We start from the raw sequence: 57671 nt of genomic DNA, 5'->3' as shown, positions 1-57671 counted from the left end.
TGATCATCAACACATCCTCCGTGGCCGCGCAGGACGGCCAGATGGGCCAGGCCGCGTATTCCGCCTCCAAGGCCGGCGTGGTCGGCATGACGCTGCCCATCGCGCGCGACCTGTCCGGCGAAGGCATCCGCGTCAACACCATCATGCCCGGCATCTTCAACACGCCGCTGCTGCAGGGCGCGCAGGAACACGTCAAGGCGGCGCTGGCAGCCTCGGTGCCGTTTCCCAAGCGGCTGGGCCAGCCGGAGGAGTTCGCCTCGCTCGCACTGGAGATGTGCCGCAACAGCTATTTCAACGGCGAATCGGTGCGGCTCGACGGTGCCATCCGCATGGCGCCGCGCTGAGCGGGCGCATCCCGCAGAAGCATAGAAGCGCGGAAGCCCGACGCGCGCATGCGGCAAGACCGAGAGAAGGAGATGCCGATGGATTTCAGTTACCTGACCACCCTGCCGCACGCCGTGCGTCATTTCGCGCAGCGGCGGCCAGACGCGGTAGCCTATTCCTTCGAGGGCAGGCTCACCACCTATGCAGAGTTCGACCGGCACACCGACAGCGTGGCCCAGGCGCTGGCGGCCGCCGGCATCGGGCCGGGCGACCGCATCGGCTATGTTGGCAAGAACTGCGACCATTACTTCGAACTGCTGCTGGGCGCGGCCAAGATCGGCGCGGTGATGGCGCCGGCGAGCTGGCGCCTGGCGCCGCCCGAAGTGGGCTTTATCGTCGGCCACGCCGATGCCGTGCTGCTGTTCGTCGGGCCGGAATCGGCGCAGACCATGCGCACGCTGCTGCCTGCGCTGCCGCTGGTGCGCGGCGTGATCGCCATGGAGGGCGGCGAGCCGGACTGGCCGGCCTACCTCGCCTGGCGCGACGCGCATGCGCCGGTGCCACCGGCGCACCGGCCCGCGGCGCATGACGTGGTGCTGCAGCTCTATACCTCCGGCACCACCGGCCGCCCCAAGGGCGCCATGCTGACCCACCGCAACCTCACCGCCGGCACCGAGGCCAGCGAGCGCGAAGACATCACGTGGTCGCGCTGGACCGACGACGATGTCTCGCTGGTGGCGATGCCGGTGGCGCATATCGGTGGCTCGGGCTGGGGTTTGCGCAACCTGCTGGCGGGCGCCAAGGGCGTGGTCGCGCGCGAGTTCGATCCCGCCGCGGTGCTGGACTATTTCGAGCGCGAGCGCATCAGCAAGCTGTTCCTGGTACCCGCCGCGATGCAGTTCGTGCTGCGCGACCCGCGTGCGCGCAGCGTCGACTACTCGCGCCTGAAGACGCTGCTCTACGGGGCCGCGCCGATTCCCGCGGCGTTGCTGCGCGAGGGCATCGAAGTCTTCAAGTGCGGTTTCGCCCAGCAGTACGGCATGACGGAGACCACCGGCACCGTGGTGGCCTTGCCGCCCGAAGACCACACCACCGACGATGTGCCGCGCATGCGTGCCGCCGGCAAGCCGCTGCCCGGCGTGGAAGTGGTGGTGGTGGACTGGGAAGGCCGGCGCCTGCCGCCCGGTGAAGTGGGCGAGCTGATGATCCGCTCGCCGCAGAACATGGCAGGCTACTGGAAGCAGCCCGACGAGACCGCGCGCACCATCGATGCCGATGGCTGGCTGCGCACCGGCGACGCCGGCTACCTCGACACCGAGGGCTATGTCTACATCCACGACCGGGTCAAGGACATGATCATCAGCGGTGGCGAGAACGTCTACCCGGCCGAGGTCGAAAGCGCCATCTACGGCCATCCGCAGGTGGCGGACGTAGCGGTGATCGGCGTGCCCGACGAGAAGTGGGGCGAGGCGGTCAAGGCCATCGTCGTGCCGCGTCCCGGCCAGTCGCCCGACCGCGACAGCATCGTGGCCTGGGCGCGCGAGCGGCTGGCCGGCTTCAAGGTGCCCAAGAGCATCGAGTTCGTCGATGCCTTGCCGCGCAATCCCTCGGGCAAGCTGCTGCGCCGGAAACTGCGCGAGCCCTACTGGGAGGGGTACAGCAGGCGAGTCAACTGAGGCGTCAACCGAAGAGTCAGCTGAAGAGTCAGCTGAGCGACGGGGGTGTGACGCTGCGCCCCCGCTTCACGTCATCCTTATGTCACCCGCTTGAAACGTCCGCGGAACACGTTACGTAACGCGAAACGCGAAACGGCCGCGGCAGCCAGGCCGGCAGGCCTGCGGTGCCGGTCCCGGCACCTGCGCCGCAGGCCCCACCGCCTTCCCCCGCCGCCTTCCCCCAATGCCTTGCGCCAGGGCCCGACCCGCACGATGCGCTAGAGCCCCAACACCTGCTTGGCGATGATATTGCGCTGGATCTCGTTGGAGCCGGCGTAGATCGATGCCTTGCGGTAATTGAAGTAGCGCGGCGCCAGCGGCGCGGCATACTCCGGCCCCGCCGCGGGTCCGGCGTCGCGGCCCTGCTGCGCGGCCCAGCCGTCCTGCACGAAGGGCAGCGCGTACGGCCCGGCGGCTTCCACCGCCAGTTCGCTGATGGCCTGGATGGTTTCGGTGCCGACCAGCTTGAGCATGCTGGACGCCGCGCCGATCGAGGTGCCGGACGCCACGCCGGAGAACAGCCGCAGCTCGCTGGCTTCGAGCGCGGCCGCGCGCACGTGGAGTTCGGCCAGCTTGCGGCGGAAGGCGGGATCGTCGAGCAGGCGGCCGCCATCGTCAGCGGCCTCGCTGGCGGCGATGCCGGCCACCTTGGCCAGCTGCTGGCGCAGCATGGGTCCGTAGCTGCCGCCGCGCTCGAACTCGAGCAGGTACTTGGCATAGGTCCAGCCAAGCCCTTCCTCGCCGATGCGGTTCTCCACCGGCACCCGCACGTTCTCGAAGAACACCTGGTTTACTTCCTGCTGGCCGGCCACCGGGCCGTCCAGCGTAGGCAGCGGCGCCACCGTGATGCCCGGCGTGCGCATGTCCACCAGCACGAAGGAGATGCCGTCCTGGCGGCGCGCGTCGCGGCTGGTGCGCACCAGGCAGAACATCCAGTCGGCCCACTGCGCATGGGTGGTCCAGATCTTCGAGCCGTTGAGCAGGTAGTGATCGCCATCGCCGTCGGTGGCGCGGTCGGCGCGCATCTGCAGCGAGGCCAGGTCGGAGCCGGAATTGGGCTCCGAATAGCCCTGGCACCACCAGATGTCCGAGCTGAGGATCGGCGGCAGGAATTTCGCCTTCTGCTCCGGCGTGCCGTATTTCATGATCACCGGCGCCACCATCTTCAGGCCCATCGGCGACACGGTCGGGCAGCCCGCGGCGGCGGTCTCGGCCTGGAACAGGTAGCGCTGGGCGGGAGTCCAGCCGGGCCCGCCGTATTGCTCGGGCCAGTTTGGCGCGGCCCAGCCGCGCGCGTGCAGCTTCTTCTGCCAGCGCACCTGGCCTGCCTTGTCGAGATAGCCGTTCTTGCTGCGCGCCATCAGTGCCTTGAGGCCGTCGTCGTAGGCCTCCGCGATCCAGGCGCGGACCTCGTCGCGGAACTGCAGCTCTTGCGGGGAGAAATCGAGATTCATGGGGTCAGCCTCGGATGGCGTTGGTCAGGCGGCGGCGGGGTGCGCGGGGTACAGCAGGTCGGCGTAGCGGCGCAGGTGGTGATCTGCCGAGCCGAACTGCAGGTCGATGGCCGTGACGCGCTTGAAGTAATGGCCCACCGCGAGTTCCTCGGTCACACCCATGCCGCCGTGGATCTGCACCGCGGCCTGGCCGACCAGCTTGCCGGCCTGCCCGGCATGCGCCTTGGCCGCGCTGGCGGCCAGTGCGCGCCGCTGCGGGTCCGCGCCGGCCTGCATGGCGGCCACCTGGGTCAGCGCGACGGCCTGCTCGAGCTGCACGTACATGTCCGCCATGCGGTGCTGCAGCACCTGGAAGGTGGCGATCGGCACGCCGAACTGCTTGCGCTGGCGCGCGTAGTCCACGGTGTCGCCGAGCATGCGGCTCATGGCGCCGCCGGCTTCGGCGCACAGCGCCACCGCGGCCTCGTCGGACAGGCGCTCGATCAGCGCCAGCGCCTGGCCTTCTGCGCCGAGCAGGGCATCGTCCGGCACGAAGACATTGTCCAGGCGGACCTCGGCGGCGCGCGCTCCGTCCACGGTGGGATAGGCCTGCAGCGCGACCCCCGGCGTGTCGCGGGGGAGCCAGAACAGGCTGATGCCGGCGCGCTCGCGCCGAGTGCCGCCGGTGCGCGCGCTGACCACCAGGTGCGTGGCCCACGGCGCGGCCACCACCACCGCCTTGTGGCCGCTCAGGCGCCAGCCGCCCTGCGCGCGCACGGCGGTGCTCTGCACGTCGTGCAGGCAGTAGCGGCTGCGTGGCTCGGCATGCGCCCATGCCACGGTGGCTTCGCCGCCGATGATGGCGGGCAGCCACTGCGCGGCGAGCGCTTCGTTGCCGTGCAGCAAGGCGCCGCCGCCGAGCACCACCGTGGACAGGTAGGGTTCCATCACCAGGTGGCGGCCGAATTGCTCCATCACGATCATGTGCTCGACCGCGCCGCCGCCAAGACCGCCGAAGCGCTCGGGAAAACCCGCGCCCAGCAGGCCAAGCTCCTGCGCCAGCGCCTTCCAGCACGCGGGCCGCCAGCCGGCCGGCGAGCGTACCGCGGCCTGCCTTGCCTCGAAGCCGTAGTGATCGGCCAGGTAGCGCGCGAGCGTGTCGCGCAGCATTGATTGTTCTTCGCTGAATTGGAAATCCACCTTGGGTCCTCGGCGCGGTTGCGGGGTGGCAACCATTATGCGAAGGGCCGCCGCGGTCGCATCGTCGGATGCGACGAATCACCCGCCGCGCGCCGCGCGTTTTTTTGCGGCGCTGCACCAGCGCGCGTTCGTCGCTTCCGACGATGTTCGCGCAAGGCGCCTGTCCCGACAATGGCGCAAGCCATGCCGGCGCCACGCGGTCCCGCTGCGCCAAGCCGGCCATCACGACACTCCAGGAGGGGCAGTCATGCATCCGCATGTTCACGCGCAGCGCTCGCCGGACAAGCCGGCCATCATCATGGCCGGCGGCACCGTGGTCACCTACCGCGAACTCGACGAACGCTCCAACCAGGTGGCGCGGCTGTTCCGCGACCACGGGCTGCGGCCCGGCGACCGGGTCGCCTTCCTGCTGGAGAACCACCCGCGCCTGTTCGAGCTGTGCTGGGGCGCGCAGCGCTCGGGCCTGATCTACGTGTGCATCAGCACCCGCCTCAATGTGGACGACGCGGCGCACATCGTGAACGACAGCGGCGCCAGGATGCTGGTCACCTCGCGCTCGCAGGCCGAGGTCGCGCAGGGACTGGCGGCCAAGGCGCCGGCGCTCGGCACGTGCCTGATGATGGGGGGCACCGCGCCGGGCTTCGCCGCCTACGAGACCACGCTGGCGCAGTATCCCGGCTGGCGCATCGACGACGAATGCGCCGGCACCGACATGCTCTATTCCTCCGGCACCACCGGTCGCCCCAAGGGCGTGTTCACGCCGCCAGCCAGCCAGCAGATCGACGTGGCGGGCTCGCTGGTGCTGATGTGCCAGTCGCTCTACGGCTTCGGCCCCGACATGCGCTACCTCTCGCCCGCGCCGCTGTACCATGCCGCGCCGCTGCGCTACAACATGGCCGTGCAGCAGCTCGGCGGCACCTCGGTGGTGATGGAGCACTTCGATGCCGAGACCTTCCTCGCGCTGCTGGCCCGGCACCGCATCACCCACACCCAGGTCGTGCCGACCATGTTCTCGCGCATGCTCAAGCTGCCCGAGGCCGTGCGCCGCCGCTACGACGTCTCCACGCTGCGCTTCGCCGTGCATGCCGCCGCGCCGTGCCCGGTCGCGGTCAAGGAGCAGATGATCGACTGGTGGGGCCCCATCATCTGGGAGTACTACGCCGGCACCGAAGGCAACGGCTCCACCGCGGTCGGCTCGGCCGACTGGCTCACCCACAAGGGTACGGTCGGCCGCGCCTCGATCGGCGAACTGCGCATCTGCGAGGACGGCGGCGCGGTGCTGCCGCCGGGCGAGCCCGGCACCATCTATTTCGCCGGCGGGCGCCACTTCGTCTATCACAACGATCCCGGCAAGACCGCGCAGTCGCGCCACCCGGCGCACAGCGACTGGACCACGCTGGGCGACGTGGGCTACGTGGACGAGGAGGGCTTTCTCTACCTGACCGACCGCAAGGCCAACATGATCATCTCCGGCGGCGTCAACATCTACCCGCAGGAGGCGGAGAACCTGCTGATGACCCATCCCAAGGTGATGGACGTGGCGGTGATCGGCGTGCCCAATGAAGACTTCGGCGAGGAGGTCAAGGCGGTGGTGCAGCCGCTGGACATGACGCTGGCCGGGCCGGCGCTGGCCGAGGAGCTGATCGCGTTCTGCCGCGACAACCTGTCGGGCATCAAATGCCCGCGCTCGGTGGATTTCGCCGCGGAGCTGCCGCGCCTGCCCACCGGCAAGCTGGTCAAGCGGCTGCTGCGCGACCGCTACTGGGCCGGGCGGGAGAACAAGCTGGTGTAGATCGCGCCGGAGCCGCCGGCGTTGCCTGACGTTTTCCCCTCCCTCGCCCCCGGGCTCGCTCCCGCAAGCGGGAGAGCGGAGAAATGCACCGGCATGCGCGGCGTCACCGTTGAAGGCGCGCCGGCAGCCTTGCCGGCGTTTACGCCATAATCGGCCGTTCGATCCCTGGCGCATGCGGCGCCGGCAGCCGGCAACCATAAGCCGGAGCGGATCGCGCGGCATCCGCAGCCAGGGTGCCGCCGCCAACAGGAAGACACGGCGAATGGCCACAATCGAGGAGACCAGCGCGGGACAGCAAGGCGCGGCCCGCGCCGCCACACTGGTGGCGAAGCTGCGCCCGCCCATGCTGACCCCGTTCCAGGTGGAGCGCCGCGCCATCTGCGAGGCGGTGTGCGCGGCCGGCTTCGTCAAGCTGGTGCTGGTGCGCGCGCCGGCCGGTTTCGGCAAGACCACCGCCATGCTGCAATGCCGCGCGCGCCTGGATGCCGGCGGCATGGCGACCGCCTGGCTGACGCTGGACCGCGCGGACAACGACGCCTCGCGCTTTCTCGGCTCGCTCGAAGCGGCTTTCGAGCAAGTGCTGCGCAAGGCCGGCGCGCCGCAGGCCGCGGCGCTGGCGGCGCCGCTGTCGCCGGGCGAGCATGCGCTCGCGCTGATCGATCGCATGGCCGCGCACGACCGGCCCTTCACGCTGTTCCTGGATGATTTCGAGGCCGTGCAGAACCCTGCCGTGGCGGGGCTGGTGTGGCAGGTGGTGGAACAGCTGCCGCCGGGCGGCCGCCTGGTGATCGGCACGCGCTGGGTGCCGGAGTCCGGCCTGGCCCGGCTGCGCGCGCGCGGCGAGCTGCTGGAGATCGAGCCGGCGCAGCTGCGCTTCACCGCCGAGGAGACCGACGCCTTCCTGCGCGGCGCGCGCGGCCTCTCGCTGCAGCCGGCGGCGGTGTCTACGCTGCACCGGCGCACCGAAGGGTGGGCCACCGCGCTGTGGCTGGCCTCGGTCGCGCTGGAGCGGCGCGGGCCGCCCGATGCCTTCATCGCCGGCTTCTCGGGCTCCAACGCGGCCATCGCCGATTACCTGGTCGAAGACGTCTACCTGCACCTGCCTGAGGCCGTGCGCGCCTTCCTGCTGCGCACCTCCATCCTCGACCAGCTCAGCGGGCCGCTGTGCGACGCCGTGTGCGGCACCACCGACAGCGATGACATCCTGGCCTGGCTGGAGCGCGCCAACCTGTTCGTGATGCCGCTCGACGGCGAGCGCCATGGCGGCGGCGCGGACAGCCCGGCGCAGGCCGGCACGCGCTGGTATCGCTATCACAGCCTGTTCTCCAGCTTCCTGCGCGCGCAGCTCCACCAGGTCATGCCAGCCGAGGTGCCGGCGCTGCAGATGGCGGCTTCGCGCTGGTACGAGGCGCAGGGCCGGCCGGTGCCCGCCATCGAGCATGCGCTGGCCGCCGGCGCCGTGGCCCATGCGCTGCCGCTGCTGGCGGACAGCGTGGACGACCTGCTGGCCCAGGGCCGCATGCGCCTGCTGACGCGCTGGCTGGACGCGGTGCCGCCCGGGGAGATGGCAGCCTGGCCGAAGCTGCAGATCGCGCATGTGTGGGCGCTGTCGTTTACGCGCGGCCCGGCCGATGCCATCGCGCTGCTGCAGACCATCCCGCTGGACGGCGCCGAAGGCGACCTGCGCGCCCATGTGCGCGCGCTGCGCCATATGCTGCTCAACATGATGGACCGCTTCGACGAGGCGCGCGCCTGCAGCCGCGACGACCCGCTGCCGCTGCCCATGGGCTACCCCTTCCCGGACTCCATCCTCGCCACCTCGATGGCGCGCATGGCCGCGGTCATGGGCGACTACCGCGAGGCGCGCCGCCTGCTGGGCCTGGCCCGCCAGGTGGTGCGCGGCTCCGACAGCAATTTCAACAAGATCTTCTCGGAGTCGGTCGAAGGGCTGATCGACCTGCGCCAGGGGCGCCTGCAGCAGGCGCTGGCGCGCTTTCGCATTGCCGCCAGCACCATGCTGCCCAACCGCTACGGGCCCACCAACGGCAACGCCATGGCCTGCATCCTGCTGGCCGAGGCGCTCTACGAGATCAACGACCGCGAGCGCGCCGAGCGCCTGCTCAACGTCTACGTGCCGCTGGCGCGCGACCTTGGCCTGCCGGACCAGATCATCAGCGGCCATACGGTGCTGGCACGCATCGCCTGCGAGCGCGGCGACATCGACGGCGCGCACGAATGGCTGGCCGCGCTCGAACATCTGGGCCACCATCGCGGCCTGCCGCGCCTGGTGCAGGGCGCCATGCTCGAGCGCGCGCGCCTGGCCTTGCTGCAAGGCAATGGCCATGCCGCCGGCGAGGCGATCCAGCACGCCGCGGACCCGGCGCTGTGGCGCAGCCGCCCCGGCGCCAGCGCGGTCAGTTCCTTCGCCAACGATGTGGAAGACGTGGCCATGGGCCGCCTGCGCCTGGCGGCGTTCGCCGAGCCTGCCGCCGCCACCTGCGAAGCCATCGCGGCGGAGCTGGCCGCGGCCGGGCACGCCCAGCTGATGCGGCGCGCGCTCAAGCTGCGCGTACTGCTGGCGCTGGCCTGCCAGCGCTGCGGCGATAGCGCCCGGGCCCAGCAGGTCATGGGCGAGGCCCTGCGCTTCGGTGCGGCGGAAGGATTTATCCGGATCTTCGCCGACGAGGGCGCGCCGGCCCGCCGCCTGGCGGCCGACGCCTGCACGCGTGCCGGCATCGCGTTGCCCGCCGCCTATGTGGAGCGGCTGCTGCAAGCTTGCGGCGGTGCGCCCGACGCGGCCGGCACGGCTGATTCCGCCGCCCAGCAGGCCCGCCGCGACCTGCTCGAGCCGCTCACGCCCAAGGAGCAGAAGGTGCTGCAGTTGCTGGCCGAAGGCTTCTCCAACGTCGCCATGGCCGAGCGCCTGTTTGTATCGGAGACCACGGTGCGCACGCACTTGCGCAATATCAGCGCCAAGCTGCGCGCCAGCAACCGCACGCAGGCGGTGGCCATCGCCCGGCAACTGGGACTGCTGTAGGGCGCGCCACGCGCGCGTCGCGCGGCCGGCCCCGGCCGCGCCATAGCACACCGCTGCCACACCGGAGCCACACCCCACTTCGCGGCACGCCACGCCCGTTGCCGCTGCCGTACACTACGTGCCGTCCCCGGCGCGCCGGGGACGTGTCCGGCGCCGAGCCAAGCACCGGATGCAAAGCGCACACGCGCGCCGGGGATGGTCTGCGCACCAGCGGAACGAACGGAATGCAGGCGGGCGGCATCCCTGGTCAATACAAAAAACAACAGACAAGGAGTGAAGGATGTCCCCAGACCTCAGCGCCGGCGCGCTCGAAGGGCGGGCCCGCACGCCGTTCCTGTCCAAGGAGCGGATCGTCGCGGCCCCCGGTTTCAATCGCTGGCTGGTGCCGCCCGCGGCATTGGCGATCCACCTGTGCATCGGCATGGCCTACGGCTTCTCGGTGTTCTGGCTGCCGCTGTCGCGCGCCATCGGCATCGCCGAGCCGCTGCGCTGCGGCGCCGATGTCGGTTTCCTGCAAGAGCTGTTCGTCACCGGCTGCGACTGGAAGGTGTCCACGCTGGGCTGGATGTACACGCTGTTCTTCGTGCTGCTGGGCAGCTCSGCCGCGATCTGGGGCGGSTGGCTSGARCGCGYCGGCCCGCGCAAGGCCGGCGTGGTCAGCGCGCTGTGCTGGTGCGGCGGCATGCTGATCTCGGCGCTGGGCATCCACCTGCACCAGTTCTGGCTGATGCTGCTGGGGTCGGGCGTGATCGGCGGCATCGGGCTCGGGCTGGGCTATATCTCGCCGGTCAGCACGCTGATCAAATGGTTCCCGGACAAGCGCGGCATGGCCACCGGCATGGCCATCATGGGCTTCGGCGGCGGCGCGATGATCGGCTCCCCGCTGGCGGCCGAGCTGATGGCGAAGTTCGCGTCGCCTGCCAGCGTAGGGGTGGCGCAGACCTTCACCGTGATGGCGGTGGTCTACTTCGTGTTCATGATGGGCGGCGCACTGTCCTACCGCGTGCCGCCTACCGGCTGGACCCCGGCGGGCTGGACCGCGCCCGCCAGCCGTGCGGCCAATGCCATGATCACGGCGCACCATGTGCATGTGAAGCGCGTGTGGGGCATACCGCAGTTCTGGCTGGTCTGGATGGTGCTGTGCATGAACGTGTCGGCCGGCATCGGCGTGATCGGCATGGCCAGTCCCATGCTGCAGGAAGTCTTCGGCGGCAGCCTGATCGGCGTGGCCGGGCGCTTCGGTGAACTCGGCAAGAGCCAGCTGGCCGCCATCGCCGTGGTGGCGGCGGGCTTCACCGCGCTGCTGAGCCTGTTCAATATCGGCGGACGCTTCGTCTGGGCCAGCCTGTCCGACAAGCTCGGCCGCAAGATGACCTATATGGTGTTCTTCGTGCTGGGCGGCCTGCTGTACGCGAGCATCCCCACGCTGGCGGCCAGCGGCCAGAAGCTGCTGTTCGTGGGCGCGGTCTGCGTGATCGTCAGCATGTACGGCGGCGGCTTCGCCACCGTGCCGGCCTACCTGGCCGACCTGTTCGGCACGCAGATGGTCGGCGCCATCCACGGCCGCCTGCTCACCGCGTGGGCCACGGCCGGCATCCTGGGCCCGGTGGTGGTCAACTACATGCGCGACTACCAGCTCGGCCTCGGCCTGCCGCGCGAGCAGGTCTACAACCAGACCATGTACATCCTCGTCGGCATGTTGTTCATCGGCCTGGTGTGCAACCTGCTGGTGCGCCCGGTCAATCCCAAGTACTTCATGACCGAGGCCGAGCTGGCCGAGGAAAAGCGCCTGGCCCATGACCGCGCGCAGGCCGTCACGGGCGGACCGGTCGCGCGTCCCGGCGGGCAGGCCGGCGGCGGCGTGGCCTGGCTGGCGTGGGCCGCCGTGTGCGTGCCGCTGGCCTGGGGTATCTACCGTACGGCGCTGAGCGTCGCGACGTTCTTCCATTGAGCGGAGCCGGCGGCCGCCCGTTCAGGGTGTGCCGCCCGGCAGCAGGGCCGCGGCGGTGTCGCGCGGCGCGGGGCTCCGGGGTTTGCCGCCGCCTTCCGCCCCGTGGTCGTTCTCCTCCTCCTCTTCTTCCTCTTCCTCACCGTCGTCCGCGTCGATACCGGTCAGCGCCGGCGGCACGCCCGTGCGCGCGCCCCACGCGTAGATGCACAGGGCGATTGCGGCGACCAGTGCGGTGTCCCAGGGATGGGCGACCACGCCGGTCCCGCCGAAGTCTCCCAGGTACGACGCCAGCATGATCAGCACATAGAAGGCGATCAGCCAGAGCGAGCTGCGCACCTGCTGGCGCAGCCCGACCCGCTGGGTCGGCACGGCACGCCAGCACAGCAGGTAGGCCGCGAACATCGCGATCTGCAGGCCGAGCAGCCACGACACCGTCCCCCAGCCAGACCAGTACACGATCAGCGCCGCGACGATGAAGGAGACCGGCCCCAGCAGCGCCAGGCCCTTGACGCGAAACGGCCGGTGCAGCCCGGGCGCATTGCGCCGCAGCGCGGCCACGGTGACCGGGGCAATGGCGTAGCTGAGCACCAGCGCGGCGGACACCACATTGATCATGGCTTCCCATGAGGGGAACGGCAGCGTCCAGAACACCGACAGCGCGAAGGTCAGCCACAGCGCGGGGCGCGGGATGCCGGAGGCGGCGTCGATGCGTGTGAACAGCTTGAAGAACGTGCCGCCGCGCGCCCAGCCGTACACCACGCGCGGCGTGGCGTTCATATAGATGTTGCCGGTGCCGCTGGGGGAGATGACCGCATCGGACACCACCAGGACGGCCAGCCAGCCGATGCCGAGCGCCAGCGCGATGTCGTGGTAAGGCAGCGCGAAGGCCTTGCCCATGCCGGCCCAGCCCTGCGCCACCGTGGCGGCCGGCACGCCGCCCAGGAAGGCCAGCTGCAGCAGCACGTAGATCAGCGTGGAAAGCAGGACCGAGAGAATCAGCGCGATGGGGATGGTGCGCTGGGGCGAGCGCACTTCGCTGGCCACCGAGATGATCGGCGTGAGGCCGAGATACGCGAAGATGATGCCGCCCGCCGAAACCGCGGCCTGGACGCCGGACAGGCCAAACGGCGCGAAGCCGTGCGCCTGCAGGTTGGCCGGCTCGAAATGCGTGAACAGCACCACGATGACCAGCAGCGGCACCAGGAACTTGAATATGCTGATCACGTTGTTGGCGCGCGCGAAGGTCTTGACGCTGTAGTAGTTGAGCGCGAAGAACAGGCACAGCATCAGCAGTTGTACCGTCCAGCCGGCCAGCGTGGGACTGCTCGACCCCGGCTGGCTCAGCCACGGGAACCACGCGGCGGCATACTGGCGCGCGGCCACCACCTCGATCGCGATCAGGCTGGAGAAGGCGATCAGCGTGATCAGTCCCATCAGGTAGCCCAGCAGCGGGCCGTGCGAGAACACCGGGTAGCGGATGATGCCGCCAGCGCGCGGCAGCGCCGCGCCGAGCTCGCAATAGACGATGCCGAGCAGCAGCACGGCGAAGCCGCCCAGCAGCCAGGAAAGGATGCCGGCGGGGCCGGCGATGGCGGATACATGGCTGGCCGCGAACAGCCAGCCGGAACCGAAGATGGCGCCCAGGCCGATAAACGTGAGATCGGTCAGGGAGAGTTGCCGTTTGAACTTGCCTTGCACTGGGGGCATATGGGCTCCTGTGGCATCGGGAAGAAGGGCCGCCCGCGCGGCACGGGTCCGGGCGCGGCGGACGCCGCGCACGCCGGCCGCGGCGGCGCATGCGGGAAGCCGCCGGCGCTGCCGGCGGTGGCGGCGGTGGCGGGGATCGCGGGTTGCCGCTGCCGCGGCGGCGCTCAGAGCCCCACGTCGGGCAGCGCGGGCCGGGTGGCCAGGGCCAGCCCGACCACGGCTTCGACATGCGCGCGCGCCTCCCCCTGCAGGGCCAGGCGCGGCGGGCGCGTGACGGCGCTGCCGCGGCCGGCCAGCGCCTCGCACAGCTTGATGCATTGCACGAGGTCGGGACGCGCGTCCAGGTGCAGCAGCGGCATGAACCAGCGGTACAGCGCCAGCGCCTCGTCATGGCGCCGCTGCATGGCCAGCCGGAACAGCGTCTCGCCTTCCTTCGGGAACGCATTGGACATGCCGGAGACCCAGCCCTCGGCGCCCACGGCGATGCTCTCGAGCACCACGTCGTCGAGCCCGGCGAACAGCACGAAACGGTCGCCCACGGCGTTGCGCAGATCGGTGAAGCGGCGCGTGTCGCCGGACGAGTCCTTGAAGCAGACGATGTTCTCGCAGTCGGCCAGGGAAACCAGGATGTCGGGCGTGATGTCGCTGCGGTAGGCCAGCGGGTTGTTGTAGATCATCACCGGYAGGTCGGTGGCGGTGGCGATGCTGCGCAGGTGCGCCGCCGCTTCGTGCGGCTGGGCGGAGTAGACCAGCGCCGGCATCACCATGACGCCGTCCACGCCGGCCCGTGCCGCCTCGGCCACCATGTCGCGCGCGAAGGCCGTGGTCAGCTCGGCGATGCCCGCGATCACGGGCACGCGCCCCCCCGCGGCGTCCCTGGCGGCCTCCATCACCTCGATCTTCTCGCGCGCGCTCAGCGAGGTGTTCTCGCCCACGGTGCCGCACACCACGAGCCCCGATACACCGTCCTCCACCAGCTTGCACATCACCTTGTGGGTCGCCTCGATATCCAGCGTGCAGTCCGCCTCGAACTGCGTGCTGACGGCGGGGAACACACCGCTCCAGTGCGGCTTGCCGCGGGTTGTCTTGCTGCTCATCGTGTCGTCTCCTGTGGTTGGCATGGGAGCGGCGCCATCAGGGCGCCGCCCGGGAATCAGCACACAGGTTCGCAGTTACGCGCGCTTCCCGCTTGAGGCTTTTTGCCTGGAAGGCCGACGAAATCGGCACACCGGCACCGCGTCGCGTCGTCAGCCCGATGCCGCCTGCGGGCGGAACTGCCGCGGCGTCAGGCCGGTATGCGCCTTGAACTGCCGGCTGAACGCGCTGTGATCGGTGTAGCCGCATTCGAGCGCGATCTCGGTGATGGGCATGCCGGTGGACAGCAGTTCGGAGGCACGTTCCAGGCGCACCTTGTGGATCATCTGGCGCGGCGTCAGGTGGAAGATGCGCTTGCAGTAGCGTTCGAGCTGCGCCGCGGACAGGCCGGCCAGGCTGGTCAGCTCGGACAGCAGGATGGGCCGTGCATAGTGTTCGCGGATATAGGTGTCGACCGCCGCCAGGCGCTGGTAGGCCGGGTGCGCTTCGCGCGCGAGCTGCAGGTCGTGGGAGATGCCGGCCATGCCGATGATGCGCCCGCGCTCGTCGTGCACGGGGTGTTTGTAGGTCATGCACCAGCCCGCCTCGCGCGCGGGATAGAGGTGCAGTTCGAGCTGTCCGGAGATGACGTCACCGGTATCGAGCACGTGCCGGTCCTGCTCCATGTAGCGCTGGCCGAGGTAGGCCGGAAAGACCTCGGCCGAGGTCTTTCCGAGCAGCGGATCGACGCGTTTGAACCCGCAGCGCGTGGCCAGCGTCAGGTTGGCGACCAGGTAGCGCGCGGCCCTGTCCTTGATGAAGAACACCACGTTGGGGATCGCGTTGAGCAGCGGCGTGACCAGCGCGATGGCATCGAGCAGCGCATCCATGTCGCGCGGGCGCTGCCTGGCGTTGCCGGCGCAGATGGCAGCCAGGTGCGCGACGTGGGCGGGCGGCAGGCCGCGCAATCCGTCGTCGCTGCCGTCATGGCCATCCTCGCCGGCCTCGTCCTCGCGCGGGGACGGCGCGGGCCGCCAGGATGCGGCGGCAGCGGAACACATCGAAGGGGAGGGCGGGTGGGGCATGTCGTCTCCTGATGGCGCTTGTGGGTCCAACCATAAACCATGCCGTGCGCGCTCAAGGCGCGCTCGGGCCGTCTTCCAGCATCAAGGTGCCGATGCGCGCGGGCGACAGCGGCGGACGCGGCGCGGGCAACGGCCAGCCGAGCAGCACGCGCGCGGCGCTGGCGCAGATGCGGCCCTGGCAGGCGCCCATGCCGCAGCGGCTCTGCATCCTGGCGTGCCATGCATCGGGCTGCGCCCGGATGGCGCCGAGCGGGACGTCCTCGCAGCGGCACACCAGCGTGTCGGCGTGCGCCGCCTGCCTGTGCGCGGGGTCCAGCACGAAGGTCGCCTGCACCAGCGCGGCGAACCCGCGCCAGTACGCGCGCCGCCGGAACAGCTTGCCCGCACGCGTTGCGTCTGCCGCGGCGGCGTGGCCCGCGATGGTGCCTTCGACCAGGGCCAGCTCGCTGCCGCCGATGCCGGTGCATTCGCCGGCGGCGTAGATCCGGTCCATGCTGGTCCGCTGGAGCGCGTCGACCACGATGGCGTCGGAGCCGGCATCGATCTGGCAGCCCAGCAGCGCGGCAAGGCCGGTGTCGGGCACCAGGCCGAAGCCGCATGCCAGGCGATCGCACGGCAACTCCACGCGCCGGTCGCCCCGGCGCAGGCGCACCGCGCGCAGGCGGTCGTCGCCGAGCGCGGCTTCCACCAGGACGCCCGTGCGGTAGCGGTGGTCCAGCAGCATGCCGGCTTGCAGCGCCTTGCCCGGCCAGCGCCAAAGCGCGCTGCCGAAGCGCAGCACGCGCGCCAGCGGCGCCTGCTCGGCGATGCGCACGACCCGCGCGCCATGGCGGCGGGCGGTCGCCGCGGCGGCAAGCAGCAGCGGGCCGCTGCCGGCGATGACGGTGCGCTCGCGCTGCACGGGCATGCCCGCCTTGATCAGCGCCTGCAGGCCGCCGGCGCCAGTGACGCCGGGCAAGGTCCAGCCGGGAAAGGGCAGCAGCAGCTCGCGCGCGCCGCTGCACAGCACGAGGCTGCGGTAATGCAGCCTCGCGGCCGTGTCGGCCTGCTCCACCAGCAGCGTCCCGGGCGCCGGCGCCGCCACGATACGGCTGCCGGCGAACAGCGTGATGCGTGCGTCGGCCGCCAGCGCGCGGCGCCATGCGCGCGCGCTGGCGGGCAGTGCCGCGCCGGGGCCATCGCGCCAGATCTGGCCGCCGGGCGCGGCGTTGTCGTCGACCAGCGCCACGCTGGCGCCGCTACGGGCGGCGGCGCGGGCGGCGGCCATGCCGGACGGGCCGGCGCCGGCCACCAGCACGTCGAATTCGCGGCCATGCGCGGCGTGCAGCCTGGACCCGCTCATGGCGTGCGTTCCAGCACCATGCCTTCGCGGCAAGGCGTCTGGCATGCCAGGCGCCGCCGGCCGTCGATCGTCATGCGGCATTCCTGGCAACTGCCCATGCCGCAGAACGGTGCGCGCTGCTGGCCGCCGCACGCGCGCCGCGCCCACGGCTGCCCGGCATGCGCCAGCGCCGCGGCAGCCGAGATGCCGGCGGGCACGCGCATGGGCTGGCCGTCCAGCCGTATGGTGATCATGGCGCCGGTGCCGGCAACCGTGCTGCGTCTCATGTCTTGTCTCCGGAGGCGGGCCGGCCGGCGCCGGCGGATGCCGGCAGGAACCGGCCCGGCGCGTACGGCAGGGGATCGAACGGCGGCGCGTGCCCGAGCAGCAGGGCCGCGAGCAGCCGCGCGCTGCCCGGCGCCGTGGTCACGCCAAGCCCTTCGTGGCCCGCCGCCAGCCACAGCCCCGGCTGGCCCGGCTGCGCGCCGATAAGCGGCAGGCCGTCAGGGGTGGCCGCGCGCACGCCGGTCCAGCAGCGGATGGCATTCATGTCCGCCAGCCCGGGCAGGTAGCCGGCCGCGCGCCGCAGCATGCGCGCGACGAGTCCGGCGTCCACGGCGGCATCGGCATGGTCGAACTGGCGCGACGAGCCGATCAGCAACTGGCCGGTGGGGCGCGGCTGCACATTGAACGCGACCGAGGTCCCCTCGGACTGGTGGGCGCTGGCGGCATAGCCGAGTTCGACCAACTGGTGGCGCACGCGCGCCGGGTAGCGGTCGGTGATCACGAGATGGCCCTTCTTGGCGCGCAGCGGCAGTCCGGGCACCAGTTGCGCGGCGTGGATGCCGTTGGCCACGATGACCGCATCGGCCGTCAGCCGGGTGCCGTCGTCGAGCGTGACCTCGTTCGCCGCCACCGCGCGCACGGTGGCACGCCGGCGGTCGATGCGCGCGCCGCCCTGGGCAAGCAGCCAGGCGGCCGCGGCCGGCGCGTAGACGATGGCGTCCTCCTCCACCTTGAGCGCACCGGCCAGGCCCGGGCGCAGCATCGGCTCCGCGCGCGCCAGTTCGCGCGCGGTCAGCAGCGCGCCCGGGACGCCCCGCGCCCGCAGCGCTGCGCGCCGCCGGGCGGCCTGCGCCAGTTCCTCCTCGTCGGCGGCCAGCCACAGCGTGCCGCAGCGGCGGTAGGCACAGGCCTCGGGCATGCGCGCGGCCAGCACGCGCCAGAGGCCGAGCGACGCCGCGCACAGCGCCTGCTCGGCCGCGTTGTCGTCCATCAGCACGAGGTGGCCCATGCCGGCGTGCGTGGCGCCGCCGCGCTGGTCGTCGAGCACCCGCACGTTCAGGCCATGCGCGGCCAGTTCGGCGGCGCAGGCCGCGCCTACGATGCCGGCGCCGATCACGATGGCGTCTGCGCAATGCAGGGCCCGGCTCACGCCACCAGCCCCCAGCCGAACGGATCGTCGCCGCCGACCAGCAGCGTGCTTTCGGCGCAGACGTGGGCGGTGCCATGGATGGTGGGCACGATGCGGCCCGCTTCTCCGGCCGGCGCATAGTGCGCCACGAAACGGCTGCCGGTGATGCCGGCCTGGCGCCACGGCGCGCCTGGCGCCAGCTTGCCGTCGGCAGCCAGGCAGGCCAGCTTGGCGCTGGTGCCGGTGCCGCACGGGGAGCGGTCGTAGGCGTTGCCCGGGCACAGCACGAAGTTGCGGCTGTCGGCGTCGTCGGCCGGGCCGGGCGGGCCGAACAATTCGATGTGATCGATCGCGGCGTCGCCCTCGGCGCGGATGCCCGCATGCTCCAGGGACCGGCGCAGCGCGCCGGCGAAGGCGGTCAGGGCGTCCACGTTGTCGTGCGCGATGCGCTGGCCATGGTCCTCGCACAGGAAGAACCAGTTGCCGCCCCAGGCGATATCGCCTGCGACGGTGCCGTGGCCGGGCACCGTCACCGCCACGGCGCGCCGGTAGCGCCATGCCGGCACATTGCGCACGCTGACCGAGCCGTCTTCATGCAGCACGGCATCGACCATGCCCACCGGGGTCTCGATCCGGTGGCGGCCGGGCGCGATCCGGCCCAGGTGCGCCAGCGACGCCACCAGCCCGATGGTGCCGTGGCCGCACATGCCCAGGTAGCCGCTGTTGTTGAAGAAGATCACGCCGGCGCAGGCATCGGCCGAGGCCGGAGCGCACAACAGCGCGCCGACCACCACGTCGCTGCCGCGCGGCTCCAGCACGGTGGCCGTGCGCCAGCGGTCATGCTCGCCAGCCAGCCGCACGAGGCGATCGGCCATGCTGCCGCCGCCCAGATCGGGGAAGCCGCCAATGACCAGGCGCGTCGGTTCGCCGCCGGTATGGGAGTCGATGACGGTGACCCGGTGCGCGGCGCGCGTGGCCGGGGAACGAACGGTGGATGGGGGGGCGAACGGGCCGGGAGCGGACTCGGCCGGAGCGGAAGGCTGGCGCATGGCGGGGCTGGCGGGGGCAAGATGGATGACACTTATAGTGTGGCATCTCAAACCTGACCCGGCTTGTCGTCTTTCCGCGTCGGGACCGACGAAATCGGCATAGTTGCCGAATCCGGCGGCCGCGCTGTCAGATCCCCACGAACTCCGCGAACTCCTCCAGCGGCGCGCGCACGGCACGCAGCTGGTTGGCCGGCGCCCCGGGGTCTTCGTAGCCGATGGCCATGCCGGTAAACAGCATGCGTTCGGCGGGGATCGAGAGAAAGGCCGAGATGGTCCGCGGATAGATCGCCCAGCATTCCTGCGCGCAGCTGTGCAGGCCATGCTCGCGCAGCAGCAGCATCACGGTCTGCAGGTACATGCCGAGATCCGACCACTGCGGCGGGCCCATGCGGCGGTCCACGGTGCAGAACAGCGCCAGCGGTGCGCCGAAGAAGGTGAAGTTGTTGGCGAACTGCGCGATGCGCGCGCGCTTGTTTTCGCGCGGAATGCCCAGGCAGCGGTAGAGTTCCTCGCCCACCTGGAAGCGGCGCTCCCGGTAGGGCGAGACCAGCTCTGGCGGATAGATGTCGTACTCCTTGCCTTCGCCGCCGGGCCGGCTGGCGATCAGCTCGCGCATGGTGCCCTTGAGCTGCTCGAGCGGTTCCCCGCCCACCACGTGGATATGCCACGGCTGCAGGTTGCCGCCCGAGGGTGCCCGCGCGGCCTGTTCGAGCACGTCGCGGATGATCTCCGGCGCCACCGGCGCGGGCAGGAAGCCGCGCACGGATTTGCGGGTCTGGACTGCGGTACTGACGTTCACGCTGTGCTCCTGGCGATGCGTTGGGCGTTGTCTCTGGCTCAGATGAAGGGCGGCTCGTTGCCCCAGTCGTAGAAGTCCGGCATGTCCTGCGAGACCCGCTCCGGGAAGTTGGCGGGGCGCTTTTCCAGGAAGGCATCGACGCCTTCCTTGACGTCGGCGGACTGGCCGCGTGACTGGATCGCGCGGCTGTCCAGCCGGTGCGCCTCCATCGGGTGGCTGGCGCCGGCCATGCGCCAGATCAGCTGGCGCGAGATCGCCACCGAGACCGGCGCGGCGTTGTCCGCGATCTCGCGCGCCAGCGCCTGCGCCGCCGGCAGCAGGTCTTCGGGCGCGTGCAGCGAGCGCACCAGGCCGCGATCGAGCGCTTCCTGCGCGCTGAACACGCGTCCGGTGTAGCACCACTCCAGCGCGGTGGAGATCCCCACCACGCGCGACAGGAACCATGACGAAGCCGCCTCCGGCGTGATGCCGCGGCGCGCGAACACGAAGCCGAACTTGGCGTCGGTCGAGGCCAGGCGGATATCCATCGGCAACTGCATGGTCACGCCCACGCCCACCGCCGCGCCATTGACGGCGGCGATGACCGGCTTGAGGCTGCGGAAGATGCGCAGCGAGACGCGCCCGCCGCCGTCGCGGTGCGCGCTGCCCTGGCTGCTGGCGCCGTAGCGCTTCTCGAAATCGAAGGTGGAGCCGCCCGAGGCCAGGTCGGCACCGGCGCAGAAGGCGCGCCCCGAGCCGGTGACGATCACCGCGCGCACATTGTCGTCGGCGTCGGTGGCGTCGAAGGCGGCGATCAGCTCCTCCATCATCTTCGGGGTGAAGGCGTTGAGCCTGTCCGGGCGGTACAGGGTGATGGTGGCGACACCGGCCTCAACCGCATATTGCAGGGTCTCGAAGCTGGGGGGCAGGGATGCTTGGGATGCGTTGCTCATGGCTGGCCTTGGCTGCTCGAAAGGGTTGGCTGGTAAGGTAGTGCAGAATCATGCGCCTGCAATCGTCGCATCCGACGAGGCCGGCAGTGGACCGGCGCCTTAGACTGGCGCCAGCTTGCCTGGCGGCGGCCGGCATTTGCCGCGCCGGGGCAGGACAGAGAATCGGCAAAGACAAGAAGGAAGACAGGAACATCATGAAGACGCGCATCACCGAATTGCTGGGCACCCGCTATCCCATCATCCAGGGCGGCATGCAATGGGTCGGCTACGCCGAGATGGCCGCCGCGGTATCGAACGCCGGCGGCCTCGGCGTGCTGACCGCGCTGACCCAGCCCACGCCGGAGGCGCTGGACGCAGAGATCCGTCGCTGCCGCGAGCTGACCGACAAGCCGTTTGGCGTCAACCTGACGCTGCTGCCGTCGATCAACCCGCCGCCGTACGCGCGCTACCTCGACGTGATCATCGAGAATGGCATCAAGGTGCTGGAGACCGCCGGCAACAACCCGAAGGAGCACATCGCGCGCGCCAAGGCGGCGGGCATCAAGGTGATCCACAAATGCGTGGCGATCCGCCATGCGCTGTCGGCCGAGCGGCTGGGCGTGGATGCGGTGTCGATCGACGGCTTCGAATGCGCGGGCCATCCCGGCGAAGACGACGTGCCGGGCATGGTCCTGATCCCGCTGGCGGCGCGCCGGCTCGGCATCCCCGTGATCGCCTCGGGTGGTATCGCCGACGGGCGCGGCATGGCGGCGGCGCTGGTGCTGGGTGCAGAGGGCGTGAACATGGGCACGCGCTTCTGCGCCACGCGCGAGGCGCCGATCCACCACAACATCAAGCAGGCCCTGGTGGAAGCCAGCGAGCGCGATACCAACCTGATCTTCCGCACGCTGCACAACACGGCGCGCGTGCTCAAGAACGCCGTCTCGGACGAAGTGGTGACCATCGAGCGCCAGCCGGGCGGCGCGCAGTTCGAGGACGTCAAGCACCTGGTGGCGGGCGTGCGCGGCAAGGCCGCGCTGAACGCCGGCGAGACCGACGGCGGCATCATCAGCGCGGGCCAGTGCGTGGGCCTGATCGACGACATCCCGAGCTGCGAGGAGCTGATCGAGCGCATGGTGGCCGAATGCCGCGAGCAGCTCGGCGTGGCGTCGCGCTTCTTCGCGGCCTGAGGCGGGGTGGTGTCCATGGCAGAAGCCAATGAACCGGGCGCCGGCAGCGCTGGCGCGGACGCGGCGGCGGTGCCGCCGGGATTTGTCGCGCTGCGCGGCGCCAGCGGCTTTCTCGAGCATTTCGGCCAGCTCTACGTGGACCGTGCGCGGCGCGTGGTCGCCATCCGCATCGGGCCGCAGCATCTGAACCCGCTCGGCATCCCGCACGGCGGCATGCTGGCCACGCTGGCCGATACCGCCATCGGGATGATGATGGCGTTGGAGGCAGGGCGCCAGCATCCGGCGGTGACCGCCAACCTCAGCCTCGACTACTTCGATGCAGCGCGCGTGGGCGACTGGGTGGAAGCGCACGTGGCGTTCGACAAGCTCGGCTCGCGGCTGCGCTTCGGCAGTTGCCGCCTGCTGGCGGGCGAGCGCTGCCTGTTGCGCGCCACGGCGATCTTCTCGGTACTGCAGCCGCGCGTCTGACAGCGCGCGCCGGCCGCGCAATCGTCGCTTCCGACGACGCCATGTGCCGGGCAACTGCTCCAGAATCCGCATCAGGATAAACAGGGTTTGCCTGGAACGATAAGAGGAGAGCACATGGCAGAGGCATACATCGTAGCGGCCGCGCGCACCGCGGGCGGGCGCAAGGGCGGCAAGCTCGCGGGCTGGCATCCGGCGGACCTCGCCGCGCAGGTGCTGGACGCGCTGGTCGCGCGCAGCGGCGCCGATCCCGCACTGATCGACGACGTGATCATGGGCTGCGTGGGCCAGGCCGGTGAGCAGGCCGGCAATGTGGCGCGCAACGCCGTGCTGGCTTCGCGCCTGCCCGAAAGCGTGCCCGGCACTTCCGTGGACCGCCAGTGCGGCTCGTCGCAGCAGGCGCTGCATTTCGCCGCACAGGCCGTGATGTCCGGCACCATGGATATCGTCATCGCCGCTGGCGTGGAAAGCATGACGCGCGTGCCGATGGGCCTGCCGTCCTCGCTGCCGTTCAAGAACGGTTTCGGCAGCTCGATGAGCCCGGCCATGCAGGAGCGCTATCCGGGCGTGAAGTTCAGCCAGTTCACCGGCGCCGAGATGATGTCGCGCAAGTATGGCCTCACGCGCGACGACCTCGACCGCTACGCGCTGGAAAGCCACCGCCGCGCCATCGCCGCCACCCAGGCCGGCCGCTTCAACCAGGAAATCGTGCCGGTCGCCGTGCGCGCCGCGGATGGCAGCGGCAATGGCGAACTGCACACCGTGGACGAAGGCATCCGCTTCGAAGCGAGCCTGGAGTCCATCGGCAGCGTCAAGCTGATCGAGGAGGGTGGCACCGTCACCGCCGCCAGCGCCAGCCAGATCTGCGATGGCGCCGCCGGCCTGATGATCGTCAACGAAGCCGGCCTGAAGAAGCTGGGCGTCAAGCCGCTCGCGCGCATCCATCATATGTCGGTGCTCGGCCACGATCCGGTCATCATGCTCGAGGCGCCGTTGCCCGCCACGCTGCGCGCGCTGGAGAAGGCCGGCATGAAGATCGGCGACATCGACCTGTTCGAGATCAACGAAGCGTTCGCGCCGGTGCCGCTGGCGTGGCTGCAGGCCACGGGTGCCGATCCGGCGCGCATGAACGTGCACGGCGGCGCGATCGCGCTGGGCCACCCGCTGGGCGGTTCTGGCGCGAAGCTGATGACCACGCTGGTGCATGCCCTGCATACGCATGGCAAGCGCTACGGCCTGCAGACCATGTGCGAAGGCGGCGGCATGGCCAATGTGACGATCGTCGAGCGGTTGTAGGAGACGCCACTGAAGACGGTCCCGTGAGACGCGGGACCGTCTTCCGCTCGCCGGTGCGCCACGGAACGTAGTGGCGCAGCGTCTCACGCGGAGTCAGGCAGAAGTTGTTGTGAGGAGTGTTCCACCAGTGGGGTGCTTCGGGCAGCGGCAGATCACACGGTCCCTGGGCCATAAAGTGGCGGATGTACTCGCAGACTTGGGCGACGTAGAGGATACGAGGGTCACTTGGCTCGTTGCTATCGACCCAAATTGACCGTGTTGGTGCCCAAGTTTCCTGCATAGTCCGGGCTAGCACCCTTCGGCTGAAACTGCGTGGAGACTTGCGTGCTTTCATCCATCGCATGGGGCAGCCAATCGCTTGCTGACCGAAACCGATGCCGCCTTCTCTGGATTTCAGCAAACATGGACCGCCGTTGGAAGTCAGGCACGATGATCGCCATCCTCGTCGGCGAAGCCGCACAGCCGGTCGTTCTCCGGCGGAAACTGAGGTTCCGGGTAAGTGAGGATGATGAGTTGGGGGAGCGCCATCACCGGCATGACCAGCAGCACGATGACCAGGTCCACCCAGAGGGTGAGCGGTAGCCACCAGCGGCGCTTTGGATCGGTGAAGGAGGCGAGCACCCAGCGACCGCCGTAACGCAGCAGTACATCGCGCGAGCTGCGTGGTGGCGATTCCACGGTGGGGGGCGGGAGGTTTGGGTCTCCCGCCATATACCGTTGCAACCATGTCCACGTTGATTCATTGTAATAGCCGATATGAGCCCCGATGATGGGAACTTTGACAAGTTCGCGTTCCGTTAGATTTGACGTGTATCCAACAAGATATAGATAGCCCTGGCCTTTGCCTCGATAGTAATCGATGGCCAACAACTCGTCCCAATCGAGAATCCAAAGGGAATCAGGACTTTCATCCGGATACGGGACGAAGTAAATCCTTCGCGCCCTGCGATCGACCCGCACAGTCGAACTGCGATAGCGAAGGCGATAACTCAGCATGCGTGATAAACTAATTATCAATAGATACGCGATCGGGAATGTCGCGGCGGAACCAAACGGGAGTGGTGAATCCGTGTTTGACTGCAACAGTCCGACACCAATGATCATAAAAGCGCCAAAAATAATAAGCGCCCCCATGTGCCACGATATAGTTGTGTCGTTTCGCTGAAGAGTATCCGCTATCAGCACTATGCAATGTTCGCTCGAACGAAGGGTAGTAATGGTCGGTTTAACACTCGGATCGGGCTCTAGCGGTAGGGTCGTACTTGCCGAGCGAAACAGGCGCCATTTCCGCTGGGCGTTGGCAAACGTAGGCCGCATTGGGGAAGGGGATCGTATCTTCATCTGGACACCTTGACTGGCCTTGAGGGGGAGCCTCATTAGCGATGGACCATGGTTGCTCACCTGCCCCTTACAATTTGTGCATTTCTATCCAAGTGGGTGCTTGCACACCGCCTTAAAGGAAGAGGGGTTAAGGCTGCTTGCGAAAATAGTGATCTGATTTTTTCACTCCTGGCGGTGAGAAATTCTTTCCCCATTTGGTTACTAGGTCTCCATCGTCCTTATGTAGTGAGAGCAGACACTCATGTGGTGAGTACGGTGCGACACCATATTGGTTGATGGTTTTTCCGTCGGAAAATTTAAAAAATAAAATATTTATCTTGTTCCCGATTGCTTTTGTGGTGCACATTATTTTCTGATCTTGCTGGAATCCTTGCCAGGAGATATCGCACTTACCCCCGGGGTCAATTGAGATTATTATATCTGTAATTATTGGCTGTATACCATCTGAAAATTGATCTGCATAGCCGTATGATCCGTACCGTGGTTTTAGATGGCCATATTGGCCCGCCATTCCCATGGGAGGGAACACGCCAAGCAGGCAGGCCAGAATTAGCCGGATAGTCATTGCGACTATTCTGTCGTGGTGGCTGATTAATGTCATCCGTAGTAGCCCTTGCTCATTCTTTTCTTGTATTTTTCAAGAATCTTAACTGATACCTCTCCCTTGATCATGGTGTTGTCCTGTTTGGTGTCTAGACCTCGATTCTGCCAATGAACGAGGTTGATAAATCATTTGCGGTCTCATCTTATTTGTTTTTCCGGGATTATCTTTCCAAAATTTTGCCGATGAATACTCAGAATCAGCGTTCATCATTTGAATTTCTCATTGGGGCTAGGGTCGGGTGGGCTGATTTTTTGATAACGTCTTCCGTCGTAACGGTAGTTTGCTACACGTTGCGTCCCTGCTGTCTCGCTTTTTATCTCTATCGTTTGCATGCCGTAGAACATCGGGGACTTGCTGGAAATCGAATATCCTCCAGCGTTTAAGACTAGTGTTGGTTGGCCGTTTTCCCTCTTTGTGACTATCCATATAGGGCCAAGTGCGGCTCCCCAGCCACAAGATTCTGCGGTCGTTATTACGTACGATCGATCTGAAATGGATAAGGAAATTTCCTTTCCAATCAATCGACAATTCAATGCCTTGAACGCCTGATAAGACGGGTCGATCTCAACTCTCGCCGTGATGTTATTTTTCAGCGGAAACAGATCAGCATCTTCGATTGTCAGATCGTTTTCGTCGGAAAAAGCCAGTCCACATGCAATTAAGCTTGCGGTTGCGAAAATTACGACTAAGATGTGTTTAATTTTGGTTACTCCAGTATGCTTTTGCATATATTATCTAGGTAAAGATCAAGTCTGGGCATTATTTCCTGCTCGGATATTTCCCTTCCGCCATATTGCAGGGATGGTCCGTCGTGATGATAGGCGTAGGTCATGAGGAAAACATTCCTTCCCGAATAGCGTGCGCGTGCCATTTTCATGTTGTCGAGTGTGTGCCTAACCAGGGCATCCGCGCTCGTTTCGGCATCAAATCTTTGGGAATCGGTGGTTATCCCATAATGAAGAGCTGTCGCATCTACAAATTGCCCTAAACCGGCTGCTGATGTTGTTCCGGCCGCGGCATCCGGATTAAATCCAGATTCAACGCGAGCTATTGCCAAAACCAATGCCAGATCTTCCCTGGTTAGATTGTTATTTGTGGCGGCTTCAACTATTAAATCGATTACCTGCCGTTGAACGTTCTTTGTCGCATCACCGTGGACGCGGCTATTACCCGATAATCGTCCTGGCGTCTTGTCAATTGGCAGGCGGTAGTGGCTATGGGTCACTACATCCTCATCCCTGTATTGCATCCCGACAGGCGCATACATGACTTCGTAGTTGATGCATCGACTGTTTTTTGGGAAATTCTCAACAAATGCCACCGGGTGAATGTGAAACACGAATGGATCGATGGGGAAGCCATTCACTTTGCCTGCGATTGCATCCCACCACACCAGCTTGGCAATGCGCGCCTTCTCGCTCTGCCAGGCGGGCTGCGCGGAGGGCGGCACGTTCTTGTCCCAGGCGTTCCAACTCGCCGGGTCGGCCTTCCATTCGCTCGGATAGCGAATGATCAGGCGTGATAGTTCGCCGAGCTTGCCGCGGCTGCGCTGGACGGCCTGCAGTTCGCCCAGGGTCAGCCGGTGATCGGGGGTGGTATCGAGGCTGGCAAAGACCTTGCGCATGGGTTCGTCGAGCTGGGCGTCGTTGAGGGCCAACTCGCCGCCCTGAAACGCGGTCATCTGGTCGAGGGTGGTGAAGATGTTGCCGTAGCCTTCGCCCTTGGGTTTGGACTCGATGAGTTGGAAGTCCACCCATTCGTGCGGTGAGTGGAGGCTGACGCCGGCGTGGCCGGCTTCCCCGGCCCAGCCGATAGCGATGGTGGTGTCGTCGCTGATTTGCACTTGCCGCCAGCGTTTGCCAGCTTCGTCCACGGCATAGACGGTCGGTGGTTGGCTAGGATCGGGTGCGTCGCTCTTAGCCTGTTCAAGTGGTGCCAAGCCGAAGCGCTGAGGGTATGGGCCGTTGGCGGGACCATTGTCGACAAAGGTCAGTGGAAAGCTTGACCAGCCCTGTGCAAGGTCGGTGACAAGCAACTTGCCCTTTTCCAAGGCGTACAGGGCATTGAATGCTTGTTTTGTCATCCAGACCGGTTCGCTGCTGGCTGCGGCAAGCAGAATGCCCCGAAAGAGCGTGGCCCCCTGCTTGCCGGCGGTGCCCTGTTTCGGTGGGCGGACGATATCCTTCGCCGCGTAAGGCGTGCCATTGCTGTGGCGGAACAGCTTCGCGTCCGCCGCCCCTTTGGGCAGTGCATCCCCGGTCCCCTTGGCCCCCTTGGGCAGTACCGGCTTGCGCTCGATCCATTGCATGGTCTGGATCGGTTTGACCTTCACGTAGAGGGCATCCTCATGCGGGGTACCGTCCAGTTCCACCACGGTGTTGGCGGCCAGTAAGCCGGCCTGGGATTCGGCCAATGCAGCGTTGCGTAGTCGAGCGCCCGGCGCTACGCGTAACAGGGTCTTCTCCTGCGGCTTGGCAGCGCTGGCAGCCACCCTGCTCTTGTCGAGGAAGCTTCTCAATTCGGGGCCGACAATGATCTCGTGATGCAGAATTACCCTGTCCTGGGCAGGGTCCTTGATCCGCCGGTACTCCCCCAGGTGGCCGAGCAAAGCGCCGGCCTTGATGGCGATGGCGGATACGGGCGTGACCACGCTGTCGAAGGCTTCGGGGGCCTTGCCCTGGGCCTCCAGGTACCCGAGTTGCACCCAGCCCTGTTCGACTCCGGCTAGCGGCTCCGTCTGTGCAGTGGAGGGCGAGGCGATCTTGCCCTGCAGCACACTGCTGATCTTGACCCACTTTTTGTCCGGGCTGCGTTCGACGGCGGTAATGCGAGCGCCACGGGGCAGGATGCCGAGGACGGTGCTCTTGGGGTTCGGCTGCGAACAGATGCCCAGGCCCACGACCACCGGATCGGTTGCACCGGTCGTGGTGGACGGCTTGGGGCTCCCTTGTTTGTCCTTCTTGGGGAGCGCTTGTTTGTCGCTCGCTTTCTGCGTCACGCGGTAGGCCGTTGCCGGCCAGTAGTCGGGACGCTTGACCTTGGTGCCCAGGCGCTCGTAGTCATTGAACGAGCGCAGGTGCATGGCCAGGCAGAAGTAGGTCAGCGTGTTGCCGGCCGGGTATTCGAGGGTGTGGCGGGTGAGGACGAAGCCCGTGCTGAATGGCGTCTGCGCTGAACCGTTGGCCATGGGTACTTTCGGCGTGCCGGGGACGGTGGGGTAGTCGCGGTTGACTTGGTAGGCAATGACCTCGCCCTTGGCAATGGCGCCCATGCCTTCGTCAAGAGACAGCGTGTTGGCCATCGCATGTACGTAGTGGATGCCGCAATGCACGCCGGAGGGCCCCAGCGGGTAGAAGCCGTTGTCGGCAAGGCTGAGCGCCTTGTAGTAGAGCGCGGCGTCGCGCACCTCCTTGCCGGCTTTGTTTTTGAACGGAAACTTGAACGAAGGCATAGTTACTCCGTGCGCTTACGCGTCGCCCGAGAAGGAGAGGAAGAAGTGATCGAGGGGGGTGCTGACCGTAGCGTGTTCGAGGTCGTACTGAGGATGGGTGAACGTGTAATTGCGCTGGGTCTGGCGTGCCGTACGCACGTTCTCGGTGTAGCTGAAGCGGCGCAGGGCGGGCTCGGGCTGGTCGCCGCCGGGGGTGGGGTTGTAGCGCACGGGTCCGCCGGCGATGCGGCCCTGCACGAACAGGCGGTCGCTGTGGATCAGGCGATGGCCGTCGGCGTCGTGGCGAAAGGCAAAGTAGAACCCTTCTTCGCGGGCAATCCGCCCGAGGAAATGCAGGTCGGTGTCGCCGGCCTGCACGCAGTACTCGCGTGGCGGGTGCTCGGCGGTGACGATCTGTTCGTAGCGGGCAGCCAGGCCATGGGCCTTGAGTACGTTCTGGAGGATCTCGGGTACGGAGAGGGGCTGGAAGATGCGCCAGTCGGAGGACAGGCGCAGGCGGGCGAGGCCGGGTTCGACCACGGCGCGGTAGCGCGTACGGCGAAAGCCGGTGTCGCCCTGCTCGAAACGGCTGATCAGGCCGTGGACATGGCGCACCGGCTCATTACCCCGCCAGAGGGTGAGCAGGGCGGGCTGGTCGAGGACGGTGGCGAAGTTGAGGTCGGGGTCGGCATGGGCCAACTGCACGTCGAGCCGGAAGGTCTCGGAGAGGGCTTCGTCGCGATCGAACTCGATGACCTCGAAGTCGACTCCGCCGACGACGGCGAAGGTGAAGCGCAGGTCGGCCTGGCGTGGCATGGCGGATCTCCGTGCAATGCTGTGCCACGGCATGATGCTGGCGATCCACCCGCGCAGGGGTCAGAAGCGTCGGATTCTCGATGGCGATATTTCGCGATCGCGGCGGTGAAATGCCGTCGGCACGCCACCGATCGTCACAAACTTGACCACGCGAGGCTACGCGAACGTGATCGCCTGCCGCCGGTCCGCGCGCTCCAGGTGCGGCAGGTTGTTGAAGCTCAGCAGCCGCTGGGTGCCGCGCCCGGCGATGATCTCGCAGAAGGCGGTATTCCTGAACTGCAGGTTCAGCTCGATCGCCGTCTGCGCCGGCGCGCCCAGCAGGTCGGCCACGGCGCGCCCGATGGCTCCCCCCGAACTCACCACCAGCAGGGCATCCTCGCGCGTCGCGCCTTCGGCGGCATGCGCCAGGCCCGCGCGGATGCGCCCGCCGAAGTTGCCCCACGATTCCGGCATGCCGGCGAGCTGGTCCAGCGTCCATGCCTGGTAGGCCGCGCGGAAGGTGCGCCAGTAGTCGTTGTAGTCGTCGTTCTGGTGGGCACGGTGGTCCCGGCCACCGGTGTGGCTGCGGTAGAGCGCCTCGCCGTCGTACTCGTTGAGACCGGCATGGGTTTCCACGCGCGCCTTGCGCGCTTCCTGTGCGGCCGCGGCCAGCGTTTCGGCGGGCGTCTGCGCGGCCGTCTCGAGCGGCACGCCTGGCGTGCCCATGCCGGCCAGGATTTCCAGCGCGGTGTCCTGCTGGCGCGTGAGCGAACCGGCGATTACCCGCTTGAACGCGACGCCGCGCTCGCGGAAGTATTCGCCGAGCCAGCGGGCCTGCTGGCGGCCGGTGGCGGAGAGGCAGTCGTAGTTGGCGGCGCCGAAGGACGCCTGGCCGTGCCGTACCAGGAAGAGCGTTGCCATGGGGATCCGGAAGTGGGGTGATGCGCGGATGGCGCGCGGATGGTGCGGGAATCGGCACGCGGCGCGCCGCGCGCCGCGTGGGTTGCAGCCATTGTATGGGCCTGGCATGCCGCGGCCAAGGATGCCGCGCGGGATTCATAGCGGTCATTGCTGCGCTGCATTCTGCAGCGCGCAACGCCAAGCGCGGCGGCTCAGTCCAGGGTGACGCCGGTATCGGCGGTGAGCTTCAGCACCACCGGCAGGTAGGCCTTGTAGGCGGCGGCGGCCTGCGCGGGCAGGTTGCCGAGCGGCTCGGCGCCCATCTCCTCGATGCGCTGGCTGATCTGCGCAGACTGCACCAGCGCGCTGGTTTCCTTGCCCAGGCGCGCCACGATGTCGTCCGGCGTGCGTGCCGGCGCCATCAGCGTGATGGGGCCGACCTGGCGGTATGGCTCGTCGGGATAGCCCGCCTCGGCAAACGTCGGCACGTCCGGCAGGGCCTTGGCGCGCTGGGTGCCGGCGACCGCAAGCGGGCGCAGCTTGCCGCTGGCGAAGTGCTGCTTGAGCGAAGTCACCGAGCCGATCGTCACATTGACCTGGCCGGCCAGCAGGTCGCTCACCATCGGCCCTTCGCCGCGGTAGGGCACGTGCAGGATATCGATGCCGTAGGTCTTGTCCATGTAGGCCTGGATGGTGTGCGGCTGCGTGCCGGGCCCCCACGAACCCATGCGCAGCTTGCCGGGCTCCTTCTTCGCGTAGGCGATCAGCTCGCCCACGGTCCTGACCGGCAGCGCGCCGTTGACGGTGAGCACGGTGCGCGCCATCGCCACGTCCGAGATCTGGCGCAGGTCGGTGCGCGGATCGTAGGGCAGCTTCTTGTACAGGGCCAGGTTGGCCGTGATCGGCCCGGGAATCGTCAGCAGCAGCGTGTAGCCGTCGGGCGCAGACTTGGCCACGTAGTCGGTGCCGATGATGCCGCCCGCGCCGCCCTTGTTCTCCACCACCACGGTCTGCCCGAGCCGCTTGCCGAGCCCGTCCGCCAGCGTGCGCGCGAGCGTGTCGGTCAGGCCGCCGGCCGGGTAGGGCACGATCAGGTGCAGGGGCTTGGCGGGATATCCGGCCTGGGCGTGGGCGAAGGACGCCAGCAATGCCGTGCTCGCGCAGGCCAGCAGGGCGGCCGTCTTCCCGCAGAACGGGCTGCGTATTTTCATGGCTTGTCTCGTGTGATTTTTTATGGACGGTGCGCGCCCTGGCGGCACGCACCGTTGCGCGGGCTGACCCGCCCGCGCGGGGGGTCAGGCAGGCTGCGCCAGGTAGGCCGCCACCATGCGGGTCATTTCGCCGGGCAGGCGTTCGTCGTCCAGCGGCAGCGGGCCGGCGTCATTGAGGATGGCGTTGACCACGATGCTGAACACCGCCTGCATGGCGAAGCGCACACGCAGCTCGGCCTGCTCGGGCGGCAGCGGCAGGCGCGGCACCAGCAGCGCCACCATGCGCTCGACCACCGCCTGGCCGCTTTCGCGGTGCGGCAGCCATTCTTCCGGACGGATCGAGGCGTGTTTGAGCGAGGCTTTGATCACACCGCGGTTGGCGTGGCAGCCGAGCACCACGAAGCGCATCGTCTTTTCCAGCATCACGTCGGTCGGCACGTCGTCCCAGCGCTCCACGCGCAGGTAGCGCGAGACGGACTCGCCGGTTTCCTGCATCACCAGCGCGCGCAGTGACTCGAAGAACGCCTGCTTGTCGCGGAAGCGTCCATAGAAGGCGCCCACTGATACCTCGCAGGCCGAGGCGATCTGGGCCACCGATACGGCGGAGAAGTCACGTTGCGCCAACAGCTCGCGGCCGGCGTCCAGCAGGGCCTGCTCGGTCTCGCGGGCGCGGCGCTGGCGCGGCGGCTGCAGGATCGAGGGCGTGGCCACCGTGGGGAATGCGGCGTTCCCCTTGGTGGGCTTGGCGGCGGGTGCGGCAGAGGTCGACGCAGGCATGGAGTCTCCGTATTCGAATTTGGATTCGGTTTTTGTGAACCATATGGTTACCACGGCTTTTCGTCAAGAACCGGACTACATTTCCAATATCTGGAAATTGATTCCGTTCTTTGACACAGAAAAATGCCGCAACCAAACTGCGGAGCAAGGAGACAAGATGCATACGCCGGTCGAACAATTCATTGCCGAACGCAGGCTGGAGGACCCCTCTTTCGGTGGCCTGCTGGCCAAGGGCTTCGCCTTGCTGCGCTGCTTCATCGACGAGCCGCGGCCGCTCGGCAACGGCGAACTGGCCGAGCGCCTGCAACTGCCGCGCGCCACCGTGTCGCGCATCTGCCGGACCCTGTTCGAGCTGGGCTACCTCGACTGGGACCCCAAGCTCGACAAGTATTTCGTCGGCGCGCAGGTGCTGGCCCTCGGCTATCCCTACCTGGCCGGGCTGCAGGTGCGCCATGTGGCACGCCCGCTGATGCAGGCGCTGGCCGACCGCATGGAGGGCGCGGTGTCGATGGGCGTGGCGCACCGGCTCGACGTGACGTACCTGCTGACCTGCACGCACAACGACAACAACCCGGCGCGCCCGGGCGTGGGCGCGGTGCGCTCGGTGCTGAGCACGGCCATGGGCCGCGCCTTCCTGGCCACGCTGTCGAAGGTCGAGTTCGAGCGGCTGATGCAGGCGGCGCAGCGCGAGCGCGCCCAGGAATACGCGGCCTGCTACGACACCGTCTGCCACAACGTGGCGCACTACCCCAAGCGCGGCTTCGCCTTCAACGAGGGCGACGCCGGCCTCGCCATGCACGGCGTGGGCGATATCGGCAGCGGCATCCATGGCGTGGGCGTGTATTCGCGCATCGTCTACCTGAACCGCCCGCTGTTGTTCAACTGCGCCATCGTCGCCTCGCAACTGCGGCGCGGCGTGATGGAAAAGAAGGTCGCGCCGCTGCTGATGGAAATGGTGCGCGCGATCGAGTCGTCGACCGGGCTGCGGCAATAGCGGCGCAGGGCCGGGGCAAGGGACCAGACACCAAGCAACACAGGCAGCGCCGGCACAGGCGCGCATCCTGAAACAAGCCATCCAAGGCAATCCGGAGACAGAGCAATGCCAACGCTAGATTCCCTGCTGAAGCCCCGTTCGATCGCGGTCATCGGCGCATCCACCCAGGCCGAGAAGGTCGGCGGCATGCCGATCCGGCTGCTGCGCGAACTCGGCTACGCCGGGCGCATCCTGCCCGTGCATCCCAGCGCCACCGAGATCCAGGGCCTGCCGGCGTACCCCTCGCTCGAAGCCGTCGGCGAGGCGGTCGACCTGGCCATCGTCGCGGTGCCGGCGCGGGCCACCGAATCCGTGATGGCGCAACTGGCGCAGAACCGCACGCGCGCCGCGATCTTCTTCACCTCCGGTTTTGCCGAAGTGGGCGATGCCGGCCTCGCCATGCAGCAAGCGCTGGCCGGGAGCGCGCGCCGGCACGGCGTGGCGCTGCTGGGCCCCAACTGCCTGGGCGCGATGAACCTGCGCGAGCGCGTGTTCGCCACCTTCTCGCCGATCCCGCTGACCGGCGTGCCGCCCGTGGGCGACGTGGGCCTGGTCAGCCAGAGCGGCGCGTTCGGTGCCTATGCCTTCGCGCTGGCGCGCGAGGCGAACCTGGGCCTGAGCCATTGGGTCACCACCGGCAACGAAGCCGGCCTGCAGGTGGCCGACGTGATCGAATGGATGGCCCACGACGACGACACGCGCGTGATCCTCGCCTATATGGAAGGCTGCCGCGACGGCGCGCGCCTGCGCCAGGCGCTGGCCGCCGCGCGTGCCGCCGGCAAGCCGGTGGTGATTGCCAAGGTGGGCACCACCGAGGCCGGAGCGCGGTCGGCGCAGTCGCACACGGCCAGCCTGGCCGGCGAGGACGCGGTCTACCAGGCCGTGTTCGACGAGTACGGCGTGCACCGCGCGCATACGCTCGAAGATTTCTTCCGTCTGGGCTACACGCTGTCGCGCGGGCGCCGCCCGGCACGCTGGGATTGCGCCGGCGGCCTGGTTTCGGGCGCGGTGGCGCCGGTGGCCATCGTCACCGTGTCGGGCGGGGTCGGCATCATGATGGCCGACCGCGCCGAGCAGCTTGGCCTGCCGATGCCGCCCATGCCGCACGCCGCGGCGCGCGCGCTGCGCACGAGCATTCCGTTTGCCAGCACCGCCAACCCGATCGACGTGACCGGGCAGGTGGTGGCCCAGTCCGAGGTGTTGCTCGATGCGCTGTCCGGCGTGGCCACCTGCGGCGAATACGGCAGCGTGGTGGCCTTCCTGGCCGGCGGCGCCAACGCGCCGCGCCTGTGGGCCGACCTGCAGCACACCATCGCCGCGCTGCACGAGAACCCCGACGCCGCGCCGTTGCTGCTGTCCGGCCTGGTCGACAACGACAAGCGCGCCTGGCTGGAGGCGCATGGCTGCCTGGTATTCCGTGAGCCCGCGCACGCCATCGAGGCGGTGGCGGCACTGGCGCGCGCGGCCGCGATGGAAGCGGCAGCCGGCACGCCGGCCGCGGCGCCGCCGGCACCGGCGGCGACATTCGCGCCCGATGTGCCGCAAGCCGCTGCTGCGCTGTCCGAGTTCGCCGCCATGCGCCTGCTGGCGCAGGCCGGCGTGCCGGTCGCCGCCCACGGCCTGGCGCGCGACGCCGACGAGGCGGTACGCGTGGCGCAGCACATCGGCTATCCGGTGGCGGTGAAGCTGTGTTCCGCGCATGTGCTGCACAAGAGCGATGTGGGTGGCGTGGCGCTCAACCTGGCCGACGAGGCCGCGGTGCGCGCGGCCTTCCCTGCCATGCAGGCTGCGCTGGCGCGCGCGGGCGCGGACCTGCCCTTCGAGGGCGTGCTGGTGGCGCGCATGGCGCGCGGCTGGGGCGAGCTGATGGTAGGCGTGCGGCGCGACCCGGTGTTCGGCCTGGTGGCGCTGGCCGGCATCGGCGGCACCGCGGTGGAGATCTTCCGGCAGATGGCCTTCGGCCTGGCGCCGCTGTCGCCGCAGCGCGCGCTGGCCATGCTGGAGGACAGCCGCGCGGCGGCACTGTTCGCCGGGCATCGCGGCCATCCCGCCTTGCCGCTGGCGCAGGCGGCCGATGTGTTGGTGCGGGTGTCGCAGCTGGCGGCGGCGCTCGGCCCGCGGCTCGACACGCTGGAGATCAACCCGTTCATCGTCGGCGCCGAAGGTCTGGTCGCGGCCGATGCGGTGATTACCTTGCGCGCGCCGGAGGCGACGCAGGCGTGACGGCATGAGAAACGCCAGGCATTTCCTGCCGCGCGGCACAAGGCCGGCATAGACCGGGCGCGCGCGCAGGCATGCGCCGCCGCATGGCGGCGCGAACGACAACAGGAGACACGATATGCATCCCGAAGCTGCAAGGTCCGCGCTCGCGCGCGCGGCCCCGGCGCTGGCCGCGCTGACCCTGGTGGCCGCCATACCCGCGCACGCCGCCGCGCCAGCGGCGAAATACCCCGACAAGCCAGTCCGGCTGGTGGTGCCGTTCCCGCCCGGCGGCGGCACCGATGTCATCGGCCGCCTGCTGGCGGCCCGGCTGTCGGTGGCGCTGGGCGGCACGGTGGTGGTGGAAAACGTGGCCGGCGCCACCGGCACCATCGGCTCGGCCCAGGTGGCGCGCGCCGCGCCGGACGGCTACACGCTGCTGCTCGGCATCTCTGCCACGCACGCCATCGCGCCGGCGATCTTCCCGCGCCTGCCCTACGACCCCGTGCGCGACTTCGTGCCGGTCAGCCGGCTGGCCTATGGCGGCAACGTGCTGGTCGCGGGCCCGGCCTTCACGGGCAAGGACCTGCCGGCGCTGATCGCGCAGGCGCGGCGGCCCGGCGCGGACATGGCGTACGGTTCGTGGGGCCCGGGTTCCGGCGGCCACCTGGCCGGCGAGAGCCTCAACGCGAGCAGCGGCATCCACCTGCGCCATATCCCGTACAAGGGCGTGAGCCCGATGCTGACCGACGTGATGGGCGGCACGCTGCCGGTAGCGATGTCCGACCTGGCCGGCACGCTGCCGCTGATCCGCAGCGGCAAGGTCAGGGCGCTGGCGGTGAGCGGCTCGGAGCGCTCGGTGGCATTGCCCGAGGTGCCGACCTTTGCCGAGTCCGGCGTGCCCTTCCGCATCGACAGCTGGTACGCGCTGTTCGCACCGGCGCGCACGCCGCCGGAGATCGTCGACGCACTCGAGCGCGCCACCCAGGCCGCCATGCGCGACCCCGCCGTGCAGGCACAGGTTGAGACGCTGGGCATGCGCTTCACGGCGCAGCCGCGCGCGGACTTCGCCGTGCAGATGCGGCAGGACGTCAAGGCCTGGGCCGCGCTGGTGAAGTCCAGCGGCGCGGCGCTCGACTGATTCATGGAACCTCACCAAACAATCCGCCTGGAGCCATCCGCATGAACATGAACCTGAACATGAACGTGAACCCCGTCCTGACCTCGTTGCCCGGTGCCGCGGCCAGCCCGCAGGAAGCCCTGGTCGCCGCCGCGGCCGTGCCGCTGGTGATATATGGCTATGCCCTGGTCGAGTCGCTGCGCACCTGCCGCCTGCAGACCTCGGTCGCGGCGGCCACCGGCTACGGCCGCGCCCCGGTCAACAGCCTTTCAGCCAGCGAGCGCCAGTGGACGCATGAGGACCGTGACATCGTCACGCCCGCCAACGACCTGTTGTACTTCTGCGGCTGGATCAACCTGGCCGACGGCCCCGTCACGCTGCGCGTCCCGCCGCTGCCCGATGCCAGCCGCTACTACGTGGTGGAGCTGCTCGACGTCCACACCAACAATTTCGAGAATCTCGGCCCGCGCAACGTGCCCGCGCAAGGCGCGGACATCGAGCTGGTCGGTCCCGGCCAGCAAGCCGGCGGCGCGCACGCGGTGCACTGCCCCAGTTCGCTGGTGTGGCTGCTCGGCCGCGTGCTGGTGCAGGGCGAGCACGACCTGTCGGCGGCGCGGGCCTTCGAGCTGGGCTTCACGCTGGCGCGCACGCCGGGCGCGGCACGTCCCGCGAGCGTCGAGCAATGGCATGACAGCGGCCGGCCCGCGCTGGATTTCTTCCAGAACCTGTTCAACGCGCTGCGCGAATTCCCGCCCGCCGCGCAAGAGCTGGGCGCCTTCACGTTGCTGCGCAAGGCCGGCGTGCGCCTGGAGGACGAGATCGACGTGGCGGCGCTGCGGCCCGCGGTGACCGCCGGGCTGGAGCGCGCCTACCAGCAGGGCATGGCCCTGATCGAGGCCCACACGCRCAGCCAGGGCCGCAAGAGCTGGGGCTACAGCCTCAAGCTGGGCATGTACGGCGACGACTGGCTGCAGCGCGCCTGCACCGCGATGAAAGGGCTCGGTGCCCTGCGCGCCGACGAGGCGATCTACGCCATGGCGGATTTCGACGCCGACGGCCAGCCGCTCGACGGCCGGCACCGCTACGCGCTGCGTTTCGCACCCGGCATGCTGCCGCCGGCGCAGGCGTTCTGGTCGGTCTCGCTGTACGGCGAGGACCGCTTCTTCAGCGCCAACGAGGCCGGCCGCTACGCAGTGGGGGACCGCACGCCGGGCCTGCGCCTGGAAGACGACGGCAGCCTCGTGATCCCGGTCTCGCACGCGCGCCCCGCGCAGGCAGAGAACTGGCTGCCGGCGCCGGCGGGATCGTTCTACCTGATCCTGCGCCTCTATCATCCCGCCCGGTCCTTCCTGGACGGGCAGTACGCGATTCCCGCCCTGCAGCGCATCGACTGAGCCGACATCAGATGGAAGCCGACATGACCCATACCGCATCCGCCCGCGCGCAGACCATGCACGATCTCCACGACGCCGTGCGCTACACGCTGCCGCTCTATGAAATGGCGCGCATGCGCGCCGCCACCTGTCCGCGCCGCGACAGCGCCGGCCAGTTCGCCGCCAGCCAGCCCGAGTCCGCGGTGCGCTGGATCAACCACTTCATCCACACGCGCCAGCTGCTCGGCCCGCAGCACCGCCAGGTGGTCACGCCCAACAACGACACGCTCTACAGCAATGCGTGGCTGGATCTCTCGCAGGGCCCGCTGGTGCTGGACGTGCCCGACAGCCAGGGCCGCTACTACGTGCTGGGGCTGCTGGACTTCTATACCAATCCCTTCGGCTATATCGGTACCCGCACCACCGGCGGCGGGGCTGGTCGCTTTGTGCTGCACGGCCCGGGCTGGCACGGCGAGGTGCCGGCCGGCGCCACCGCCATTGCCTGCCCGACCGATGCGGTCTGGCTGCTCGGGCGCATCCTGGTGGACGGCGAGGCCGACCTGCCGGCCGTGCATGCCATGCAGGACCGGCTTCGCCTGGGCACGCTGGACGGCGCGCCGGCTGCGCGGCGCTTCGACACCGGCATGCAGCCCGGCGAGCAACTGGCCGCGGGTACGTTGCAGGCGCGCCGCTACGCGGAGATCGTGAACCAGGCCCTGCGGGACAATCCGCCGCCGGCGGCGGAGGCCGAGCACGCTGCCGGCTTTGCGCGGCATGGCATCGGGGCGCGGTGCGATGCGAGCGGGCTCGACGACGCGGCCGCGGCACGCCTGGGCGCCGCCATCGGCGAGGTCCTGGCCGAACTGGCCACGCCGCTGCCGTCCGACCTGGGCGGCGGCTGGACCTTGCCGGTAGAGATCCGCGCATCGTTCGGCACGCGTTACGCCGAGCGCGCGCTGGTGGCGCGCAACTACATCGGCGCGCTCGGCGTGGAAGAAGCCATGTACGTGATGGCCGACCGCGACAGCGCGGGCGCGCCGCTGGACGGCCGCAACGGCTATGAGCTGGCTTTCGCCCCTGGCGGGCTGCCGCAGGTGGGCGCCTTCTGGTCGCTCACCATGTACGGCAAGTCCGACTGCATGCTGGTGGAGAATGCGCTGGCGCGCTATTCGCTGGGCGACCGTTCGCCGAGCCTGCGCACCGACGCCGATGGCGGCATCCGCCTGCACCTGTCCGCCGCGCCGCCGGCGGACCCGGCACGCCACGGCAACTGGCTGCCGGCGCCGGCCGGCCCGTTCTACGTGACGCTGCGGCTCTACGTGCCGGGCGACGCGCATCTCGGCAAGACCTTCGCCTATCCGCCGATCCGGCCGGTGCCCGGCGCTGCTGCCGCATTCGTTGCATCCATTGCCTGCGAGTCATGATGAGAGCGCATCCCTGTTTCGCCGCGCGCATGCGGCGTGCCGCATGCCATGCCGCCGTGCTGTGCGCGGCCCTTTCCATGCTCGCGCCCGCGCATGCCGAGGAGTACCCGTCGCGCCCGGTGCGCGTGATTTCGCCCTACGGCCCGGGCGGCTCCAACGACACCTCCGCGCGCCTGCTCAGCGAAGGGCTGAGCCAGAAGTACAAGCAGCAGTTCGTGGTGGAGAACAAGCCGGGGGCCGGCACGCGGGTGGCGAACGAACAGCTCGCGCGTGCCGCGCCCGACGGCTACACGCTGCTGTGGGCGGCGGCGCCGTTCGCCATCAACACGGCCGCCGGACTCTCGCAGCATTACGACATCCACAAGGACTTCGTGGCGGTGGGGCCGCGCGTGCTGGGGCCGGTGTTCCTGATCGTCAAGGCGGACTCGCCCGTGCAGTCGGTGTCGGACTTCGTGCGCATGGCGCGCGCCAGGAAGGAAGGCGTGACCTTTGCCTCGCCCGGCGTGGGCTCGGGGCCGCACCTGACCGCGGAGCTGTTCGCCGCGCAGGGGAAATTCAAGGGCCTGAACGTGCACTACCGTGGCGACGCCACCGCCTATACCGAACTGCTGGCGGGCCGCGTCGATGCCACGCTGACCGCCATCACCACCGCCTTGCCCTTCATCAAGGCCGGCAAGCTGCGCGTGATCGCGGTCGCCTCCGAGCAGCGCACGCCGGTCTATCCGCAGGCGCCCACCTTCGGCGAGCAGGGCTTTGCGGGCGTGGTGGGCTACGGCTGGTTCGGGCTGATGGCGCCTGCGGGCACGCCGCCGGCCATCGTGCAGCAACTCAACCGCGACGCCAATGCCGTGCTGGCCGATGCGCAGATGCGCAGCAAGCTGATCGGGCTTGGCCTGCAGCCCGAGGCCGGCAACGGCGCGGCCTTCGCCAGCTTCATCGACGCCGAGGTGGGCAAGTGGGGGGCGGTGATCAAGTCGGCGGGCATCGTGCTGGAGTAGGATGCGGGCGGCGCCGGCCGCCTGCCGGCCTATAGTTATAGCGCCCGGGCCGAGGAGGGCAAGATGCCTGCTGCCGCAGGCAGGCCCGGGCAGCAGGGAGCAAGCGTTGAACTTTCAATCGTGGCCGCACGCCGAATCGCCTTTTCATGCCGGAGAACACGCGGCCCAGCAGCGCGCCGGCAAGCGTGGGCAGATGGAAGCCGCCGGCCGGCAGGCGATACGCCCGGTGCTGTCCGAGGCGCATCGCGCCCACTTCGCGCGCCTGCCTTTCGTGCTGCTCGGCGCCGCGGACGATGCCGGCATGCCCTGGGCCACCATGCTGGCCGGCGTACCCGGCTTCATGCAGTCGCCTGAACCCGGCCTGCTGCGCATCGGCGTGCGCCTGCCGGCGGACGATCCGCTGGCGCCGGCCCTGCATGCCGGAGCGGATGTGGGCGTGCTCGGCATCGAACTGCACTCGCTGCGCCGCGTGCGCATCAACGGCACCGTGGCGGCGGCGGACGACGCCGGGCTCACGGTGGCGGTGGTGCAGAGCTATGGCAACTGCCCGCGCTATATCCAGCTGCGCGAGTGGCGCGAGGCCGCCGCGCAAGACATGGCGGCGGCGGCCCCCGCGCTCCATGCCGACACCCTGGACGCTGCCGCGGTGCAGGCGCTGCGCGCCGCCGACACCATCTTCATCGCCACCCACCACCGCGACGCGGCGTCCGCTCGCAGCGGCGGGGCGGACGTCTCGCACCGGGGCGGCAAGCCCGGCTTCGTGCGGGTGGACGATGCCCGCACGCTGACCTTTCCCGACTTCAACGGCAACTACTACTTCAACACCATCGGCAACCTGGTGGCCAATCCGCGCGCCGGGCTGCTGGTGCCCGATTTTGAGAAGGGCGGCATGCTGCACCTGAGCGGGCGGGCGGAAATCGTCTGGGACGGGCCGGAGGTGGCGCGCTTCACAGGCGCCGAGCGCCTGGTGCGCCTGCTGGTGGAGCGCGTGGTGTGGCGCCCGGGGATCCTGCCGCTGCGCTGGCGGCTCGAAGCCATGTCGCCGGTGCTGGAGGAAACCGGCAGCTGGGAGGACGCCGGGGGGCATTGAGCAGGATGGGCGCGCGCCCTTTGTTGTATTCAGCATACGTTTACACCCCGGTCCGGGCATGGCCGGCCGCGCCGCGCCTTGCCCGGCAGCCGGCCGGTCATCCCGCGCAACGGCCCGCCGGGCGGGCGGCGGGGCCGGCACGGGGCGGTCCGGCGCCCTGCCGGCCCCCCTCATCAGTGCAAGCGCCGCTGTTCAAGCCGGGGCAATTGCCCTATCGTGACGCTCTTTCCCCGCCGTTGCGGCGCGGGTTGCGCTGTCGGCCGCGTTTCGCGCCGCCTGTTCGCCGTTCCGTCCCGTTCTGTCCCGCTTTTTCCATGTTCCGCTTGCTTTCAAGCGTGGCCGGCCGCCTGTTGGCGCCGGTACACGGTTATCCCGCACTGCTGCTCGCACTGGCAATGACCCTGGGCGCCGCGCCGCGTCCCGCGCTGGCGGCCGAGCCCGCCGCGGTTGCCGCAGTCGCTGCTGCGCGAAATGGTGCTCCGGCCGGGCGCCCGCGCGTCTGCCTGGTCCTGTCCGGCGGCGGCGCGCGCGGCTATGCGCATATCGGCGTGATCCGGGCGCTCGAGCAGATGCACGTGCCGATCGACTGCCTGGCCGCCACCAGCATGGGCGCGGTGGTGGGCGGGCTGTACGCCAGCGGGCTGTCGGCCAGCGAGCTGGAGGCGCGCCTGTCGCATATCAACCTCAGCGATATCGCCTTCGACCGCAACGAGCGCGCCGAGCTGCCGCAGGCGCAGCGCGAGGACGACCTGCAATACCCGATCGGCATTTCGGCCGGCTACGGCGACGGCAAGATCAAGCTGCCCACCGGGCTGGTGCAGGGCAACCGGCTGCTGGCGCTGCTGCAGAACTGGACCGCGCAGTTGCCGGCCGACGCCTCGTTCGACAAGCTGCCCACGCCGTTCCGCACCATCGCCACGGATCTGGGCACCGGCAAGCCGGTGATCCTGGAGCACGGCTCGCTGCCGCGCGCGATCCGCGCCAGCGTGGCCGTGCCGGGCCTGTTCGCGCCGATCAAGGTGAACGGCCGGGTGCTGGTCGACGGCGGGCTGGTCAGCAACCTGCCGGTGCAGCTGGCGCGCGACATGGGCGCCGACGTGGTCATCGCGGTCAATATCGGCTCGCAGTTGGACGACCCCGCCAACCTGGATTCGCCGGCGGCGGTCACGCAGCAGATGGTCACCATCCTGACCAACCAGAACGTGGACGCGCAGAAGGCCCGGCTCAGGCCGGGCGACGTGCTGATCGAGCCGCAACTGGGCGATCTCTCCTTTACCGATTTCTCGCGCGCCAACGACGGCATCCAGGGTGGCGCGGCGGCGGTGCAGGCGGCGGCCCCGGCGCTCGCGGCGCTGGCGTTGCCCGACGGCGCCTGGCAGACCTACCTGGCCGCGCGAAAGGGTGGCCAGGCGGTGGCCGGCCCGCTGCGCATCGATGCCATCCAGATCCAGTCCGCGGGCCGCGTCCCCGCCAGCTTCGTGCGCAAGTACCTGGGCGTCCACGAGGGCGACACCTACAATGCCGTGGAACTCAACCGCGAGATGGCGCAGCTGTCCACTTCGGGCGATTTCGAAAGCGTGACGCAGGAAATGGTGAGGGAGGACGGCCGCAATGTGCTGAAGGTGGAGGCCCAGCAGAAATCCTGGGGGCCGCAGTTCCTGCTGTTCGGCTTCGGCGTATCCACCACCTTCAACGGCAAGGGCGGCTTCAACCTGAACCTGGGGCACCGCTATCCGTGGATCACGCCCGGCGGGCTCGAATGGCGCAACGACATCGTGCTCGGCAGCACCCAGGGCAAGTGGCATACCGAGCTGCGCCAGCCGGTGTTCGACCGCCTGGGCTTCTACGTGGCGCCATACGCGGAGTATGGGCGCAAGCGCGTAGACCTCTACGGCGACACCGCGCCCAACCGCAATACCGATCCGCTCACCGCCTACCAGATCGATACGGCCGTGGCGGGCCTGGACCTCGGCGTGCCGCTGGGCCGGCTGGGCGAGTTCCGCACGGGCGTGAACTACCAGCAGGTCAACTATTCGTCGGCCTATAACCTGCCGATCGGCACCGGCCGGCTGTTCCCGCATGCGCGCGTGCGCCAGCCCACGGTGCGCTCCCAGCTCACCATCGACCAGCTCGACGATCCGCTCTTCCCGCGCACCGGCTACTACCTGCTGGCGACCAACGAGCTGGCGTTCGGCGGCAGCGACAACCGCTTCAACGATGCGCATGCCAAGGCGCTGTGGGCCACCAGCTACGGCCGCCACACGCTGAACCTGGCCGCCGAGGCGGCGACCACCTACGGCGACCACCGCAGCGACAGCAGCGTCAGCGGCGGGCTGGGCTTTACGCTGGGCGGCTTCCAGCATCTCTCGGCCTACGCGCAGGACCAGTTCTCCGGCAATTACCTGCTCTATGGCCGCGTGACCTACCTCAACGACCTGCGCGAGTTCATCCTGCCGGGGCTGCGCACCACCGTGGTGGGCGCCAGCCTGGAAGCGGGCGATGTGTGGCTGCGGCGCAGGAACTTCGGCACCGGGCCGTACAAGACCAGTGCGAGCCTGTTCATCGGCGGCAACAGCGTGATCGGGCCGCTGTACTTCGGTTTCGCCGCGGCCCCGCAAGGGGTCTGGAACCTCTATCTGCAGCTGGGCCGCGTGTTCTAGTCCGGGCTGTCCAGTCCGGCTGGCGCGGGCAGGGCCGCGCCGGCCGCGTCCGCGCCGGCGGGGCGGAAGGTCACCGCCGAGATGCGGCCGTTGCGCATGCGCAGGGTCTGCGTGCCGCGGCCATGATGCTGCTCGCCGCCCATCACCGAGAAGGCCTCCAGGTCGATCTCCGCGCTGGAGCCTTCGATGCGCGGCGGCGCGGTGATGGCGATGCGCACGGTCTTGCCGGCGAGTTCATCGAGCCGGCCGAACATGCCGATCACCGCGTCGCGGTCATCGTAGCTGCCGGCCAGCGGATGGTCGCCATGATGGCGCCAGCGCACGCCGGGCTCGAGCAACGGGAACAGCGCCTCGAAATGGCCGCTGGTGAGCGCCTGCAGGTATTCGCCGACCACCGTGGCCACGGCCTCCCCGCTCATCGGCACTTCCACCGTGGCACGCGCGCGGCGGCGCGCGCTCTCGGGGTCGAAGCCGAGGAATTCCAGCACGCTGGCGACCACCTGCTCGCGGTCGTTGTCCACGCAGATCATGTGATAGCTGTTCTCCACCACCACCTTGCGCACGTCCGGCACCACGGCTTCGAGGAAGTCCGCCGAGCGCACGCTGGTCAGCTCATCCTCGCGGGAGTGCACCACCAGCGTGGGGCAGACGATGCGGCGGGCGCCGCGCAGCACCCAGCCGCGCAGGCGATCCACCTGCCGGATGCAGGCCAGCGGCACCCAGCGATAGTGGAAGTTGTCGCCGCGCTCGAACTTGGCCTTGACGATGGCGCGTACCAGGTCGTTCTTGATGCCGAAGGGCTCGTCCTCGTCCACGCGCATGCGAGCGGGCAGCATCGGGATGCGATAGACCAGGTGGCGCAGCGCCCGGTACCAGGGCGTGGACCAGCCGTCGATATAGACCGGCGCGGCCAGCGCCACCAGGCGGCCTTTGCGGTGCTGGCGGAGCTCGCACACGGCCAGCGCCAGCAGCGCGCCCATGCACATGCCCAGGACGTGGAAGGTCTCGTAGCGGGGCGCCAGTTCGTCGTAGGCCTGCGTGACCGTCTCCAGCCATTGCTCGGCGCGCACGGGCACCAGGTCTTCCGGGCTGCCTGCGTGGCCCGGCAGCGTGACCGCATGGGTTTCCACCCCGGCGCGGCGCAGCGCCTTGTGCATCGGCCCCAGGTCGAACTGCGTGCCGCCGAGGCCGTGGATGAGCAGGGCACCGATGCCGCTGCCCTTGGATGCCGTCATGCTGCGTCACGCTCCTCGAAGATCTCGGCGGCCTGCAGGCGCCAGGCGCCGGCGATCACCGCGACCGATTCGTCGCCGTCGAGCAGAGGCCCGCTCATGTCGAGCACCATGGTGCTGCGTCCGGGCGGCAGCATCAGGCGGAACAGCATGTCGGTGCGGTTCTCGCCGTCGCTTTCGCGCAGCCAGCGGCCGCGCACCCGGGCGCGGTCCTCGTCATGCACGTGGGCCAGCACGTCGTCGAGCCTGGCGAAGGCGTCGTCGCTGACGCCCAGCACGCGCTCCAGGTCGCCGCTCCAGCGCAGCGTGCCGCTGTGCGGGTCCAGGCAATAGACCAGCTGCTCGCTGGCTGCCAGCGCCAGCTTGACGTCGTTCTGGCTGCGCGCCGACTGCGCCAGCAATTGCTCGCGGCTGGTGCGCAGCGTGCTGATCAGCAGCGTCAGCATGGCCGCCACTGCCAGGTAGAGCTGTGCCTCGAGCAGGGAGCGGCCATGGTTGAGCGAGCGCTCGGCGAACGGGCCGCCACCCTGGCTGGTGTTGTAGAGCACGAACAGCGTCAGGATGGCCACCGCCACCGAGCCGCCCCGGCCGCCCCACAGCAGCGTCACCACGGCGGCCAGGAACAGCGGGATATAGGTCAGCGCGAAGGCCACGCCGCTTTGCACCGGCAACAGGATGCGTTGATCGAAAATGAAGTAGGCGGTCAGCAGCAGCGCCGCGAAGGCGCCCAGGCCGAACAGGAAGTCGGCGCGGCTCATGCCGCCCGAGCGCATCGCGCGAAAGCGCGACCAGCCCGCCAGCACGGGCAGCACGATCAGCACGCCGACCAGGTCGGCCGCGCCCCACACGCGCCAGGTGCGCCAGAACGGCACGTCCTGCATCAGCGTGAACCAGGCCGCGCCCACCGCCGCGCTGGCCGCGCTGCTGACCACCCCGGCGATCAGCAGCGCGCGCACGAAGACCAGCCCTTCGAGCGAGAACTGCGCGCGCCGCACCAGCGCCACGCCCACCGCGGCAAAGCCGATCTCGTTGAGCGAGAACAGGATCAGGCGCAGGGTGTCGCGGCCCTCCACCCAGCCCAGCAGCAGCTGCGCGGCAAAGAAGGCCAGCGCCACCGGCAGCCAGCGCTGCATCGGCCTGAGCATGAAGGCAGCCATGGTCACGCCGGCCGGCAGCCAGATATAGCCGGTGGCGTAGAACGGCCCGTTGAGCTTGTGCGAGACATAGCCCGAGCAGAAGTAGAGGGCCGCCCACAAAAAGAGGATGACGGCGCGGTTGCTTGGTTTCACGTTGGCTTTCCTTGGCTTGGGCCCTGGCACCGATACGGGGCCGGCCCGCCGCCGGGCGTGGCGGCAGGGCGGGCGGCGCTGTGCGTTGCGCGGCGGCCTGCCGTTATCTGAACGCGCCAGGCAGGCGCGCGGCTGACGTGGCGGCTTGTCCGGTCACGCGCATCATAAGTCCGCAAGGGTCGTTCTTGCATGGCCGGATGTCATAAAATCGTCACATTGGCGGATGCGGGCACCCGGCAGGGCCGGGCCGCCTGCCGGCCAGCCGGCGCGGGCAGCCGTGCCCCAGGCCGGCAAGCCGGCGCAGTCACAGGCTGGCAGATCGAGGCCGAAATATAAACGAGGAGAAACGACAAGATGACGAAGTTCGCGTGCAAGACCCGCTTGCTGTCCCTGCCGGCGCTGCTGGCGTGCGCCGCCGTGCCGCTGGCCATGGCCGCGCCCGCCGCGGCCGCGTGGCCCGAAAAGCCGATCCGGCTGGTGGTGGGCTTCCCGCCCGGCGGCCCGGTCGACACCCATGCCCGCATCCTCGCCGAGAAGCTGCAGCCCATCCTGGGCCAGTCGGTGGTGCTGGACTACAAGGCGGGCGCGGCTGGCAACATCGGCTCCGACGCGGTGGCCAAGGCGGCGCCGGACGGCTATACCCTGCTGCTGGCCAATACCGGCCAGATGGCGATCAACGGCTCGCTCTATCCCAAGCTGCCCTACGCCATGCCGAGGGATTTCGCGCCGGTGGCGCGCACCGCGCTGATCCCGCTGGTGATGGTGGTCAACAACAACGTGCCGGCGCGCAACCTGAAGGAATTCATCGCGTACGCGCGCGCCAACCCCGGCAAGCTGAACTTCGCCTCGGGCGGCAACGGCGGCATTTCCCACCTGATGCCGGAGATGTTCAAGCAGGCGTCCGGCACCTTTATCGTCCATATCCCGTACAAGGGCAGCGCGCCGGCGCTCACCGACGTGATGGGCGGGCAGGCGCAGATGATGGCGGACTCGATCCCGCTGTTTACCCAGTACATCAAGGCCGGCAAGGTGCGCGCGATGGCGGTGACCTCGAAGCACCGCTCGCCCGCCTTGCCGGACGTGCCGACGATGGAAGAAGCCGGCCTGAAGAACTTCGAGGTGGTCGGCTTCTACGGCATGCTGGCGCCGGCCGGCACGCCCAGCGACGTGGTGGCCCGGCTCTCCGGCGCGCTGCAGTCCGTGCTGGCCGACGCCGACACCCGCGCCAAGCTCGAGCAGCAAGGCGCGGAGCCGGCCTGGCAGGGACCGGAGGCCTTCGGCCAGACCATTGCCGCCGAGCAGAAGCGCTGGGGGCAGGCGGTCAAGGCCTCGGGCGCGAAGATCGACTGAACGGCTTCACCATCCGGGCGCGGCAGTGCCAAGGCCGCCCGCCGGGCGGTCCCACTGCATCGGCGCGCCATCCACCATCACTGGCGGCCTGATCCGCCGCGCCGCGCCCCAGGCCGTGGCTTCCACCGTTTCGGCCAGGTCCGCGGCCTGTTCCGGGGCCAGCGGGGCGGAGCCGCGCGCCAGCCCTGCGCCATCGAGCAGCAGTTGCGCGGTGCGCGCCAGCGAGGCCCGGACCTCGCTGCCGGCGCCGCTCGCCAGGCGCCGCGACAAGCCGCGGATGGCCGCGGTCGCCAGCAGATAGCCGGTGGCATGGTCGATTGCCTGCACCGGCAGTGGCCCTGGGCGGTCCAGTCCGCGCAGGCGCATGCCCGCCTCGGCGATGCCGCTGCTCATCTGCACCAGGCTGTCGAAGCCGCGCCGGCCCTGCCATGGGCCGCTCCATCCGTAAGCATCGAGCGAGACATCGATCAGGCCAGGGTTGAGCTGGCGGCGCCGCTGCGCGTCCAGCCCCAGCCGTGCCAGCGCATCGGCGCGGTAGCCATGCACCATCACATCGGCCTGGCCCAGCAGGCGCTCCAGTATCTGCAGGTCTTCGCGGCGCTTGAGGTCCAGGCGGGCGCAGCGCTTGCCGAGCACCACTTCGGGCACCACGCCGGGCTCTTCCCAGCCAGGCGGGTCGATGCGCAGCACATCGGCGCCGAAGCCGGCCAGGAAGCGGGTGGCGACCGGGCCGGCGAGGATCCGAGTCAGGTCCAGCACGCGGACGCCCCGAAGCGGGCGCTCGGGGGTGAAGCCGTGCCGCGGCGCGGGGCTGCCATCGAAGGCTCGCCAGTGCAGCAGGGGCTCGTGGCCGACTGCCTGCCCCTGCGGGTGCGCGGCCCATTGCGCCGCCGGGCGCATGGCCGCGGCGCAGCCGCCCTTGTCCACCACGGCGTTTTCCAGCGCGTCCGCCTGCCATGCGGCCACGGCCTTCGCCACCGCCGCCTTGTCGGCCGGCACGCCGAGCACCGCGAGCGCCGCCGCGCGGTGATGCGGCGCATTGGTGTGCAGGCGGATCCAGCCGTCCGCCGCGCGGTAGTCGCCGGCCACGGCATCCCATTGCGGCGGCAGCGCCCAGCCCTGCGGGCGCAGCGAGGTGCCGAACCAGAAGGATGCCAGCCGGCGGTCCACGCTCGCCCGCGACGCGTGTCCGCCGGCCGCGTGGATGAGTTCCGCGACGGCGAGACCCGCGGCACCGGCGCTGGCGGCCGCCAGCTCGGTGACCGGGAAGACCGACGGCAGGCTGCCGCTCCCGGTCCAGGCCAGGCGTTCCAGCCAAGCGGGGTCGCCGTGCACGCTGGCCCAGATGTCGCGCAGGAAGCTGGCGGCGGCCGGGCTGTCGGGGATGTCAGGGGTAGCCGCGGCGGGCGCGGCATGTGCGCGATAGGACATGGCGGAGGTCACTGTGATTGGATCCACGAACTGGATCGACGAAGGGGCGGGCTGGCGGCCAGGTGCCTTGCAGGTTAGGCCGCTTGTTTTAATAGTCAATATTGATTACCTTAATCAAGTTATTGCTTCTCAGGCCCAAGCCCAGGCTAGTCTCCCCGTCGCCATGTCCCGCTACCTCACCTCGGCCGAAGCGGCCGCCCGGCTGGGCGTTTCCCGCCAGACCCTCTACGCCTATGTCAGCCGCGGCCTGCTGCACGCCCACGATGGCGAGACACCGCGCGAAAGCCGCTACCTGGCGGCCGACGTGGAACTGCTCGCCGGCCAGCGCACGCGCGGGCGCAAGCCGCGCGAGGTGGCCAAGGCCGCGCTGAGCTGGGGGTTGCCGGTGCTGGAGTCGGGCATCACGCTGATCGAAGACGGGCGGCTCTATTACCGCGGCTCCGATGCCGCCGTGCTGGCGGCCTCCGGTACGGTGGAATCGCTGGCTGCGCTGCTGTGGCAGTGCGGGGAACAGACCGCCTTCGGCGCCGAGCCGCCGGCCGCGCCCGCGCACCTGGCTGCGCTGCAGGCCGCCTTTGCCGGGCGCCGCAGCGAGGAGGCCCTGCTGCCGCTGTTCACCGCCGCCAGCGGCGACGACGCCACCGCGCAGTGGCAACAGTCGCCGGCGCGGCTCGCCGAGGGCTGCGGCGCGCTGGTGCGCCTGCTGGCCGCCTGCCTGCTGGGCACGGCGCCCGCCAGCACGCCGATCCACCGGCAGTGCGCTAGCGCCTGGGGCGTGGACGGGGCGGGCGCGGACCTGATCCGCATGGCGCTGGTGCTGTGCGCGGACCATGAGCTGAATGCATCAAGCTTTACCGCGCGTTGTGTCGCCTCGACCGGGGCCAGCCTGCGGGCATCGGTGGTGGGCGGGCTTGCCGCGCTGACCGGTGGCCGGCACGGCGGCGCCACCGCGCGCGTGGAGGCAATGTGGGACGAGCTGGCCGGCGCGCACCCGGCCGCGCGGCTGCGCGAGCGACTGGCGCGCGGCGAAGACCTGCCAGGCTTCGGCCATCATCTCTACCCGGCCGGCGATGTGCGTGCCATCTGCCTGCTGGCGCCGGTGCTGGCACATCACTCCGGCTGGCAGGAGATCATCGGCGTGGCATTCGACCTGACCGGGCAGCGGCCCTCGGTGGATTTCGCGCTGGTGGCCCTGCGCCGACACCTGGGGTTGCCGCCCGGGGCGGCCTTCGGCCTGTTCGCGCTGGGCCGCTCGATCGGCTGGATCGCGCATGGGCTGGAGCAGCGCGCCGACGATGCCCTGATCCGGCCGCGCGCGGCGTACACGGGACCGCGCCCGGGCCAGGGCTAGCTAGCGCAGCGCGGCCCGCGGCCGCCATGCCGCGGCTGCGGAAAACCACGGTCCGGTCAGCCCCGCTTGCGTCAGTCCGAGGGCCACCCTGCGCGCAGGTGTTCTCCTGCAGCGAGAAGATGGCGCCTCGTGGCCGCGGCGCGCGCGCCGTGCCTGCTCAGGTGCCGGTGGCCTTCCTAGCGAGGCCGGAGCAGCGGCCAAGGACGGTGGTGATGCAGCATGCGTTGCCGGACCAGTCGCCAGAGATCACCAGCCCGGTAGGGCCGGCGATCAGGCGGCGCTGGCACTGGCCGGGCACCAGTACGGGTTCGGGCGAGGTGGGTGCGCGCGCGTCGCGCGGACCGCTGCCCGGCGCGCGCGCCGGTGGCACTTCCTCGGTCCACAGGTAGGCCGTGCCGCCGGGCACCGATTGCACGGATTGCGGGGGACCCCACTGCGCCTTGGCCTGTTCGATCGGCGCGGACTGCCAGGAATCCAGCACGCGCTGCATGGCCGATTGCTCGATGCCGGCGCAGGCGCCCAGCGCGAGCGCGACAAGTAGTGTCGTCAGGAAGCGGGAAGATGCGGGAGAAGGGGCAACGGCGCGGCAGTCGGCGGGCATGGTGGCTCCAAGGGGGAAGGCGGGCCCCCTCTGCGCAGACTAGCGCAGCGCGTGGCCCGCCTGCAAGCGCCCGCGCATTGCTTATGCGGGTTTGCCCACAGTCGGCACCAGCACGGCCTTGTCCGGTTCGGCGGGCGGCTCGTGCGCGCCGTCGTCGCCACCGGCCTGGCCCAGGTCGATGCCGCTGGTTTCCGGCARCAGCAGCGCGGCGCCCATCACCATGGCGTAGCCTACCCCTGCGACGATGGCGATGGCCAGCGGCAGCGAGGTGCGCCCGGTGCTCAGCCAGCCCACCGAGAGCGGGAACAGCGAGCCGATCACGCGGCCGACGTTGTACGAGACGCCGTAACCGGTGGCGCGGATGTCGTTGGGGTACGACTCGGAAATGGTGGCCCCGATGCCGGCGAACACGCCCTGCATCAGCACGCCGAGCGGGAAGCCGAGGAACAGCATCGAGATGTTCGAGACCGGGATCACCATATAGACCAGGGCCATGACGAAGGCGCCTGCGGCAAAGGCGATATAGGTCAGGCGGCGGCCCCAGCGGTCGRTGGCATAGGCGCCGGCCACGTAGCCCACCAGCGAGCCGAAGATAGTCATGGCCAGGTAGGAGCTGGTGCCGAACACCGATAGCCCGCGCTCGGTCTTGAGGAAGGTCGGCAGCCAGGTGGCGATCGCATAGTAGGCGCCCAGCATGCCGCCCGACAGCAGGCTGCACAGGACGGTCTTGCCCAGCAACGGGCGGCGGCCCAGCCGCGCGAGCTGCTGCCACGCCGAAGGGGCGCCGCCTGCCGCGCGCGCGGCCCGGCTCTTGAGGAAGATTTCCGGCTCTTCGAGGTTGCGGCGCAGGTAGACCACCACCAGCGCCGGCAGGATGCCCATGAAGAAGCAGATGCGCCAGGCAGTCTCCGCCGGGAAGAGGCTGAAGGTGATGGCGTAGGCGATGGCCGCCGCGCCCCAGCCGAACGAATAGCTGCTGGCCGTGAAGCCCGAGTACTTGCCGCGATGCGCCGGGTTGCGGATCATCTCCGTCACCAGCACCATGCACAGGGACGACTCGCCGCCGAAGCCCAGGCCCTGCAGCATGCGGAAGGCCAGCAGCTGTCCGGGCGTGTTGGCCAGCCCGCACAGGAAGCAGGCGAAGGCGAACACCACGATGGTCCAGCGCAACACACGCACGCGGCCGTAGCGGTCGGCCAGGATGCCCGCGCCGATGGCGCCCACCAGCGACGACACCAGCGTCCAGGTGACGATGGCGCCCGCGGCCGACTTGCTCATGCCCCATTGCGTCAGCAGCGTCGAAATCAGGAAGGAGTAGATCATGAAGTCGAACACGTCGACTGCATGGCCAAGGAACGCGCCGTAGAAACCCTTGCGCTCCATTTTCGATAGATCCCTGAACCAGTCCAGCATGTTCGCTCCTTTTGTGGATGGGGGCGGTGCCCTGTCAGTCTTGTTGCGCCGGGGCGCGTTGCACCGTGTTGGAATGAACCGGCGGCGGCCGGAAGCCGAGGCCCGCTGCCTCGAGCAGCTGGGCGAAACGCAGGGAGGTCAGGTCGGCGAAGCGCCCGGCGACGATCTGCACGCCGACCGGAAGGCCACTGCGGCCCGGGCCGATCGGGGCCACGGTCGAGGGCAGGCCGCACAGGCCGGAATGGCCGGCCCAGAACAGCTGGCTGGTGAGCGGGAGCGCCCGCCCGTTGACCTGGAGCGTGCGCTCCCAGGGCTCGCCGCTCTCATCCAGCACGAAGGCGGTGGTGGCGGCGGCCGGGCACAGCAGCACGTCGAAATCGTCGAAGAAGCGTTGCCAGGCTTGCGCGAAGGCGGCGCGCGCCTGCTGCAGCTGCAGCCACTGGCGGTGGCGGATGCCGGCGCCGGTGAACTGCAGGGTGGCGTAGTCGTGGTCGTCCGGTGCCACCGCGGCGGCGGCAGCGGCGCGGGACAGCGCGGCATCGAAGCTGGCATCGTCCATATGCACCGAGGTAGTGGCGCGCAGCATCAGTACATAGGTGTGCCAGAGGGCGGCGGCGTCGAAGTCCGGCCGCGCGTTCCACGTTACCCGGGCGCCCTGGCCCGCCAGCCAGCGGCCCAGGTTCTCGATCTCGTCGCTGACTTCGGCGTCGACCTCGCACTGCGGGTGGCTGGGCAGCACGGCGACGCGGAAATCGGCCAGCGCGGCCTGCCCGCAGGGCGGCAGCGAAAGACGGTAGGCCAGTGCCTCGCCGCCGTCCGGGCCGGCCAGGGCCTGCAGCAGCAGCTCCAGGTCGCGCGCGCTGCGCGCCAGCGGGCCGGCCACGTTGATGTCTTGCTCCCCGTAGGTGCGGCCGATGCCGTGGCCACGCAGGGGGATCAGGCCATGGCTGCTCTTGTGCGAGAACACGCCGCAGTAGTGGGCCGGATTGCGCAAGGAGGAGCCGATGTCGGAACCGATGTCGAAGAAGCTCATGCCGGCGCACACCGCGGCGGCGCTGCCCCCCGATGAGCCGCCCGGGGTGCGGCCGGGGTCGTGCGGGTTGCGCGTGGTGCCGTAGACGGCGTTGTAGCTCTGCCAGTCACGCAGGCCTAGCGGCACATTGGTCTTGCCGAGCAGCACCGCGCCGGCTGCGCGCAGGCGCTCGACCACGGCGGCGTCGCCGGCGGCAATGTTGTGCCGTTGCGCCGGGCTGCCGCAGGTGGTCGGCCAGCCGGACACGTCGAAGGATTCCTTGATGGTGAACGGGATGCCATCCAGCGCGCCAAGCGGCCGGCCCTCGGCGCGGCGCCGGTCGCTGGCCCGGGCCGAGGCGCGGGCGGCGGAGAAATCCGACACGACGATGGCGTTGATGCTGGCGTGCGATGCGGTGTAGGCAGCTTCGCACCAGTCGACCAGGTCTTGTGYGCTGGCGTGGCCCTGGGCCAGGAGTTCGGCTGCCTTCCAGACTGGCAGAAAGCAGGCGTCTGCCTGGCTGGGATCGGTGCTCGCAATATCTTGCCGGGTCACGCTGGGCTCCGTCTTGTGGGCTCGAGGCGGCCGGCGCGCGCTGCTGGGCGCGCAAGATCACCGCGAAAATCGGTATACTATATTCAAAAAATTGCAGAGTGCAAGACGAATATTGGATGAGACGATATGCGTCACTTCCTGGTGCAATGCAACAGGTTTTGGCACAAAATCGGGGTTTGAGCCAGGCGGATGGCGCCTTTCGTGCCCCGCGACGGGGCCTGGAGGGAGGCTTTTTTGTATACCGTTTCCCGGCGACGCGGGCTGGCTATTGCTGTTCGAGCAATGCCTTGAGGCTGGCGAGGTCACGCCGGACCCAGTCGGCGTCGGCGGCGAAGCGGGCATCGTCGACGCCCGGGTAGCGCAGCAGGGTGAAAAGCAGGGTGGCGCCGCCGGCATTGGCGATGACACGCATCGGGATGTAGATCTCCTCGCTGCCGGGCGGCTGCACGTAGTGGTCGGCGATGCCGTAGGGATTGGCGGGGGTGAAGCGGACTTGCATCGGACCCTCGGGTGTCAGGGTCTGCCAGCTCCCGTCCGAGCGTTGTGACAGTTCGCCCAGGCCGCTGGCCCAGCGCGGATAGTTCTCGGGCACTGCGAGGAAAGCGGCGACCGTCGCCGCCGGCTGGTCGATATCGATGCCCAGGGTCAGGCAATCGCATTGGTTGGCCATCGCATGCTCCGCTGTGTGGGCTTACTGTCTATCTGCCTGGTGATCGGGGAAAGACAGGGTTTGCTGATCCGGGCTGGCGCGCTTGCGCGGGCGCGTGCCGGCAGGTGACACGGCTTCGCGCCTGGCGGCATGGCGCGCCGGTGCCGCTAGCGCTTCCAGGGCAAATTGCCGGGTCGCCTCCAGCGGCACGGCATTGGCCAGCAGGTCCGCCAGCCTCGGCGCCAGGATTTGATAGGTGTCCAGGTCGAAGCGTGCCGGGTCCGCGAGCAGCGCAGGGGCGTCGTCGAGCGAGGCCACCGAGCCGAGGTAGCACCAGTTCTCCAGGATATGCCACCAGGCCTTGGCGCCTTCCCGCTCGCGCCATGCCACGGCGCCGGGGAACGGCCAGGGCCGGACTGCCTGGTCCGCCAGCGCGGCGACCATCCGCTCGCGATGGGCCGCCAGCGACTCGTCGCCCGTGCAGGCGCCCTGGCAGCGGTGGAGCTGGCGGGCGAAGCAAGGCAGGCCGCGCCGCGCCGGCTTTTCCAGCGTCAGCGCCGCCAGGCAGAGCTGGTGGGCCTGCGCCAGTTCCGTCAGATGCGCTTCGGCGCCGGCACGGCTGGCGAAGGCACCATACAGGTTGGGATGGCGGGCGAAATCCGTGTCGCGGTCCGAGCGCAGCAGCGGCGCGCTCAGGCCGGGCGGCAATTCCCAGGCGTACAGCGCGGCATTCCGGCGCAGCATCCGGTTGTGCAGCGGCTGCATGCGCTTGATCAGCTGGGCTTCGAGCAGCAGCGCGCCGGTCTCGTCGCCCGTTTCGCGCCATTCGACACGCCGTACCGCGCGCGCCAGGCGCATTTCCAGCGCGGCGCTGTGGTCGCCTGAAAAGTGCGCACCAATGCGCTGGCGCAGGTGGATGCTCTTCCCTATATAGAGAGGCAGGTCCTGGTCGCCGTAGAAGAGATAGACGCCGGGGCTGTCCGGCACGTCGTCCAGCGCCGTTTCCTCGAGGCCGGAGGGCAGGCTTGCCCGCTTGACCAGCGACCGGACGGCGGACTCGACCAGGTCGACGCTGTAGAGACCGTGGATCTTCTGCCAGAACTGCCAAAGCAGCTCGGCGTCGGCCAGTGCGCGGTGGCGTCCCTTGGGCTCCAGTCCGAAGCGGGCGATCAGCGCGTCCAGTCCGTGGCGCGTCATCGAAGGGAACAGCGAGCGGGAAAGGCGCAGCGTGCACAGCACATCGGCGCGGAAGGTAATGCCGGCGCGGCGGAATTCGTTCTTCAGGAAACCGTAGTCGAAGCGCGCGTTGTGCGCCACGAAGAGCTTGCCCTGCAGCCGCTCGGCCAGGTCCTCGGCCAGCGATTCGAAGCGCGGCTGGCCGTGCACCATGGCCTCGGTGATGCCGGTGAGCTGCTGGATAAAGGACGGGATGCCGACGCCGGGCTCGACCAGCGTATCCCACTCGACGATGCCGTCCGGCCCGACCTCCACCACGCCGATCTCGGTAATGCGGTCGCGGGTGGCGTCGGCGCCGGTCGTCTCCAGGTCAACGAAGACGATCGGACGGGATAGGGCGGCGGCGAGCGCCTGCGCATCCAGGTGACGGGGCAGGCCGTCCGGCTGATACGGCGGCTCGAGGGAGGCAAGGTCTTGCATCCAGGGATTCTAATGGATGGGGATGGGTGGGGAAGCCTGCGGGTGGTGGCCCGGATGGGTTCGAGACAGTTGCTGGCGACCGCATGCGCGTCCCGTTCATCAGCGCGTCACAAACGATTCGAAGGAATTTTCAGAAAAGGCTTGCCAGGACCGTGGGCGGGCCTTAATATTCGCTCCCTCGCAACACGAAGCGCGGCTGCAAAGCAGACGGGACAAGGGTTGCGGGGTGAACGGGTGAGGTTGGCGGTGCGAAGAGCGCGGCGAGCCGGAGCAAAAAAAGATTGCGAAACCTGTTGACGAAACGTAGAAAGTTCTTCATAATCTCGTTTCTCTGCTGCTGACAACAAAGCAGCGACGCGGTAAGCAAAGCGAACCGCGGCAAGTTCTTTAACAAACAAACAACCGATAAGTGTG

Annotated in this window: 45 protein-coding genes and 1 pseudogene (1 of these 46 running past the window's edge); 18 read left to right on the top strand and 28 right to left on the bottom strand. The window is 69.1% G+C overall.

What is annotated here, in order from left to right:
* Both AB4Z48_RS32405 and AB4Z48_RS32400 read left to right on the top strand, forming a co-directional pair.
* On the top strand, positions 1 to 344 hold the 3' end of the coding sequence (locus AB4Z48_RS32405; RefSeq protein ID WP_441621620.1) for an SDR family NAD(P)-dependent oxidoreductase. The gene continues 439 nt to the left of window position 1, outside the view; only the last 344 of its 783 coding nucleotides appear in the window; its start codon lies off the left edge, out of view; its stop codon occupies positions 342 to 344.
* Between the two features lie 78 nt (positions 345 to 422).
* Positions 423 to 2000: a fatty acid--CoA ligase gene (locus AB4Z48_RS32400; protein WP_441621618.1), complete on the top strand. Its 1578-nt coding sequence runs from the start codon at positions 423 to 425 to the stop codon at positions 1998 to 2000.
* Positions 2001 to 2257: 257 nt separating this feature from the next.
* On the opposite strand, the gene AB4Z48_RS32395 is transcribed toward AB4Z48_RS32400, so the two are convergent.
* Positions 2258 to 3493, bottom strand: coding sequence for an acyl-CoA dehydrogenase family protein (locus tag AB4Z48_RS32395; protein ID WP_441621616.1), 1236 nt, complete (start codon positions 3491 to 3493; stop codon positions 2258 to 2260).
* 24 nt (positions 3494 to 3517) lie between these two features.
* Entirely contained in the window at positions 3518 to 4672 is a 1155-nt protein-coding gene (locus AB4Z48_RS32390; RefSeq protein WP_441621614.1) for an acyl-CoA dehydrogenase family protein, read from the bottom strand.
* Between the two features lie 247 nt (positions 4673 to 4919).
* Here AB4Z48_RS32390 and AB4Z48_RS32385 point away from each other — a divergent pair, with 247 nt between their 5' ends.
* From AB4Z48_RS32385 to AB4Z48_RS32375, 3 genes are all read left to right on the top strand, one after another.
* Positions 4920 to 6464, top strand: coding sequence for an AMP-binding protein (locus tag AB4Z48_RS32385; protein ID WP_441621612.1), 1545 nt, complete (start codon positions 4920 to 4922; stop codon positions 6462 to 6464).
* A 262-nt stretch (positions 6465 to 6726) separates the two neighbouring features.
* Positions 6727 to 9501 carry a LuxR C-terminal-related transcriptional regulator gene (locus AB4Z48_RS32380; RefSeq protein WP_441621610.1) on the top strand — a complete coding sequence of 925 codons (2775 nt, stop codon included), beginning with the start codon at positions 6727 to 6729 and terminating at the stop codon, positions 9499 to 9501.
* Positions 9502 to 9781: 280 nt separating this feature from the next.
* Positions 9782 to 11452 (top strand): OFA family MFS transporter, encoded by a 1671-nt coding sequence (locus AB4Z48_RS32375; protein ID WP_441621608.1) that lies wholly within the window; start codon positions 9782 to 9784, stop codon positions 11450 to 11452.
* A gap of 141 nt (positions 11453 to 11593) precedes the next feature.
* Here the strand turns inward: AB4Z48_RS32375 and AB4Z48_RS32370 are convergent.
* The 9 genes and pseudogenes from AB4Z48_RS32370 to AB4Z48_RS32330 form a co-directional block, all read right to left on the bottom strand.
* Positions 11594 to 13159, bottom strand: a pseudogene (locus tag AB4Z48_RS32370) (APC family permease); the annotation flags it as partial.
* A gap of 164 nt (positions 13160 to 13323) precedes the next feature.
* Positions 13324 to 14256, bottom strand: a complete 933-nt coding sequence (locus AB4Z48_RS32365) for a dihydrodipicolinate synthase family protein (RefSeq protein ID WP_441621606.1) — start codon at positions 14254 to 14256, stop codon at positions 13324 to 13326.
* A 150-nt stretch (positions 14257 to 14406) separates the two neighbouring features.
* Positions 14407 to 15318, bottom strand: coding sequence for a helix-turn-helix domain-containing protein (locus AB4Z48_RS32360; protein ID WP_441621605.1), 912 nt, complete (start codon positions 15316 to 15318; stop codon positions 14407 to 14409).
* A gap of 52 nt (positions 15319 to 15370) precedes the next feature.
* Positions 15371 to 16660 (bottom strand): FAD-dependent oxidoreductase, encoded by a 1290-nt coding sequence (locus tag AB4Z48_RS32355; protein WP_441621603.1) that lies wholly within the window; start codon positions 16658 to 16660, stop codon positions 15371 to 15373.
* The gene (locus AB4Z48_RS32350) at positions 16657 to 16926 is read right to left on the bottom strand and encodes a (2Fe-2S)-binding protein (RefSeq protein ID WP_441621601.1); all 270 of its coding nucleotides are present in this window, start codon (positions 16924 to 16926) and stop codon (positions 16657 to 16659) included. Before AB4Z48_RS32350 ends, AB4Z48_RS32355 begins: the two co-directional genes overlap by 4 nt.
* Positions 16923 to 18074: an NAD(P)/FAD-dependent oxidoreductase gene (locus AB4Z48_RS32345; RefSeq protein ID WP_441621599.1), complete on the bottom strand. Its 1152-nt coding sequence runs from the start codon at positions 18072 to 18074 to the stop codon at positions 16923 to 16925. The genes AB4Z48_RS32350 and AB4Z48_RS32345 overlap by 4 nt, the downstream gene beginning before the upstream one ends.
* A complete protein-coding gene (locus tag AB4Z48_RS32340; protein WP_441621597.1) occupies positions 18071 to 19102 on the bottom strand; it encodes a 4-hydroxyproline epimerase in 1032 nt (343 codons plus the stop codon). The genes AB4Z48_RS32345 and AB4Z48_RS32340 overlap by 4 nt, the downstream gene beginning before the upstream one ends.
* Before the next feature lie 127 nt (positions 19103 to 19229).
* Positions 19230 to 19901: a nitroreductase gene (locus AB4Z48_RS32335; protein WP_441621595.1), complete on the bottom strand. Its 672-nt coding sequence runs from the start codon at positions 19899 to 19901 to the stop codon at positions 19230 to 19232.
* A 38-nt stretch (positions 19902 to 19939) separates the two neighbouring features.
* Positions 19940 to 20833 carry a crotonase/enoyl-CoA hydratase family protein gene (locus tag AB4Z48_RS32330; protein WP_441621593.1) on the bottom strand — a complete coding sequence of 298 codons (894 nt, stop codon included), beginning with the start codon at positions 20831 to 20833 and terminating at the stop codon, positions 19940 to 19942.
* A 194-nt stretch (positions 20834 to 21027) separates the two neighbouring features.
* Between AB4Z48_RS32330 and AB4Z48_RS32325 the strand changes: the two genes are divergently transcribed.
* The 3 genes from AB4Z48_RS32325 to AB4Z48_RS32315 all read left to right on the top strand — a co-directional run bounded on the left by AB4Z48_RS32325 (position 21028) and on the right by AB4Z48_RS32315 (position 23763).
* Positions 21028 to 22002, top strand: a complete 975-nt coding sequence (locus AB4Z48_RS32325; RefSeq protein ID WP_441621591.1) for an NAD(P)H-dependent flavin oxidoreductase — start codon at positions 21028 to 21030, stop codon at positions 22000 to 22002.
* 15 nt (positions 22003 to 22017) lie between these two features.
* Complete coding sequence (locus tag AB4Z48_RS32320) at positions 22018 to 22470, top strand: PaaI family thioesterase (RefSeq protein WP_441621589.1); 453 nt, start codon at positions 22018 to 22020, stop codon at positions 22468 to 22470.
* Between the two features lie 114 nt (positions 22471 to 22584).
* Positions 22585 to 23763, top strand: coding sequence for an acetyl-CoA C-acetyltransferase (locus tag AB4Z48_RS32315; RefSeq protein ID WP_441621587.1), 1179 nt, complete (start codon positions 22585 to 22587; stop codon positions 23761 to 23763).
* Positions 23764 to 24183: 420 nt separating this feature from the next.
* Here the strand turns inward: AB4Z48_RS32315 and AB4Z48_RS32310 are convergent, their stop codons facing one another.
* The 8 genes from AB4Z48_RS32310 to AB4Z48_RS32275 form a co-directional block, all read right to left on the bottom strand.
* Positions 24184 to 24867 (bottom strand): DUF6708 domain-containing protein, encoded by a 684-nt coding sequence (locus AB4Z48_RS32310; RefSeq protein WP_441621586.1) that lies wholly within the window; start codon positions 24865 to 24867, stop codon positions 24184 to 24186.
* 364 nt (positions 24868 to 25231) lie between these two features.
* Complete coding sequence (locus AB4Z48_RS32305; protein WP_441621584.1) at positions 25232 to 25669, bottom strand: DUF5991 domain-containing protein; 438 nt, start codon at positions 25667 to 25669, stop codon at positions 25232 to 25234.
* A gap of 245 nt (positions 25670 to 25914) precedes the next feature.
* Positions 25915 to 26436, bottom strand: coding sequence for a hypothetical protein (locus tag AB4Z48_RS32300; RefSeq protein WP_441621582.1), 522 nt, complete (start codon positions 26434 to 26436; stop codon positions 25915 to 25917).
* The gene (locus tag AB4Z48_RS32295) at positions 26415 to 29159 is read right to left on the bottom strand and encodes a transglycosylase SLT domain-containing protein (protein ID WP_441621581.1); all 2745 of its coding nucleotides are present in this window, start codon (positions 29157 to 29159) and stop codon (positions 26415 to 26417) included. Before AB4Z48_RS32295 ends, AB4Z48_RS32300 begins: the two co-directional genes overlap by 22 nt.
* A 15-nt stretch (positions 29160 to 29174) precedes the next feature.
* On the bottom strand, positions 29175 to 29954 hold the full coding sequence (locus tag AB4Z48_RS32290; RefSeq protein WP_441621579.1) for a type VI secretion system Vgr family protein: 780 nt from the start codon (positions 29952 to 29954) through the stop codon (positions 29175 to 29177).
* Positions 29955 to 30110: 156 nt separating this feature from the next.
* Positions 30111 to 30854 carry a histidine phosphatase family protein gene (locus tag AB4Z48_RS32285; RefSeq protein ID WP_441621577.1) on the bottom strand — a complete coding sequence of 248 codons (744 nt, stop codon included), beginning with the start codon at positions 30852 to 30854 and terminating at the stop codon, positions 30111 to 30113.
* A 191-nt stretch (positions 30855 to 31045) separates the two neighbouring features.
* The gene (locus tag AB4Z48_RS32280) at positions 31046 to 32044 is read right to left on the bottom strand and encodes a Bug family tripartite tricarboxylate transporter substrate binding protein (RefSeq protein ID WP_441621575.1); all 999 of its coding nucleotides are present in this window, start codon (positions 32042 to 32044) and stop codon (positions 31046 to 31048) included.
* A gap of 84 nt (positions 32045 to 32128) precedes the next feature.
* Positions 32129 to 32821: a TetR/AcrR family transcriptional regulator gene (locus AB4Z48_RS32275; RefSeq protein WP_441621574.1), complete on the bottom strand. Its 693-nt coding sequence runs from the start codon at positions 32819 to 32821 to the stop codon at positions 32129 to 32131.
* A gap of 157 nt (positions 32822 to 32978) precedes the next feature.
* Between AB4Z48_RS32275 and AB4Z48_RS32270 the strand changes: the two genes are divergently transcribed.
* From AB4Z48_RS32270 to AB4Z48_RS32235, 8 genes are all read left to right on the top strand, one after another.
* Positions 32979 to 33815, top strand: coding sequence for an IclR family transcriptional regulator (locus AB4Z48_RS32270; protein ID WP_441621572.1), 837 nt, complete (start codon positions 32979 to 32981; stop codon positions 33813 to 33815).
* A 105-nt stretch (positions 33816 to 33920) separates the two neighbouring features.
* The gene (locus tag AB4Z48_RS32265) at positions 33921 to 36077 is read left to right on the top strand and encodes an acetate--CoA ligase family protein (RefSeq protein ID WP_441621570.1); all 2157 of its coding nucleotides are present in this window, start codon (positions 33921 to 33923) and stop codon (positions 36075 to 36077) included.
* Between the two features lie 115 nt (positions 36078 to 36192).
* Positions 36193 to 37194: a Bug family tripartite tricarboxylate transporter substrate binding protein gene (locus AB4Z48_RS32260; protein WP_441621568.1), complete on the top strand. Its 1002-nt coding sequence runs from the start codon at positions 36193 to 36195 to the stop codon at positions 37192 to 37194.
* Positions 37195 to 37241: 47 nt separating this feature from the next.
* A complete protein-coding gene (locus tag AB4Z48_RS32255) occupies positions 37242 to 38567 on the top strand; it encodes a DUF1254 domain-containing protein (protein ID WP_441621629.1) in 1326 nt (441 codons plus the stop codon).
* Positions 38568 to 38590: 23 nt separating this feature from the next.
* Entirely contained in the window at positions 38591 to 39970 is a 1380-nt protein-coding gene (locus AB4Z48_RS32250; protein WP_441621566.1) for a DUF1254 domain-containing protein, read from the top strand.
* A gap of 29 nt (positions 39971 to 39999) precedes the next feature.
* Positions 40000 to 40968: a Bug family tripartite tricarboxylate transporter substrate binding protein gene (locus AB4Z48_RS32245; RefSeq protein WP_441621564.1), complete on the top strand. Its 969-nt coding sequence runs from the start codon at positions 40000 to 40002 to the stop codon at positions 40966 to 40968.
* 106 nt (positions 40969 to 41074) lie between these two features.
* Positions 41075 to 42058 carry a pyridoxamine 5'-phosphate oxidase family protein gene (locus tag AB4Z48_RS32240; RefSeq protein ID WP_441621562.1) on the top strand — a complete coding sequence of 328 codons (984 nt, stop codon included), beginning with the start codon at positions 41075 to 41077 and terminating at the stop codon, positions 42056 to 42058.
* Between the two features lie 395 nt (positions 42059 to 42453).
* Positions 42454 to 44718, top strand: a complete 2265-nt coding sequence (locus AB4Z48_RS32235) for a patatin-like phospholipase family protein (protein WP_441621627.1) — start codon at positions 42454 to 42456, stop codon at positions 44716 to 44718.
* Here AB4Z48_RS32235 and AB4Z48_RS32230 read toward each other — a convergent pair.
* Together AB4Z48_RS32230 and AB4Z48_RS32225 are read right to left on the bottom strand one after the other, a co-directional pair.
* The gene (locus AB4Z48_RS32230) at positions 44715 to 45953 is read right to left on the bottom strand and encodes an alpha/beta fold hydrolase (RefSeq protein ID WP_441621560.1); all 1239 of its coding nucleotides are present in this window, start codon (positions 45951 to 45953) and stop codon (positions 44715 to 44717) included. The two genes, AB4Z48_RS32235 and AB4Z48_RS32230, sit on opposite strands and share 4 nt — an antisense overlap.
* Positions 45950 to 47239, bottom strand: a complete 1290-nt coding sequence (locus AB4Z48_RS32225) for an MASE1 domain-containing protein (RefSeq protein WP_441621558.1) — start codon at positions 47237 to 47239, stop codon at positions 45950 to 45952. The genes AB4Z48_RS32230 and AB4Z48_RS32225 overlap by 4 nt, the downstream gene beginning before the upstream one ends.
* A gap of 354 nt (positions 47240 to 47593) precedes the next feature.
* Between AB4Z48_RS32225 and AB4Z48_RS32220 the strand changes: the two genes are divergently transcribed.
* Positions 47594 to 48589 carry a Bug family tripartite tricarboxylate transporter substrate binding protein gene (locus AB4Z48_RS32220; RefSeq protein WP_441621556.1) on the top strand — a complete coding sequence of 332 codons (996 nt, stop codon included), beginning with the start codon at positions 47594 to 47596 and terminating at the stop codon, positions 48587 to 48589.
* A gap of 6 nt (positions 48590 to 48595) precedes the next feature.
* Here the strand turns inward: AB4Z48_RS32220 and AB4Z48_RS32215 are convergent, their stop codons facing one another.
* Positions 48596 to 50020, bottom strand: coding sequence for a CoA transferase (locus AB4Z48_RS32215; protein ID WP_441621625.1), 1425 nt, complete (start codon positions 50018 to 50020; stop codon positions 48596 to 48598).
* Between the two features lie 163 nt (positions 50021 to 50183).
* Between AB4Z48_RS32215 and AB4Z48_RS32210 the strand changes: the two genes are divergently transcribed.
* Entirely contained in the window at positions 50184 to 51371 is a 1188-nt protein-coding gene (locus AB4Z48_RS32210; protein WP_441621554.1) for a citrate/2-methylcitrate synthase, read from the top strand.
* Positions 51372 to 51528: 157 nt separating this feature from the next.
* On the opposite strand, the gene AB4Z48_RS32205 is transcribed toward AB4Z48_RS32210, so the two are convergent.
* From AB4Z48_RS32205 to AB4Z48_RS32180, 6 genes are all read right to left on the bottom strand, one after another.
* Entirely contained in the window at positions 51529 to 51972 is a 444-nt protein-coding gene (locus AB4Z48_RS32205; protein ID WP_441621552.1) for a hypothetical protein, read from the bottom strand.
* A gap of 81 nt (positions 51973 to 52053) precedes the next feature.
* On the bottom strand, positions 52054 to 53385 hold the full coding sequence (locus AB4Z48_RS32200) for an MFS transporter (protein WP_441621551.1): 1332 nt from the start codon (positions 53383 to 53385) through the stop codon (positions 52054 to 52056).
* A gap of 34 nt (positions 53386 to 53419) precedes the next feature.
* The gene (locus AB4Z48_RS32195) at positions 53420 to 54952 is read right to left on the bottom strand and encodes an amidase (RefSeq protein WP_441621549.1); all 1533 of its coding nucleotides are present in this window, start codon (positions 54950 to 54952) and stop codon (positions 53420 to 53422) included.
* 265 nt (positions 54953 to 55217) lie between these two features.
* Positions 55218 to 55622: an SRPBCC family protein gene (locus AB4Z48_RS32190; protein WP_441621547.1), complete on the bottom strand. Its 405-nt coding sequence runs from the start codon at positions 55620 to 55622 to the stop codon at positions 55218 to 55220.
* A gap of 21 nt (positions 55623 to 55643) precedes the next feature.
* Positions 55644 to 57257, bottom strand: coding sequence for an exonuclease domain-containing protein (locus tag AB4Z48_RS32185; RefSeq protein WP_441621546.1), 1614 nt, complete (start codon positions 57255 to 57257; stop codon positions 55644 to 55646).
* Positions 57258 to 57364: 107 nt separating this feature from the next.
* Positions 57365 to 57671: hypothetical protein (locus tag AB4Z48_RS32180; RefSeq protein ID WP_441621544.1), on the bottom strand; the 307-nt coding region annotated here is incomplete at its 5' end.

Source organism: Cupriavidus sp. 2TAF22, from assembly GCF_052115045.1.
Lineage (GTDB): Bacteria > Pseudomonadota > Gammaproteobacteria > Burkholderiales > Burkholderiaceae > Cupriavidus.
This window is presented reverse-complemented; position numbering and strand designations above follow the sequence as displayed.

Coding starts and splice junctions, on each gene's coding strand:
- AB4Z48_RS32280 (WP_441621575.1), bottom strand. CDS start 32,044: ATGAAAATACGCAGCCCGTTCTGCGGGAAGACGGCCGCCCTGCTGGCC.
- AB4Z48_RS32350 (WP_441621601.1), bottom strand. CDS start 16,926: ATGAGACGCAGCACGGTTGCCGGCACCGGCGCCATGATCACCATACGG.
- AB4Z48_RS32205 (WP_441621552.1), bottom strand. CDS start 51,972: ATGCCCGCCGACTGCCGCGCCGTTGCCCCTTCTCCCGCATCTTCCCGC.
- AB4Z48_RS32315 (WP_441621587.1), top strand. CDS start 22,585: ATGGCAGAGGCATACATCGTAGCGGCCGCGCGCACCGCGGGCGGGCGC.
- AB4Z48_RS32325 (WP_441621591.1), top strand. CDS start 21,028: ATGAAGACGCGCATCACCGAATTGCTGGGCACCCGCTATCCCATCATC.
- AB4Z48_RS32265 (WP_441621570.1), top strand. CDS start 33,921: ATGCCAACGCTAGATTCCCTGCTGAAGCCCCGTTCGATCGCGGTCATC.
- AB4Z48_RS32340 (WP_441621597.1), bottom strand. CDS start 19,102: ATGCGCCAGCCTTCCGCTCCGGCCGAGTCCGCTCCCGGCCCGTTCGCC.
- AB4Z48_RS32385 (WP_441621612.1), top strand. CDS start 4,920: ATGCATCCGCATGTTCACGCGCAGCGCTCGCCGGACAAGCCGGCCATC.
- AB4Z48_RS32295 (WP_441621581.1), bottom strand. CDS start 29,159: ATGCCTTCGTTCAAGTTTCCGTTCAAAAACAAAGCCGGCAAGGAGGTG.
- AB4Z48_RS32190 (WP_441621547.1), bottom strand. CDS start 55,622: ATGGCCAACCAATGCGATTGCCTGACCCTGGGCATCGATATCGACCAG.
- AB4Z48_RS32310 (WP_441621586.1), bottom strand. CDS start 24,867: ATGATCATTGGTGTCGGACTGTTGCAGTCAAACACGGATTCACCACTC.
- AB4Z48_RS32400 (WP_441621618.1), top strand. CDS start 423: ATGGATTTCAGTTACCTGACCACCCTGCCGCACGCCGTGCGTCATTTC.
- AB4Z48_RS32210 (WP_441621554.1), top strand. CDS start 50,184: ATGTCCCGCTACCTCACCTCGGCCGAAGCGGCCGCCCGGCTGGGCGTT.
- AB4Z48_RS32395 (WP_441621616.1), bottom strand. CDS start 3,493: ATGAATCTCGATTTCTCCCCGCAAGAGCTGCAGTTCCGCGACGAGGTC.
- AB4Z48_RS32220 (WP_441621556.1), top strand. CDS start 47,594: ATGACGAAGTTCGCGTGCAAGACCCGCTTGCTGTCCCTGCCGGCGCTG.
- AB4Z48_RS32380 (WP_441621610.1), top strand. CDS start 6,727: ATGGCCACAATCGAGGAGACCAGCGCGGGACAGCAAGGCGCGGCCCGC.
- AB4Z48_RS32320 (WP_441621589.1), top strand. CDS start 22,018: ATGGCAGAAGCCAATGAACCGGGCGCCGGCAGCGCTGGCGCGGACGCG.
- AB4Z48_RS32185 (WP_441621546.1), bottom strand. CDS start 57,257: ATGCAAGACCTTGCCTCCCTCGAGCCGCCGTATCAGCCGGACGGCCTG.
- AB4Z48_RS32270 (WP_441621572.1), top strand. CDS start 32,979: ATGCATACGCCGGTCGAACAATTCATTGCCGAACGCAGGCTGGAGGAC.
- AB4Z48_RS32330 (WP_441621593.1), bottom strand. CDS start 20,833: ATGAGCAACGCATCCCAAGCATCCCTGCCCCCCAGCTTCGAGACCCTG.
- AB4Z48_RS32250 (WP_441621566.1), top strand. CDS start 38,591: ATGACCCATACCGCATCCGCCCGCGCGCAGACCATGCACGATCTCCAC.
- AB4Z48_RS32305 (WP_441621584.1), bottom strand. CDS start 25,669: ATGACTATCCGGCTAATTCTGGCCTGCCTGCTTGGCGTGTTCCCTCCC.
- AB4Z48_RS32360 (WP_441621605.1), bottom strand. CDS start 15,318: ATGCCCCACCCGCCCTCCCCTTCGATGTGTTCCGCTGCCGCCGCATCC.
- AB4Z48_RS32245 (WP_441621564.1), top strand. CDS start 40,000: ATGCGGCGTGCCGCATGCCATGCCGCCGTGCTGTGCGCGGCCCTTTCC.
- AB4Z48_RS32300 (WP_441621582.1), bottom strand. CDS start 26,436: ATGCAAAAGCATACTGGAGTAACCAAAATTAAACACATCTTAGTCGTA.
- AB4Z48_RS32355 (WP_441621603.1), bottom strand. CDS start 16,660: ATGAGCGGGTCCAGGCTGCACGCCGCGCATGGCCGCGAATTCGACGTG.
- AB4Z48_RS32285 (WP_441621577.1), bottom strand. CDS start 30,854: ATGGCAACGCTCTTCCTGGTACGGCACGGCCAGGCGTCCTTCGGCGCC.
- AB4Z48_RS32235 (WP_441621627.1), top strand. CDS start 42,454: ATGACCCTGGGCGCCGCGCCGCGTCCCGCGCTGGCGGCCGAGCCCGCC.
- AB4Z48_RS32290 (WP_441621579.1), bottom strand. CDS start 29,954: ATGCCACGCCAGGCCGACCTGCGCTTCACCTTCGCCGTCGTCGGCGGA.
- AB4Z48_RS32215 (WP_441621625.1), bottom strand. CDS start 50,020: ATGTCCTATCGCGCACATGCCGCGCCCGCCGCGGCTACCCCTGACATC.
- AB4Z48_RS32260 (WP_441621568.1), top strand. CDS start 36,193: ATGCATCCCGAAGCTGCAAGGTCCGCGCTCGCGCGCGCGGCCCCGGCG.
- AB4Z48_RS32275 (WP_441621574.1), bottom strand. CDS start 32,821: ATGCCTGCGTCGACCTCTGCCGCACCCGCCGCCAAGCCCACCAAGGGG.
- AB4Z48_RS32230 (WP_441621560.1), bottom strand. CDS start 45,953: ATGACGGCATCCAAGGGCAGCGGCATCGGTGCCCTGCTCATCCACGGC.